At 37.7% G+C, this 54293-nt stretch carries 44 protein-coding genes and 1 pseudogene; 19 read left to right on the top strand and 26 right to left on the bottom strand.

Annotated elements, in window-relative coordinates; genetic code table 11:
- The first annotated feature begins 218 nt into the window (after window positions 1-218).
- Window positions 219-737: a VF530 family DNA-binding protein gene (locus DS885_RS04205; RefSeq protein ID WP_113818157.1), complete on the top strand. Its 519-nt coding sequence runs from the start codon at window positions 219-221 to the stop codon at window positions 735-737.
- 41 nt (window positions 738-778) lie between these two features.
- On the opposite strand, the gene DS885_RS04200 is transcribed toward DS885_RS04205, so the two are convergent.
- The 4 genes from DS885_RS04200 to DS885_RS04185 all read right to left on the bottom strand — a co-directional run bounded on the left by DS885_RS04200 (window position 779) and on the right by DS885_RS04185 (window position 5773).
- Window positions 779-1381 (bottom strand): hypothetical protein, encoded by a 603-nt coding sequence (locus DS885_RS04200; protein WP_113818156.1) that lies wholly within the window; start codon window positions 1379-1381, stop codon window positions 779-781.
- Between the two features lie 309 nt (window positions 1382-1690).
- Window positions 1691-2260, bottom strand: coding sequence for a DUF2057 family protein (locus DS885_RS04195; RefSeq protein ID WP_113818155.1), 570 nt, complete (start codon window positions 2258-2260; stop codon window positions 1691-1693).
- A gap of 522 nt (window positions 2261-2782) precedes the next feature.
- The gene (gene fbp / locus DS885_RS04190) at window positions 2783-3784 is read right to left on the bottom strand and encodes a class 1 fructose-bisphosphatase (protein ID WP_113818154.1); all 1002 of its coding nucleotides are present in this window, start codon (window positions 3782-3784) and stop codon (window positions 2783-2785) included.
- Between the two features lie 696 nt (window positions 3785-4480).
- Complete coding sequence (locus DS885_RS04185) at window positions 4481-5773, bottom strand: DEAD/DEAH box helicase (RefSeq protein WP_113818153.1); 1293 nt, start codon at window positions 5771-5773, stop codon at window positions 4481-4483.
- A 224-nt stretch (window positions 5774-5997) separates the two neighbouring features.
- Here DS885_RS04185 and DS885_RS04180 point away from each other — a divergent pair, with 224 nt between their 5' ends.
- Together DS885_RS04180 and DS885_RS04175 are read left to right on the top strand one after the other, a co-directional pair.
- Complete coding sequence (locus tag DS885_RS04180; RefSeq protein WP_113818152.1) at window positions 5998-6366, top strand: periplasmic thioredoxin of cytochrome c-type biogenesis; 369 nt, start codon at window positions 5998-6000, stop codon at window positions 6364-6366.
- A gap of 11 nt (window positions 6367-6377) precedes the next feature.
- Window positions 6378-6716 (top strand): hypothetical protein, encoded by a 339-nt coding sequence (locus tag DS885_RS04175; protein ID WP_113818151.1) that lies wholly within the window; start codon window positions 6378-6380, stop codon window positions 6714-6716.
- Window positions 6717-6848: 132 nt separating this feature from the next.
- Here DS885_RS04175 and DS885_RS04170 read toward each other — a convergent pair whose 3' ends face one another.
- Window positions 6849-7847 carry a Gfo/Idh/MocA family protein gene (locus tag DS885_RS04170; RefSeq protein ID WP_113818150.1) on the bottom strand — a complete coding sequence of 333 codons (999 nt, stop codon included), beginning with the start codon at window positions 7845-7847 and terminating at the stop codon, window positions 6849-6851.
- Between the two features lie 138 nt (window positions 7848-7985).
- Here DS885_RS04170 and DS885_RS04165 point away from each other — a divergent pair, with 138 nt between their 5' ends.
- The gene (locus tag DS885_RS04165; protein WP_113818149.1) at window positions 7986-10172 is read left to right on the top strand and encodes a Tex-like N-terminal domain-containing protein; all 2187 of its coding nucleotides are present in this window, start codon (window positions 7986-7988) and stop codon (window positions 10170-10172) included.
- A 12-nt stretch (window positions 10173-10184) separates the two neighbouring features.
- Window positions 10185-10880 (top strand): tRNA (adenine(22)-N(1))-methyltransferase TrmK, encoded by a 696-nt coding sequence (locus tag DS885_RS04160; RefSeq protein ID WP_113818148.1) that lies wholly within the window; start codon window positions 10185-10187, stop codon window positions 10878-10880.
- Between the two features lie 93 nt (window positions 10881-10973).
- On the opposite strand, the gene DS885_RS04155 is transcribed toward DS885_RS04160, so the two are convergent.
- Window positions 10974-11729, bottom strand: a complete 756-nt coding sequence (locus DS885_RS04155) for an SDR family NAD(P)-dependent oxidoreductase (protein WP_113818147.1) — start codon at window positions 11727-11729, stop codon at window positions 10974-10976.
- A 941-nt stretch (window positions 11730-12670) separates the two neighbouring features.
- On the opposite strand from DS885_RS04155, the gene DS885_RS04150 reads away from it, so the two are divergent.
- The gene (locus tag DS885_RS04150) at window positions 12671-13213 is read left to right on the top strand and encodes an NUDIX hydrolase (RefSeq protein ID WP_113818146.1); all 543 of its coding nucleotides are present in this window, start codon (window positions 12671-12673) and stop codon (window positions 13211-13213) included.
- A gap of 41 nt (window positions 13214-13254) precedes the next feature.
- On the opposite strand, the gene DS885_RS04145 is transcribed toward DS885_RS04150, so the two are convergent.
- From DS885_RS04145 to DS885_RS04115, 7 genes and pseudogenes are all read right to left on the bottom strand, one after another.
- The gene (locus DS885_RS04145; protein ID WP_113818145.1) at window positions 13255-14805 is read right to left on the bottom strand and encodes a cryptochrome/photolyase family protein; all 1551 of its coding nucleotides are present in this window, start codon (window positions 14803-14805) and stop codon (window positions 13255-13257) included.
- A gap of 56 nt (window positions 14806-14861) precedes the next feature.
- Window positions 14862-14993: pseudogene (locus tag DS885_RS04140) on the bottom strand (DUF2256 domain-containing protein); the annotation flags it as partial.
- A complete protein-coding gene (locus tag DS885_RS04135) occupies window positions 14986-16515 on the bottom strand; it encodes a cryptochrome/deoxyribodipyrimidine photo-lyase family protein (protein WP_113818143.1) in 1530 nt (509 codons plus the stop codon). The pseudogene DS885_RS04140 and the gene DS885_RS04135, both read right to left, overlap by 8 nt.
- A 2-nt stretch (window positions 16516-16517) precedes the next feature.
- Window positions 16518-17873 (bottom strand): DASH family cryptochrome, encoded by a 1356-nt coding sequence (locus DS885_RS04130; protein ID WP_113818142.1) that lies wholly within the window; start codon window positions 17871-17873, stop codon window positions 16518-16520.
- 131 nt (window positions 17874-18004) lie between these two features.
- A complete protein-coding gene (locus tag DS885_RS04125) occupies window positions 18005-20011 on the bottom strand; it encodes a sensor domain-containing diguanylate cyclase (protein ID WP_113818141.1) in 2007 nt (668 codons plus the stop codon).
- Window positions 20012-20076: 65 nt separating this feature from the next.
- Window positions 20077-21468 (bottom strand): hypothetical protein, encoded by a 1392-nt coding sequence (locus DS885_RS04120; RefSeq protein ID WP_113818140.1) that lies wholly within the window; start codon window positions 21466-21468, stop codon window positions 20077-20079.
- Window position 21469: 1 nt separating this feature from the next.
- Window positions 21470-22114: a DUF2913 family protein gene (locus DS885_RS04115; protein WP_113818139.1), complete on the bottom strand. Its 645-nt coding sequence runs from the start codon at window positions 22112-22114 to the stop codon at window positions 21470-21472.
- Window positions 22115-22355: 241 nt separating this feature from the next.
- On the opposite strand from DS885_RS04115, the gene DS885_RS04110 reads away from it, so the two are divergent.
- Together DS885_RS04110 and DS885_RS04105 are read left to right on the top strand one after the other, a co-directional pair.
- Complete coding sequence (locus DS885_RS04110; protein WP_113818138.1) at window positions 22356-23279, top strand: patatin-like phospholipase family protein; 924 nt, start codon at window positions 22356-22358, stop codon at window positions 23277-23279.
- 45 nt (window positions 23280-23324) lie between these two features.
- Complete coding sequence (locus tag DS885_RS04105; protein WP_113818137.1) at window positions 23325-23864, top strand: DUF1415 domain-containing protein; 540 nt, start codon at window positions 23325-23327, stop codon at window positions 23862-23864.
- 147 nt (window positions 23865-24011) lie between these two features.
- Here the strand turns inward: DS885_RS04105 and DS885_RS04100 are convergent, their stop codons facing one another.
- On the bottom strand, window positions 24012-25151 hold the full coding sequence (locus DS885_RS04100; RefSeq protein ID WP_113818136.1) for a conjugal transfer protein TraF: 1140 nt from the start codon (window positions 25149-25151) through the stop codon (window positions 24012-24014).
- Window positions 25152-25547: 396 nt separating this feature from the next.
- Between DS885_RS04100 and DS885_RS04095 the strand changes: the two genes are divergently transcribed.
- The 9 genes from DS885_RS04095 to DS885_RS04055 all read left to right on the top strand — a co-directional run bounded on the left by DS885_RS04095 (window position 25548) and on the right by DS885_RS04055 (window position 37837).
- The gene (locus DS885_RS04095; protein ID WP_113818135.1) at window positions 25548-29270 is read left to right on the top strand and encodes an ATP-binding protein; all 3723 of its coding nucleotides are present in this window, start codon (window positions 25548-25550) and stop codon (window positions 29268-29270) included.
- Window positions 29263-29886 carry a hypothetical protein gene (locus tag DS885_RS04090; RefSeq protein ID WP_113818134.1) on the top strand — a complete coding sequence of 208 codons (624 nt, stop codon included), beginning with the start codon at window positions 29263-29265 and terminating at the stop codon, window positions 29884-29886. The genes DS885_RS04095 and DS885_RS04090 overlap by 8 nt, the downstream gene beginning before the upstream one ends.
- A complete protein-coding gene (locus DS885_RS04085; RefSeq protein WP_113818133.1) occupies window positions 29886-31127 on the top strand; it encodes a hypothetical protein in 1242 nt (413 codons plus the stop codon). Before DS885_RS04090 ends, DS885_RS04085 begins: the two co-directional genes overlap by 1 nt.
- The gene (locus DS885_RS04080) at window positions 31127-32014 is read left to right on the top strand and encodes a DUF7281 domain-containing protein (protein ID WP_113818132.1); all 888 of its coding nucleotides are present in this window, start codon (window positions 31127-31129) and stop codon (window positions 32012-32014) included. Before DS885_RS04085 ends, DS885_RS04080 begins: the two co-directional genes overlap by 1 nt.
- Before the next feature lie 39 nt (window positions 32015-32053).
- On the top strand, window positions 32054-32533 hold the full coding sequence (locus DS885_RS04075) for an FKBP-type peptidyl-prolyl cis-trans isomerase (protein ID WP_113818131.1): 480 nt from the start codon (window positions 32054-32056) through the stop codon (window positions 32531-32533).
- 17 nt (window positions 32534-32550) lie between these two features.
- Entirely contained in the window at window positions 32551-32778 is a 228-nt protein-coding gene (locus tag DS885_RS04070; RefSeq protein ID WP_113818130.1) for a glutaredoxin family protein, read from the top strand.
- Window positions 32779-32966: 188 nt separating this feature from the next.
- A complete protein-coding gene (locus DS885_RS04065) occupies window positions 32967-33746 on the top strand; it encodes a helix-turn-helix transcriptional regulator (RefSeq protein WP_113818129.1) in 780 nt (259 codons plus the stop codon).
- 177 nt (window positions 33747-33923) lie between these two features.
- Window positions 33924-37097: a bifunctional proline dehydrogenase/L-glutamate gamma-semialdehyde dehydrogenase PutA gene (putA, locus tag DS885_RS04060; protein WP_220149643.1), complete on the top strand. Its 3174-nt coding sequence runs from the start codon at window positions 33924-33926 to the stop codon at window positions 37095-37097.
- 2 nt (window positions 37098-37099) lie between these two features.
- A complete protein-coding gene (locus tag DS885_RS04055; RefSeq protein WP_113818128.1) occupies window positions 37100-37837 on the top strand; it encodes a hypothetical protein in 738 nt (245 codons plus the stop codon).
- Between the two features lie 116 nt (window positions 37838-37953).
- Here DS885_RS04055 and DS885_RS04050 read toward each other — a convergent pair whose 3' ends face one another.
- From DS885_RS04050 to DS885_RS04010, 9 genes are all read right to left on the bottom strand, one after another.
- Complete coding sequence (locus DS885_RS04050) at window positions 37954-38676, bottom strand: YebC/PmpR family DNA-binding transcriptional regulator (protein ID WP_113818127.1); 723 nt, start codon at window positions 38674-38676, stop codon at window positions 37954-37956.
- 181 nt (window positions 38677-38857) lie between these two features.
- Window positions 38858-40546 carry a DUF342 domain-containing protein gene (locus DS885_RS04045; protein WP_113818126.1) on the bottom strand — a complete coding sequence of 563 codons (1689 nt, stop codon included), beginning with the start codon at window positions 40544-40546 and terminating at the stop codon, window positions 38858-38860.
- Window positions 40547-40650: 104 nt separating this feature from the next.
- Window positions 40651-42276 (bottom strand): protein adenylyltransferase SelO, encoded by a 1626-nt coding sequence (locus tag DS885_RS04040; RefSeq protein ID WP_113818125.1) that lies wholly within the window; start codon window positions 42274-42276, stop codon window positions 40651-40653.
- A gap of 21 nt (window positions 42277-42297) precedes the next feature.
- Entirely contained in the window at window positions 42298-42648 is a 351-nt protein-coding gene (locus DS885_RS04035) for a RidA family protein (RefSeq protein WP_113818124.1), read from the bottom strand.
- A gap of 177 nt (window positions 42649-42825) precedes the next feature.
- Complete coding sequence (locus tag DS885_RS04030) at window positions 42826-43527, bottom strand: response regulator (protein ID WP_113818123.1); 702 nt, start codon at window positions 43525-43527, stop codon at window positions 42826-42828.
- A gap of 10 nt (window positions 43528-43537) precedes the next feature.
- A complete protein-coding gene (locus DS885_RS04025) occupies window positions 43538-45142 on the bottom strand; it encodes an ATP-binding protein (protein WP_113818122.1) in 1605 nt (534 codons plus the stop codon).
- A 209-nt stretch (window positions 45143-45351) separates the two neighbouring features.
- Complete coding sequence (locus DS885_RS04020; protein WP_113818121.1) at window positions 45352-46851, bottom strand: tripartite tricarboxylate transporter permease; 1500 nt, start codon at window positions 46849-46851, stop codon at window positions 45352-45354.
- A 14-nt stretch (window positions 46852-46865) separates the two neighbouring features.
- On the bottom strand, window positions 46866-47354 hold the full coding sequence (locus DS885_RS04015) for a tripartite tricarboxylate transporter TctB family protein (RefSeq protein ID WP_113818120.1): 489 nt from the start codon (window positions 47352-47354) through the stop codon (window positions 46866-46868).
- Window positions 47355-47578: 224 nt separating this feature from the next.
- The gene (locus tag DS885_RS04010; protein ID WP_113818119.1) at window positions 47579-48565 is read right to left on the bottom strand and encodes a tripartite tricarboxylate transporter substrate binding protein; all 987 of its coding nucleotides are present in this window, start codon (window positions 48563-48565) and stop codon (window positions 47579-47581) included.
- A 594-nt stretch (window positions 48566-49159) separates the two neighbouring features.
- On the opposite strand from DS885_RS04010, the gene DS885_RS04005 reads away from it, so the two are divergent.
- Window positions 49160-49696: a DinB family protein gene (locus DS885_RS04005; RefSeq protein WP_113818118.1), complete on the top strand. Its 537-nt coding sequence runs from the start codon at window positions 49160-49162 to the stop codon at window positions 49694-49696.
- A gap of 53 nt (window positions 49697-49749) precedes the next feature.
- Here DS885_RS04005 and DS885_RS04000 read toward each other — a convergent pair whose 3' ends face one another.
- The 3 genes from DS885_RS04000 to sbmA all read right to left on the bottom strand — a co-directional run bounded on the left by DS885_RS04000 (window position 49750) and on the right by sbmA (window position 52892).
- Window positions 49750-50772: a nickel/cobalt transporter gene (locus tag DS885_RS04000; protein WP_220149642.1), complete on the bottom strand. Its 1023-nt coding sequence runs from the start codon at window positions 50770-50772 to the stop codon at window positions 49750-49752.
- A gap of 9 nt (window positions 50773-50781) precedes the next feature.
- The gene (locus DS885_RS03995) at window positions 50782-51423 is read right to left on the bottom strand and encodes a DUF1007 family protein (RefSeq protein WP_113818117.1); all 642 of its coding nucleotides are present in this window, start codon (window positions 51421-51423) and stop codon (window positions 50782-50784) included.
- Between the two features lie 236 nt (window positions 51424-51659).
- A complete protein-coding gene (gene sbmA, locus DS885_RS03990; protein WP_113818116.1) occupies window positions 51660-52892 on the bottom strand; it encodes a peptide antibiotic transporter SbmA in 1233 nt (410 codons plus the stop codon).
- 466 nt (window positions 52893-53358) lie between these two features.
- Between sbmA and DS885_RS03985 the strand changes: the two genes are divergently transcribed.
- A complete protein-coding gene (locus DS885_RS03985) occupies window positions 53359-54246 on the top strand; it encodes a DUF2971 domain-containing protein (RefSeq protein ID WP_147232326.1) in 888 nt (295 codons plus the stop codon).
- The last annotated feature ends 47 nt before the right edge of the window (window positions 54247-54293 follow it).

Genomic DNA, 54293 nt, shown 5'->3' with positions numbered 1-54293 from the left:
GTATTAAATAACTGATCTAAATTTTGCGCCGGAAAAATGGCTTAGTTTGAGGCGTAAGTTGATGTAAATGGTTGTTCCCTATACGAAACTTACAACGAAAAAATAAGTTGTTTTAACAAGTAAAATAGATCAGTTACTTACTATGATTGGTATAATGGGCTTCAAAAGATGAAGCCTGCTATACTTAATTTAATTACGAAATATCCTTAGGAATACAGATGTCTGCAGAGTTGCAACGTAACAATCCACTACATGGTTTAAAAACAGAAACCATGTTAACTGAACTCGTTGAGTTTTATGGCTGGAAAATTTTATTTGCCGCAACACGTTTCAAGTGTTTTGATGTTAATCCAACCATCAAAGGCAGCTTGAAGTTTTTACAAAAACAAGAATGGGCAAGACTGAAGCTAGAAAGCTTCTATTTGTATCGTTTTAAACGTATGCCAAAACCAAATGACGTTGAGTTTAACCTGAATCCACGTGAGCGTGGTTTTGAGCATGGCATAGTGCCATTGTCGCCGATGAAGTTAACAATTGAGTCAATTGAGTTGTCTCAAGCTAAGGCGGCTTCTGCTTTCCAAGAAAGACAGAATGAAAAGCGTCATAGTAATAATATGCGTCATCGAAAAGAGCAGGGTAGTAAACACCCAATGCGTGATGCAAAAGTTAAGTCTCAATCTACAACGTCAAGCAAGAATGAGCCGAAATACGACCCAAGCAATCCTTGGAATGTATAATCAATATCTAACAAAGTCGGTTGATAATCGACTTTGTTTTTCTATTTTTCATCCAATTGTCTTTTCAATAATAATATCTGTTTAATCAATTTAGACTTTTCTAGTTTCGCTAACTCAGTCACTTGTAATTCCGTATTCATTAAAGCTTGCATGTCAGCCTGATCATCGGCTAATGTTGTTTGCAATGAAGCTGAATTGAGTTGGGCTTTTAATTGTAGGTTTTCTTGTTGTGCTTGTTTAAGTTGTTGCTGTAAAGAGTGAATTGAGCGGTGACTTTCACTTTCTGCAAAAATTAATAGCTCTAAGGTAGCATTTAATGGTGCTTTTTTAGCTATTTTTTTAAGTTGGTCTCCGGCTTTTACTGACATGTTAAAGGTATAAAGCTTCTTACCGTTATCACTGTCCCTAGACTTCTTACTACGCCAGGCTTTAAACATTTTATTACGCAGTTCTCGGCCTTCAGCTGAAGTTTCTAATAGGTGACAGAAATTAATAAAGTCTCCTTCATCCATACTATCTACATCTAGTTGGTCACCATTTAATAGTGGAGTTAACAAAGCAGATTTAGGCATTAAATAGTGTTTCACCCAATGACGATTGAGATCATTCCATTCAAATCCGTTAGGTGTTTCTACTGTGACCATCTGCAGCTCCTTATGACATTTATATATCTTAATCTAAGCACACCACTATAAGCATAAAGCGAATGAAAATAAAGTAGCGTAATGAGGTAGTTATCGGATTAAAGAGATTTATATCTAACGCTTTTATTGTGCTTGTTAAAATAGCGTATTCAAGGTGCTTAGTATTACGAGGATAACGCATTAGCGATAACAGAAGAGAGTGTTGTGACTAAGTGGTGTTAGTATGTGGCTTTGAGGCTTCGTAACTAAATCAGAAAAGTGCCTATCGATATATCAACACAACCATCTGATTTAGTTATCTAGTTTAAGTTATTTGATGTCGTTATTAATTAACCAAATTTTAAACTGTTTCTTTTGCTCTGCAGTGGCTGCTTTATATTGTTCAATTAAGCTATTAGTCGTGATTTTAGTCACTGTACCTTCGGTTACTTGTAAATTATTTTTTTGGTTATATTGTCCAACCAGCCCTTCAATATCGGCATAAGGCGCAAAACCATCACCATGTAATTGATCCGATGTTTCTACCTGATATTCACCTGCATCGTTTTCAACAAACCAATCTAATTCAGTTGATATTTTTTGTTCCGCTTGTGCAAAGCTGAGTAACTTATTGGTAGAGATTTCTGTGTCGCCATCAACAGTAATATTAAACACATAAGGTCTACTTTGAAGTAAACGTTCATCTCTGAAAGAGTTTGAATATCTGACAACAACCTGATGCGTGCCGTCTGTTACTTCCATTGAGTTATCTGTAAAAAAAGAGCTTTTTACCTTTGCGCCATCAACGGCCATTAACTCTAGGTCGCTATGGGTAACGATTTCACCCGAAAATGCAAAAGGGCTGATGGCAAGTGACAAAATTAATCCTGTGAATCTCATATGTTTTCCTAACTTAATATAGTTGATTACCCGAATATGACAGATCAGTAACGATTTTGGTATCGTGATAAATGATTTATGTCCATAAAACGACAATAAAATGAATTGAATGTATAAATTTCAAACTAATTAAAGTAAACCATTCACTACACTCATTATTAAAACGAATTTGTGATGAAATATAAAGGAGTTATGTTTCAATTAGACGATCCTTTACTTAAAAATGTTGTAATAGTTGGTATCACCTACTTTGTATAGGAAAAGAGAGTAGGAATATATTGGTTTAGCACTAATTCGTTTCCAATTAACTTATGAAAGATATGCTTAGAAAGTGGTAATTATCTAATAAAACTAAAATCCTAGTATAGATAGAGAAAAGGTAAGATTTATTATTATCTAACAAGTAATACAAATGTTTTTTTGGGGAGAATCGCTGAATGAGTGCATCATAAAAGTAAAGCGTGTCAAAACTAAAAAGAGGCTGTTAATAGCCTCTTTTGCAGGGAGTAAATAAAGCGAACTTTACTCTGGATTGTCAGCAATAAATTGTTCAGCTTTTTTAACCATCTCAGCACTACCGCACATGAAAGGTACACGTTGATGTAACTCTGTAGGGTTAATTTCCATAATACGTTGGGTGCCTGTGCTGGCGATACCACCTGATTGTTCAGCTAAGAAAGCAATCGGGTTACATTCATATAATAAACGTAACTTACCTTCAGGAGCTTGGGCCGTAGAAGGGTACATAAATATGCCACCTTTTAATAAGTTACGGTGGAAGTCTGCAACTAAAGAACCGATGTAACGAGAAGTGTATGGACGGTTATCTTCAGGGACAATTTCTTGGCAGTATTTAATGTATTTCTTAATGCCTAACGGGAATTTTAGGTAGTTACCTTCATTGATCGAGTAACATTTCCCAGTTGTTGGCTGCTGCATATTCTCGTGTGATAAATAGAATACACCCAGTGACGGGTCACAGGTAAAGCCATGAACTCCATTACCAGTAGTATATACAAGCATGGTTGAAGAGCCGTAAATAACATAGCCTGCAGCAACTTGTTTAATACCAGGTTGCAAGAAATCTTCTAAAGTCACTGGCGTACCGACAGGGCTAATACGTTTATAAATTGAAAAAATAGTACCAACAGACACATTTACATCAATATTAGTAGAGCCATCTAATGGGTCCATTAATACAACATATTTACTATTTACTGCACGTTCGCTATCAAAACTTACATAATCATCTTCTTCTTCAGAAGCAATACCACATACTTCACCACGAGCTTCTAAAGCCTGTTTAAATTTATCATTTGCGTATAAATCGAGTTTTTGTTGTGTTTCACCTTGAATATTTTCTACGCCAGTGGCACCAATAATATTGGCAATCCCGGCCTTGTTGATCTCACGGTTAACTATTTTAGATGCTAAACGTATTGCACCTAATAACCCCGTTAATTCCCCACTAGCTTCTGGGAAATCATGTTGCTTTTCAATTATGTATTCGCCTAATGTGATCATATGCTCTCCAATAAGTTTGCCTTACAATTATAAGCTAACTAACAATTTTTGTTTGTCTAAAGGTGTGAGCTACCTCTGAATAATAACACTCAAGGTAGTATTGTATTACAAATAAAGGTTTGATGTTAATTTAATGGCTAGCGGTTTGTTTGTAAAGGTATATTTACTTTCTATCATTGTGATTAAATGATCCGTTGAGTTGCTTTAGCGTTTTTTAAAAATCTATTTATTACGCTATTATTAAACCTAATACCGTTCTTTAAACTTAATATCGCGTGCAGTTATTGGTGAATATGCAGTCATACCAATCACTCTAAGTAACTGATTTATTTTACTTGTGAAAATAACTGACTCCTTAGTTGTCATTTTAGTAAATAGAACAACTATTAAAGCATTAACATTTTTTGGTTAATTCTCCGATAGACTATTAACGAAGTTATCGTCGAAAGGCTTAAATTGCGCCTTGAACTAAGCCATGTTTCCTGCGCAAAATTTAGAACACTTATTTTATGTGATTGGTATAATTTTACTTGGAAGGTACTTGGGTTAAGTTTTCGGTGATAGGGAGTTAAAGTAGCCAGCATGAAGGGGATTTATGGTGTTATTATTGCGTACAAACTTAGCAATTAATGTCATCAATATGACGCATTAAAAAGCAAAGCTTTACAGCCTTTGCTTTTTAATAGATGAGGTTAATTATCTTGCTTTTCGTGTTTTATTCTTTGCTTTTCTGATAGCTGAAGGTTTATTTTCGGCTTTACGTTTTGCCATTAACTGATTACGTTCTTGTGTTGCTTTGTAACGGCTTTTTTTGAGTTTTTTCCCATCTTCTTGTACATCAATTGCACTATTAAACTCATAGCCTGGATACATAATCCGCTCGAATTTACGCCCAATTAAGGTTTCTATATTATCCAGAAATTGTTCATCTTTAGGGCTAACTAAAGAAACGGCATGGCCACTTTTACCCGCACGGCCAGTTCTGCCAATACGATGTACGTAATCTTCTGCTAAAAATGGTAGGTGGAAGTTAACGACATGCGGTAAATCAGGAATATCTAAACCACGTGCTGCTACATCGGTTGCAACTAAAACACGAACACTGCCTTCAGCAAACTGTTGAATCGCTTTATTACGTGCTCCTTGCGTTTTATCTCCATGGCATAAAGCGGTTTTGATACCATCAAGCTTTAGCTCTTTAGCAAGCATATTCGCGCTCTCTTTGGTGCCTGCAAATACAAGTACTTGTTTCCAGTTTTTAACACCAATTAGTTCTGATAATAGTTCACGTTTACGTGCTTCACTTACCCAATAGACCTGTTGTTTTACTTTACCCGATGTAGAGTTTTGTTTTGCTGTCTCAATATTTTTAGGCGTATGTAATATTTGATTAGCCAGTGTCTTTACTTTATTTGAGAAAGTAGCAGAGAACATCAAGGTTTGGTGTTTTTGTTTAATAATATCAGTGATTTGTTGTATGTCGGTTAAAAAGCCCATATCTAACATACGATCAGCTTCATCAAGTACTAAATGTTTGATGTGTGCTAAATCAACTTGTCTGGCATTAACATGTTCAATTAAACGCCCGGGTGTGGCCACTAATACATCAACACCTGTTTTTAACATTTGAGTTTGTGGAGACATATTTGCTCCACCCGTTACCACGCCTGATGTTAATGGTAAAAATTGACTGTATTGTTTGACATTTTCAGCAACCTGTAAGGCAAGTTCACGAGTAGGGGTAAGAATCAATACCTTAATGGTACGTGATGAGCCTATATTCTCAGGTTGGTTTTTTGCTATTATATCCAATAAAGGCAATGTGAAAGCGGCTGTTTTGCCTGTGCCTGTTTGGGCACTTGCTAAGACGTCATGACCAGATTTGATCAGTGGGATAGCCTGTTGTTGAATCGGCGTTAGTTTTGAATAACCACATGCTTTAACTGCCTTTAATAGATTTGCAGATAAACCTGCTGCATCAACACTCATATTTACATCCTAAATTAATACACTACAAAATAATCGCGCAGTATAACAAACTCTGTTTTGTAATGTTATGAAAAACACTGAACAATAGTATCTTAATAAAATCTGTAATAATGAGTTAACACCTTATCTGAAGAGGCATCTTAAGCTGCTGATAACATAGGTTTTTATATTGCTGTATCTACTGTACTATAGAAGCTAATAAAAATAGCTAACAAGGAACTACCATGCCTCAACTTATTGAATCGATTAAACCTGTTACTTTTTATGAAAAGGTCGAACAACAACATAGTTTTGTGCTGAATATACTTGCAGGATGGTGCCCTGATTGTATTGAGCAACAAGAAAACATCAGTGACTTTGTTGATGCATTAAGTAATAAGTTGCCTGTTTTACAATTATTAGCGCAACAGGATAAAGGTGTCTATGTAGACCAGGAGGCTGAAGCATTAGTAGAAGAACTCGGCGGCCATGGGTATCCGCGTACTGTGTTAGTGGTTGCTGGTAAAGTATTAAGTACAGATAATGTGGAAGTGATAGACTCACAAGATCTCATTAATCTTGCTATCAAATTTAATGCGTTATTAGTGGCGTAAAAAGGGGCCTTATGTGTTCAGCTACCTCATTCCCTGATGAAAAGAAAATGTCGGTCATCTTCCGTATGGAACCAGGCTCTCTGGGTCCTGATGGTGGCCAATACATTAAAGAATTTTGTGATTTTGCACAAACGCAACTTCAAGCCTGCGCGGCTTATTACATTAATTTTTTTATTGAACCAAGGTTTGATAAAACCTTAGCAGAGATGAGCTTTATTTTAGCCAATAAAAGCTTAAATCAACAACAGGTTGAAAAGTATTTAGACTTATTTGGTGAAGAGTATAGTCATTTTGAAGATCAGTTAGAAAGCAATTTAGAGGCGATCATCGACCAGTTCTTTGGTCGTTAAACTTTACATGGCTTCTTTAATTTAATGACGCTATGGCGTTTATTGAACATTGTATGTTAATAAGCGCCGTAGCAGTCGTCTATATCGCGTAGCCCATCTATATCGCGTAGCATAGTCGGGTAGTTATGTCGTTTATTGACTGTCTGATGGGAAAATAACAGCGGTTTGTTTACGCACTTCCTGAATCACCTGTGCCGTTTGTAAAGTACGTACTTCATAAACAGGGTTTATTTTCTTTTGGTTAATCTGCTCTGCAAAGGCTAAGGCTTCATAACACATACTATTATCAGACTGAGGTTGCGATAATGTCTGTTGATTTTGTCCTTTATTATCTTGGTACATAATATTAAAGCATTGTCCCACATGTTCTATCAATAAAGACCCTGACTCTCCTTGAATCTCACTCGCTTGGCTTGAACCAGATATTTTTGAGTGGTCGATAGTGACTGCAAAGTCTTGGTAACCTAGTATCACGCTACCACAGCCATCGACACCGGTTTCAAGTAAGGTTGCTTGTGCTTTAATAGTGTCAGGTTTACCAAACAAAGCACAGATTAATGCAACACAATAAAAGCCTATATCCATGATCGAGCCGTTACAAAACTCAGGGTAGAAGGTGTTTGGTTTATCACCTGCTAAATAGGCTGGGTATCTTGAAGAGTACTGGCAATACTGGATATGTGCTTTACGCACTTTACCTAAACGCGTTAAGTTGTTTTGAATCACTTTAAAGTTTGGTAAATGCGCTGTCATATACGCTTCAAAGAAGATCACATTGTTGTCTTTAGCGGTTTGATATAACTCTTGCGCCTGTTCTAAGCTAGAGCATGATGGCTTTTCACAGATTACATGTTTACCATGCGCTAACATCAATTTACTTTGCTCAAAATGCAGAGAGTTTGGGCTGGCAATGTAGACTGCATCGATCTCGGTTGATGTGGCTAAGCTTGCTAAATCATCAAAGGTAAAAGGGGCTTGATGCTGTTTAGCAAAACGTTCAGCTTTTTCTATATCACGCGAATATACACCCTGTAATTTCATTGCTTGTGCATGGTTTTCAGGCGGGTTATTTGTACCATCAATAAACTTTTCTGTTATCCAGTTTGTGCCAATCACTGCAAATTTAATCATTATTCAGTCCCATATAAAATTACTGTTAGTTGTGGTTATCGCCAATAAATTAAGGTTAACAATAAAATCGCATCGAACAAAGTAACAAAGTGTGATAAAAACACTGGCTAATTATCTGAACAATAAAAGAATAATCTAATGCCTTTATCTGCCAATCAACTTATCGACGACCTTGCATCAGCATGCAAAATCAAACCCTCTCAAGTAAAAAGTGCTATTGAGCTATTGGATGATGGTAATACTGTGCCATTTATTGCACGTTATAGAAAACATCTAACTGAATCATTAGATGACACTCAGTTGCGCCTGCTAGAAAGTAAGTTAATCTATTTCAGAGAGTTAGCTTCACGTAAAGAGAGTATTGTTAAAGCTATTGCACAGCAAGGTAAGTTAACTAGTGCATTAAAGCGTGAAATCGAATCGATCAAAGATAAAGTAACCTTAGAGCATTGTTATGCACCTTTTAAAACCTCTCGTGTCACTAAAGCAAAATTAGCGGAAGAGGCTGGATTAGCTGCTTTAGCAGAACAACTTTGGCAATCTCCAAAGCAAGATACAAGTTGGTTAGCTGGGCGTTTTATCAATGTGGCTAAAGGCTTTGAAAGCAAAGATAAGGTCATAGAAGGTGCATTAGCAATTGCCATTGATAAAATCACACAAGATGTGAAGTTACAGGGACTGTTAAAGGCACACTTAGTTGAGCAGGCGGAGCTGACTGCCACAGTGGTTAAATCTAAAATTGATGAAGCGATTAAGTTTAAAGATTATTTTGATTTCAAGGCGCGCTTAAATCGTTTGCCTGCCCACCGTGTTTTAGCTATGTTGCGAGGTAAAGCGGAAGGGTTTTTACGTTTAAAAATCAATGCAGACCCGTTTCAAAAAGATAAAAAAGCTTACAGCTACTGCCAAACTATCATAGCCAAACAGCTAGGGATCTATCTTGATAAACAAGACCATGATTCGTGGCACAGGTATGTGATTGAAAATGCTTGGCGTACCAAATTATTGCCTAGTTTAGAAAAACAGTGTTTGGTACAACTCAAAGAGCAAGCAGATGACGAGGCTATTGAACAGTTTGCAAATAACCTCAAAGCGTTATTGATGGCTTCACCTGCAGGCGCAAAAGTGACTTTAGGCTTAGATCCTGGTTTTAGAAGTGGTTGTAAACTAGCAGTCGTTGATCAAACGGGTAAATTATTAGCCACAGAAACGATTTATCCTCACCAACCACAAGCCCAATCTGATAAAGCAACGCAGGTGGTAAGTCGTTTAATTAAACACTATAAAGTGGAGTTAATTGCTATTGGTAATGGTACCGCCTCACGAGAAAGTGAGCAGTTTATTGCCAATATCATTAAAGATCTGCCCGTGGCTATTCAGGCTATTTCAGTGAGTGAAGCCGGCGCATCAGTTTATTCTGCTTCAGCGTTAGCTGCACAAGAGTTTCCACAGTTAGATGTGACCCTGCGTGGTGCGGTGTCGATTGCACGTAGATTGCAAGATCCATTATCAGAATTAGTTAAAATAGAAGCAAAAGCGATAGGTGTTGGGTTATACCAGCATGACGTTAATCAGACTGCGCTTGCTAATCGACTACAAGCAGTTGTTGAAGATTGTGTTAATAACGTTGGTGTTGATTTGAACACAGCGTCTAGTTGTGTGTTAGCTCATGTGGCTGGTTTAAATGTCACTTTAGCGACTAATATTGTGGCTTATCGAGAAGAAAACGGACGTTTCAACTCAAGACAAGCACTTAACAAAGTGCCTCGTTTAGGTGCTAAGGCTTTTCAGCAAGCGGCTGGGTTCTTAAGAGTTGTTGGTGGCGATAATTGTCTTGATCAAACAATTTTACATCCTGAGCAATACCCGCAAGCGAAACAGTTAGCCGCTTATAATAAACAAACATTAACCAAAATTGTTGTTGAAAAGCAAACCACTAACTTAAACTTACCACCCGCTAACGATGCACAAACGGTTGAACAATATAAAGCGATATTAGCCACCTTAACCTTAGCCCGACTCGACCCAAGGGAAGAGTTTAAAACAGCAGATTTTGCCCAATCAATTAATAAAATTGGTGATTTAGAGGAAGAGATGGAGTTACAGGGGGTAGTGACTAACGTTGCTAACTTCGGGGCTTTTGTTGATATCGGCGTACATCAAGATGGTTTGGTACATATTTCAATGTTAGCGGACCGTTTTGTTGATGACCCACATAAAGTGGTAAAAGTAGGGCAGATCGTTAATGTAAAAGTGGTTAGTGTTGAGGTACAACGCAAGCGTATCGCTTTAACCATGAAACAAGTTACTCAGCCTAATAGTTAAGTTGAGCGATATATGAAATTAAATAAAAGACTATTAACGCTTTCTGAGATGGTAAACGAGCATTACGATCTGGTTTGGGATTGTTGCTGTGATCATGGTTTATTAGGCTTTAAAATATTAGCTGACGGCGTCATAAAGGAACTGAATTTTGTAGATTTAGTCCCTGACATTACTAATAAACTAAAGCGAAAACTACAACAGCACGGGCATCACTTACCTAAAGATGCACAGTGGCAAGTGTTATGTCAGGATGTCAGTGAAATCGCACTGGCTAAGTTAGCTTCTCAACTACCTAACGATGCGCGACAATTAGTTATTATTAGTGGGATTGGTGGTGACTTAATCATTGAAATACTGAACAAACTTACCCCAAACTGCAGCGGCTTACACGTTGATTTTCTATTATGCCCCGTACAACATACCTATAAATTAAGAAAGAGATTAAGGGAATTACAGTTTAAATCAAAAGATGAACGTCTAGTGTTAGAAAATAATCGGGGTTATGAATTGATGTTAATAAGTCACTCCGCAGGACAAGCTATGAGCTTAACAGGTAGCGATATGATGTGGAAAAATAATCCTTTGGCCTCAGATTATCTTAACAAACTGATCGGTCATTATCAGCGTAGCTTACGAGCCAATCAGCGTGACCTGTTATACCAGTCAGCGTTAGACGATTATTGTCGTCTAAAAGAGCAATGCTGTTAACTTTATTAAGCAAAAAACGCCACATAATATATTATGTGGCTTTTTACTTTGGTTAAGCTAGATTTTTAGATGCTAGATGCTAGATGCTAGATGCTAGATACCTAGTGCTTGACCGCCACCAATTTGGATTGTCTCAGCAGTGATAAAGGCTGCGTCTTTACTGACTAAGAAAGAGATAACGCCAGAAACATCTTCAGGCTGACCTAAACGACCTAACATGATGCTATCTTTCCAAGAAGCGAATACTTCTGGTTTAGTTTCTTTGATTTGTGCGTGGAACGGCGTATCGATAGTACCTGGAGATACTGCATTTACGCGGATACCAGCAGGTGCTAATTCTTTAGCAAGTGCACGTGTTAGAGTATGTACCGCTGCTTTAGAGGTACCGTAAATACCAGCACCAGGGCCACCCGCATTCCAAGCTGCATTAGAAGTGTAGTTGATGATTGAACCACCTTCAGTTTTTTTCAAGAATGGAATCGCTGCACGAGAAACAAATACAGCACTATCAAGGTTAAGTGCCATTACAAAACGGTAAAATTCAGTTGTCATCTCTTCGATTGGACTACGACCGCCTAACCCACCAGCATTATTAACCACAACATCAATTTGACCATATTTATTACCAATTGCAGTGACGTTTTCTGTTACTGCAACATCATCAGTTACGTCAAAACCGTAGTACTCAGCTTCGATACCTTCAGCGTTAAGTTCAGCAACACGTGCTGCACCGACTTCATCTTCGATACCGTTCAATACTACTGTGTAACCATCTTGACCAAGGCGTTTAGCTACTTGGAAACCAATTCCACCAGTTGCACCAGTGATTAAAGCAATTTTTTTAGACATATTCATATTCTCATTGATTCGTTAATTGATCGTTATGCCAAAGGCACGAAGGAGGTGCTCAACAAGTTTATAAAGAAGTCCTTAATGTAATATTAAGGTTTGGTATTAAAGAAGAAATTGTTTCTATATACACAATGTCAGCTTGTTACTTTATAACCTTGGTGACCACCTTTAAAAAGTTAATTGATATAAAACATTTATTGTAAACAGATATCAATTTAAATTACGGTGTTATTGTATTACAAATAATGCGTTTGTAAAATTATTTATCAATCAATGTGGAGTGTCTTTTAATCTGGAATCACCTATATTCAGTGCGAGATTTTATCCGATTATATTAGCTGAATTCTGTTTGAACACTTATTTATTGGTGGGTTCACTTAAAATAAATTTATTTATATCATTGTTTTTATTCTATTTTTAAGTTTATTCTGTTTTTTTAATTTTATTGGTTTTGCAAAGTAATGCTCATTAACTTTATTTTATTTATAACTTGAGAGAATGATTTACAATCTATTTTGTATGATTTAATTAAGTGTAAAATTGTGATCAAGACCTCACCAGTTTATACCCTATTTGTTGTACATGAAGGCTGTAATGACACTTTTATTTGATATTTTAAGATTTTTTATCTGCTGTTCTCTTATACAATTGCATTAAATAAGAGATATAAATTTTGCGCAGGAAAAATGGCTTAGTTCAAGGCGTCATTTAAGCCTTTTGACGGTTAACTTGGTTAATAGCCTATCGGAGAATTAACCAAAAGAGGTTAATGCTTTATTAGTTGTTCTATTTGCGAAAATGACAACGAAGGAGTCAATTATTTTGACAGTAAAATAGATCAGTTACTTAGTGTGATTGGTATTAGTATGATGTGTAATACATTTTAAGTATGATGCCGCTCTATATTATTTTATCTACCTTTTTATTTAGAGATTGTTATGCAGTTATTAAAGCGCGTTGTTCACTCGTCGATCCCAGACACTAATTTAACCCCAGAACATCCAGAAAGTTTTACCCGCCTTGCTACGCGTGCGATTGTGTTTAAACAAGGAAAAATACTATTAATGTTTACTGAGCGTTATAATGATTACTCATTACCCGGTGGTGGTGTTGACCTTGGTGAGGAACTTATTGATGGATTGCAGCGCGAACTAGCTGAAGAAACAGGTGCACAACAGATCACTAATATTCAACCCTTTGGTTTATTTGAAGAGTATCGCCCACACAACAGCACAAAACATCAAGCTGAATGCTCTATTATGCATATGCTGTCCTATTGTTATACCTGTGAAATTGCTGAACAACTGGGCGAGAGTCAGTTAGAAGATTACGAGGTAAACAATGGTATGCGCGTATGTTGGGTGGATATTGATGAAGCGATTAAACATAACTTACATACCATTGAGCATGACCAAAAGCAGGGCTTATCTATTCAACGTGAAACCTATTTAATGCAGCAGATAAAACAGCGATTGCTGTAGTGTTAAAGTTGCTGATTCAGTAGACCTTGTTATAAGCATGCTCATAACTTATCTAGATTAGATAAAATACCTGATGCTTTTTCTCTAATAGCGATTTTTTGAGCATTATCTATTTTATCCCAATTACGTACGGGAAAAGACATTCTTGGATTTTTAGAAAATTTTTCATAATGCTGATCGATAAAGTTCCAATACAAACTATTAAGTGGGCAAGCATCTTCACTGACTTTTTCTTTTACTTTATAACGACAGTTTTTGCAGTAATCACTCATTTTATTAACGTAATTTCCGCTAGCAGCATAAGGCTTGGTAGCAATCCAGCCACCATCAGCGAATAGAGCCATACTGCGTGTGTTAGGTAATTCCACCCATTCGATAGCATCAATATAAATGCCTAAATACCATTCATCTACTTGATTAGGTGAAATTTCAGCTAATAGTGAAAAATTACCAGTGATCATTAATCGTTGAATATGATGCGCATAAGCATGCTCTAAAGATTGCGTAATAGCGCTCTTCAGACATTGCATTTTTGTTTTCCCATCCCAGAAGTATTGAGGGAGGTCGTTATTAGCAGATAGGAAATTTTGCTCTGAGTAATCTGGCATGTTAATCCAATACATACCTCTTACATACTCACGCCAACCTATGATCTGGCGAACAAAGCCTTCAATTTGGGGTAGGGTGATCACCCCTCGTGAATGAGTAAATGCATGTAATGCCGTTTGTACCACTTCCATAGGGTTAATCATTTTACAGTTTAAAGAAAAACTCAATCGAGAGTGGTATAAGCTCCAAGCATAAGGGGAGTTTACCGTCATCGCATCTTGGAAATTACCAAAGTTGGGTAATTGATGTTCACAAAAATAATGTAGTAGTTGTAATGATTGTTGGCGATTAATCGGGTAGTCGACTTGTTTCGATGATTCACCGATAGTCTTAATATTATGTGCCTGAATACGTGTTAAGTAAGATTCTGCTGGGTTATCAAAAATTAATGGGCATGGGATCTGTTTAAGATCCGTTGCATTAAATGATTGACGGTTATTTGAATCATAATTCCAAGCGCCTCCCTGTGGTTTACCTACTTCCATTAATATATCGAAGCGTTTACGCATAAACCGATAAAAGGTTTCCATACGAACATGTTTTTGGGGCGTAAAGTGTTCACGTAATTGCTCAAAGGGTAATAAAAAGTGCTCGGTGTCTTCTTCAAACAATGGCAAAGCAACTTGTTTTGCCATCTGCTGTAATTGGTCTCGTAAACGATATTCATCGGGTTGCTGATAATGGATAGCCTCACATTTGTATTGCACTGCTAATTGAGTGAGTAGATCAGGTAAGTCTTTATATTCCTCAGTCTCATCTAAAGTAAGGTAACACACTTGATGATCTTGCTGTTTTAAATAATCAGCAAAGTCGGCCATTGCGGCAAAGAAGGCGGTTATTTTTTTAATATGATGTTTTGTATAGTCTGCTTCTTGCTTCAATTCTGCAATGACATAAATAACATCATTATCAACTTGCTGAAACCAACTGTGTAAGGGGTTAAGTTGATCGCCTAATATCAATCTAAGCTGTTTTGCTTTCATCGTTTTTCCTTTCACATTGTTTTTGTATCGTTTACATAGGAATCAGTTTGATTGCTCTCTTTTTGGCGACGGCATCGCTCAGAGCAATAACGTACATGATCCCAATTACGTTGCCATTTTTTGCGCCAATTAAATGGTTTGTTACATGTCATGCAAACTTTGCTCGGTAAAAAAGGTTTTTTATGCATTTGACTGTTTACTCATGCTGGATGTGGAACGACGTTTTCGAACATGTTTAGCCACAATACGTTTACCTTCTTGGCGAGTGTCCAAACGTTGACGGAAACCCCATAATAAATCTCTTGCTATCTTGCCTGTCTCTTCTATATCGACCATTGGTTCAGGGTAGGTGTCACCAATGACGAATTGATACAGCTGTTGTTCCATAGGAGAAAGTACCCAAGGTGTATGTATGATTTCTTTAGGAATTTCCGATAGCTGTGGTAACCATTGTTTTATAAATTCGCCATCGGGATCTTTTTCCTGTGATTGTTTTACCGGGTTGTAAACACGAATAGTATTAGTACCAGTAACACCTGATTGCATTTGGAATTGTGGATAATGAATACCCGGCTCGAAATCAAGAAATAACCTGGCTAAATAAGTAACTCCTAAACGCCAATCAACGAGTAAATGATGGCATAAAAAACTGACTAACATGGCACGCATTCTAAAGTTGATATAACCTGTTTTGATTAAACACAACATGCAAGCATCAACCAGTGGATAACCGGTTTGAGCATTTTTCCAACGCGATAGTCTCGTCTCTATCGATAAGCCACAGTGTTGTTCTGGATAATGGAGATGATGGTAAGCTTTGTTAACATGTTGCCATTGCATTTGATGTTCACTTTCAAACTTTTGAATAAAATGACAGTGCCAATGTAAGCGTGAAGCTAAGCCATCAATGGGTTTCTTCCAACCAAGTTCAGGACGTTTTTGCAAAATAGCTTGATAACACTGTTTTAAACTAATATTTCCCCAAGCTAGGTAAGGTGATAAACGAGAACAACTTTTACGACTTGCTAAGGGCTTACCAATATTAAAGTGGTAATCTTTTCCACGCCCTGCAAGAAATGAGTTAAGTATTTTGTGAGCCCATTGTTCCCCGCCGGTTAGCATCAAAGGGTCAGGTATTAGCCAAGTATTGGGTAAGCTTGCTTGTGGTAATGCTGCAATTTGGTCATTTGTTAATAAATCCTGTTCAGAAAGCCTTGGGGACGCGAATTCTCCATTGATGACTTTTCGCCACTGTGTATCCCAACCTTGTCTATCTTTTTTCGCGCGTACGACTGCACCCGTCGGTGTTTCATGCCACTGAACTTGCTGTCGTTGACACCAGGCTTTGATCTGTTTATCTCGTTTAAAGGTAACCAATAACCCGGTTTCTTCATGACTGAATAACTGTTTAATATTAAATTGTTGTTGAATTGACTCCAAACCTGCTTGGGTGTCACCATAAAACAGATAAACTTGCGTGTTAAACCTCGCGAGTTGCCGGTTTAAATCTTGTATGGATTGCCATACAAAGCGCCAATGACGAAGGTCATAATGCGGATCATTGACTAAGCAAGGTTCAAATACGTAAAACAGTAGGGTTAAACCAGACTCCACAGCAGAGGCTAATGGTTGATGATCGCTTAACCTTAAATCTCGCTTTAACCAAACTACGTTAATCGCTGGTTGTGCTTTGCTTAAAACCTTATTCATGGTTAATGCACTGGCCAGTCATCTGCTGACACAGAATCTAAAGTGGTGGTGTGTTGTTCAGCATTCTCTAGCCAAATCTCTTGGTATTCGCCATCCGGGTCATGCTGCTGTGTTTGTTTGTCTAAGTTAAAATGTCGACCTCCACGTGGGTCAACACCTACGCCGGCGATATATTGCCAATTTCCCCAGTTAATCGCAGCATCATAATCTATTAAATGTTGTTCAAACCATGCAGCACCGTATCGCCAATCGATACTTAATTCATTGACTAAACAGCTGGCGACTATTTGTCTTCCACGATTACTTAAATAGCCGGTTTCGCGCAATTCATTAATGCAAGCGTTTACTAAAGGAAAAGGGGTGTTGGCGTTGCACCACTTTTTAAAGCGCTCTGGGTAAAAAGAGGTTAACGGTGATGTCTTAGCTAGTCCCTTAAACTGATATAACTTATCTTGGATTTTATAATGTAACCATTGAAAGTACTCGCGCCATAGTAATTCATGATAAAGGCTTCGTGTTGATGCACTTTCACCATGTAACTGTTCAAATTCATTAATACTACCCATGACTTGTCTGACAGATATAAAACCATAATTCAGCCACGCTGATAATTTGCTACTACTATCCCAACCATCAAGCTTGTTTCTGACCTCTTTGTATCTTGCTGGAGCTGAGCATGAGAAGTATTGCTGAAGTTGTTCAAACCCCGCTTGTTCACCACCAGTAAAATGGTAACCAGACCGTTTATGGTCTTTGTTAATCTGCTTTGTGATCTGTTGTTCAATCACCGTTTCACCCCAACAGTGGTGGCAGTCAGCTAATTCTTGGTCAAATTGAGGCGGTAATGCAAAAACTGTTGCTTGTTCAATGCTTGAAGCAAGAGCTGAAACCGCTTTTCTGAATTTAGAGTAACTTGCAGGTAAATCTGCTAATGCAAAAGGTAAGGCTTGTTCTGTGAACAGTGTGAATTGTTCTACCAGATGCAAATTTGTAGTTGGTTGAAGTTGTTGTAACTTAGCTGTGATGTCTCGCTCATAGCTGCCAGGCCTTTTAGTGATGATCAGGTCGGTAATGGCATATTGTTCACAAATGGCATTAAGTGAGGTGACACTATCCCCATAGATAATATGCAAATGTTGACCAAGCTTTTGTAAATTACTACTTAACGCTTGTAAGCCTTCTAGCAAAAAACGTAAACGAAGTTCACCCATTGCAAGGGCTTGCTGTTGGTTAACTTGGAACCATGAAGAGTCAATGATAGCAACACAAATCAGTTGTTCACTTTGACTGGCTAAAGTCAGTGCTAAGTTATCATTAATACGTAGATCTTTGTTTGCCCAATATAATGTACGTTGCATCTATATCATTCCATAAATACAAAATTAATACGGGAAATAAAGGGATTAGGATCAATCAATTAACTGAGCTATATCGCTCAGTTAATTGATTGAAGTAGGGGAAAAGATTAAGGTCAAGAAGACAAAATGGATTAAGTCGATTGAATTGCTTGATTACGTCCGGTTTCTTTTGCTTGGTATAAGGCAATATCCGCACGTTTTAATATCTCATCAATCTCTTCACCGTAAAAATCACGTTGTGCAGTGCCTATAGATAGCGTGATATAGATATCTTTATCGTCTGTGACTGAAATGGGTGTATTGGCCATTTTGACACAGATTTGTTGTGAAAGTTGTAGCGCTTGTTGAGCATTCAAATTCGCCACTAAGATGACAAACTCTTCACCACCCAAACGAGCTAATACGACTTGCTCTGGTAGTGCGGCTCTTAGGGTGATTGCAATTGATTTTAAAACTTCATCACCAATATCATGGCCGTAAACATCATTCACTTTTTTAAAGTGATCAGCGTCTAACATCATCACTGATATAGCTTGTTCAGTTTGTAAATATTGCTCTGCTTCTTGGAAAAAATGACGTCGGTTGCTTATTCCGGTTAATACATCCGTATTAGCAATGTAAGCAAGGCGATTTTCTAATTCGATACGCTCTGTGATATCAAAAGCAGAAGTACGGGCGATGGCAAAATGTCCTTTCTCTAAAATAGAGGTCGCAGACGTGGATACAAAGAAAGTATGGCTGTCTTTGCATTGTATCTCTAATACGACACCTTCAATTGTATTATCCATTTGAAGTTGTGCCAGGAAACGCTCAAATGTTGTCACGCTAGCGGAGGTTAAAAAGTCCGTAAAAGGTTTACCTATCACTTCTTCTCGTTGATAACCAAGCCAACTTAATTCTGTGTTGTTGATTTTGAGAATAATCCCTTGATTGTCTAGGCTGTGATATCCACAAGGTGCGTTTTCATAGAGATCATTTAGTTCTTCTTTAATGATACCATCATACTGGATCTCTTTGCGTTTCTGTTCAGTGATAAACAGCAGTAATAATAAAATCGCTGCGGTACCGATATAAAGTAATACAATGGCATAGTTAGCGATATCTGTATTGAAGATAGAGTGCTCATTAATAGTTTCATTAGGCAAGAAAATCACTAATTTCCAATCAGTAATTTGTTTAGATCGTTCAACCACTGTTAAATTAACATTGTGTTCATTTTGAAACATGCCAATGCTATCTAGGTTGAATGGCTTGACAGAAACATAGCGAAATATGCCTGATTTAGAATGATAGATACCGTCATCATGTTGACTAACGGTCGGCCAAGCTTTGGGGTATAAGTCTTTAAACTGTTGATCTACATCATCAAGGCTTGCTCCCCACTCATTACTTCGGTTGTGATTGCTTAACCAGTAACCTTGCGGATCGATCAACATCCCTTGACCACTAATTCGTAACTCCATTTGCTTCCGGAAATCCTCAAGTAACTCGTTGGCAAAATAGTTCATTACCATAATCCCGACTTTGTTACCCTTTGCATTAAATATAGGTGTAGCAAAACGGACTACTGGTTTATAGGGGAGTTCGACTTGCCCATGCTCCATATTGAGTTCCATAGCTGAAACATAGACTTGACCTTTTTTGAGCTTGATACTTTCTTGAAAATATGAAGAATTTTTTTTGTTTTGTAGGTTTTGTTTTTTTACTATAGCGGGTTGCCCATTATTATAATTCATTCTGATACGCTCATTACCTTGCATATCGATTAAACGAATTTGATCGTAACGATTAAAAGTAACAGCTAGGTTAATGAACAAGTTTTCTAAACCTTGACGACTGATTGGACTGCCATACTCTAAAAAATTAGCTAAAACGTTAGCGCGCGAGCTCATCTGCAGCACCATCAATTGCATTTGCATCTCTTTTTGAAGTACTTGTTTGGTAGAAGCCACAAAAGCTTCTTCTTGAGCTAACATTCCTTTCGCTATATTTTGTGTATATTGTTGATGAATATAAGTTAATGACAAGGTTATTAAGATCGCTAATAATGCATAACTCCAAACGAAACGCTTAATAATAACGGGCCATATTGAGGTCAAATGTAGTTCCGATGTTGAGGGAAGTTGCTTTAATGTCATAGGTTTCTCTTATTATTTTTATGTTTTGTTACAGTCGTTATTTTCGATTAGACCATCATTGAAACTTAAAATTGGCTATTATGTGGCTCAAGGATAAATTCAATACCATGTAAAGATAGCGCATCAATGCTCACTTTATTAAACTCTATTGATGCCCCTAAACGAATGGTTTGTTGTTGTGCCGCTTGAATAAAATCCAGTAGGTATTGTGAAGGGCTATCAAATAATTGTAGTGCCAACGCCTTACTGAAAATAATGTCTGAAATAGGCAAGGACATTAACATATCAATGGATAACATTTGCGCTTCTTCAATAAACCAATAGACTTTTGAATTGTTTAACCTTGCCATCACAATTAACGAGAAAAAAGGAGATGGTTTGGCGATAGATTGAGGCGAGTTTATATATAAATCAATCTGGTTGTTACCGCCGCTTAAGCGCTCAGCTAATAATAGAGCTCGGTCATAATTCACGCCATCTGGAAACCAATCAAATATACTCTTTACATGGACTATTTTATTAGCATTGCGATTCAGTGGAATTGATGAAATTTGTTGTTGGCTCATACCGTAGGGGCAAAATAGAGCCGCTGGCTGATGGTGAGTTTGACCCGTATCATGATTGATTAAAAATAATGGAAGAGCGGTAATATCTGTATTTTGCTGCTGGATTAAGTGCTTTAAATAGATTTTAGAAAACAAACGGATCAAAATTTGGCGTGATTGTTGCGTATTTGGAACATGACTCAGGCTGGCTAATATTGGAAAGCCTAGGCTATTAGTTAGGTCATAAAGTGCATGACTCAAGTTGGCTTGCATCTCTCCGAAGAGCATAAGAAAAGGTCGTTGCTTTAAATTGATTAAGTTATTGAGTACTTCCATCAACCTTAAATCGGGGGTATTTAAATCTATAATCAACAGCTGTAAGTCATCAATATTAGTGAGAGATTGCTTTGCTGTGTATACATACAAATTTTCAAGCCCTTGTAACTGTTCAGGTTGTGTGACGTGTGGATGTGCCGAAATTAACCCTGTTTTATAGTGCTTCAACCAGTGATTGAACAATGTGAGGCTATTTTTTTGCCATTCTTTTACTGCTTGCTGTAATTGCAATCTAGATTGGCAATAGTCGAAGCTAGGTAAATCTATTGCCATGCTAGGCAGTTCTCCTAACCAAAAAATTTTTAGATCTTCTCGTTCTTTTAATAGTTGTATTAAAGAGTCGCATTGACTATGTGATTCAATACTATTATTTAAAATAACGGCGCTACCTAAAGGGGATGAGTTCAGTTGTAAGGTGAGTGCAGACAGGTCGCTGATCTGCTGTGTAACATCAAAGTTATCTTCAGCATTCAAGCTGTAAAGGGGAAATATGCCTTTATAGCCTGTTTGCTCAGAGCTTAATAAAAGGTGTAACTCTTGTTCACTTAATATTGAGCTCTGTTGTGAATTAAACATTTTATACTTCTAATAACTCAGGCAAAAACTCACCACTATTGTCAGGGTAAACAATGTACTCACCGTGGTATTTAACTTTAGATTTGTAATCCGTTACCTTGTGTAATAATAATGTTTGTTGGTAAGCGGCTGTTAGGGCTTCTGGTAAATCGCCACGTATGTATAAACTAATAGGTTTAATTAATAAGCCATCTTCAAAATGTGATTCAAATTCTGTACTACAAATGATCAACGACGCTTGTCCACCACTGTGGCGATTAAGTTTTTCACCCACTTCTAAATCTGTATTAACCATCCAACCTTGTGTTGTTAATTGCTCACACAGTGCAGATACTTGCGCTTTGTGAACAGGTTTTGCACTCAGGCTTTCATCAAATACATGTTCATAGGTATTTTTAATGGCAGTGAAGGTTGCTACAAGGCCTGCATTTTTGCCTAAACTACGAGCTTTACGCTGCCAAATCGTCAAAGTAGGTAAGACATCACTTTCAAAGCGTTTTTTCTTAATGGCGTTGGTTGTCCATGCCGCTAAGAAATGAGTCTCGCTAAGTGGGTTGTGTGGGATTTTGCCTTTTTCTTGCGCTTCGTTTAAATCTGCTAACGCATCGCTAACCACTTGGTGAATTGATGTTGAGAAACTTGTCATGACGATCCTGATTATAAAAAATGTAATAACAAAATTATGACAGGCTAACCAATTACGGACAAGTAAAGTTAAACTGAATTGCACTCATAAATTGTTAAAAGGGCAGATATAACTGATCTGATTGTTTAACCAACAAATAGTTGCGTAAAAAGTAACGGGTTAGCAGTGACTTGGCTTTAGCGCTTCAATATTTTTGTAAACTTGATTACACTCTTAATATGTTTGATTACCTAGGTTTTATATGTCTAAATTTAGTCTTAAATTGGTACCGCCTACTAATAAGAAAATATCACTGGTATTAGGCAGTGGTGGCGCTAGGGGAATGGTACACATAGGTATTATTAAGTGGTTAGTGGAACACGGCTACCAAATCCAATCCATCTCTGGTTGTTCTATTGGTGCATTGATCGGTGGTGTCTATGCTGCAGGTAAACTAAAAGAGTTTGAACAATGGGTGTGTGGGTTAGATAAGCTCTCTATTATCTCACTGTTGGATATCTCTTGGACTTCCAGTGGTTTATTACGTGGTGACAAAATCATTAATACACTAATCGGTTTATTAGGCGATCAAACCATTGAAGATTTGCCACTTAAATATACAGCTGTGGCTGCAGATATTAAAAATGAGAAAGAGGTGTGGATAAACTCAGGTTGTTTATTTGATGCGATACGTGCCTCTATCTCGTTACCCTTATTCTTTACTCCCGTTGAAAGAGATGGTGTGCAATTGATTGATGGTGGTGTGTTAAACCCTGTGCCGATTGCCCCTGTGTTTGGTGATAATACAGATGCTATTATTGCAGTGAACCTATCAGGTGAATTTAATTACAACTGTGAAGAGGTAGATACCTTAAATGATGTTATCAATGAAGTAGAAGACTTGGCTTTTCATCAAAAGATAGGGCACTACATTAAACAGTTAAGTGAAAACCTGAGTATTACAGAAGCAAAACCCTCTACTATTGCCGCCTATGATGTGGCAGACCAAGCGTTTGATGCGATGCAAGGCACTATTGCTCGATTAAAGCTAGCAGCATACCCTGCGGATTATAATATCGTGATAGCTCGTAATGCATGTGGCACCCTAGAGTTTGATCGTGCCAAGGAGATGATCGACCTTGGTTATCGTAGTGCGCATAAAGTGTTAAGTAACATTCAATCATAACCTCAGACTAAAAGATCAAAGAAGTTACCGTTTAAAGGATACAAAGTGGACGCCATTACGAGTACCCAAGCTTGGGTCAATAAAGTCATTGTTAAATATAATATTTGCCCCTTTGCTCGAAGAGAGGTTGAAGCTGGAAGCATACGTTACATCGAGGAAACGAACTCAGAGGTTGAAGCTGTGTTAGAAAGGCTAACTGAAGAGTGGCAACATTTAGATCAACATCCAGAGACAGAAACCACCTTATTAATATTAAGTGAAGCCTGTACAGACTTTGACGCATTTTTAGATTGTGTGTATCTAGCAAATCACTATTTACAAATGAATCGCTATGAAGGTGTATATCAACTGGCACATTTTCATCCCGATTATTGTTTTGAAGGTGATCCTGAAGAGGCAGCTTCAAATTATAGCAATCGTTCACCCTACCCAACACTGCATATCATTCGAGAAAGTAGCATGGAAAGAGCCATTGCAGCCCACCCTGATGTGGATGCTATACCAGAAAGAAACATCGAGTTTTTAAATAAAAAGGGCAGTCCATTTTTTGCAGATTTATTAGCAAGCTGTATGTTATCAAAATAGTAATAATATAGATTAGTTGATTTTAGGTGCTAGATGCTAGGTGCAAGATGCTAGGGACTAGTTGTTATATCAGAGGTTGGGGATAATCGGTAAGAGTATTGGTAAATCGAATGGTCTATTGATCACTCGATTTACCTAAAAGTTTGGTTAGAATGTTAATGCTAGGTTAGCCGATACACCCGCTTGGTTTTCACCTGCATATGAACCGGCGATATCTAAGCTTACAAGGTCAAAAGGGCTGAATCCAATACCTGCGGTGATTGAGTTATCTAATGTTTCTTCTAAATCTATTTCATAACCTGCACGTAACTGCGCCCAACCCCAAGCATTCCCTTCAACACCAAAGCGAACAAATTGTGTGTCATCGTCTGTGCCGATTCCTTCAAAACGCTTTTGTGTTGTTAAGTCTGCATCAATAGCCGCTACAAAGTAATCAGAGCTGTAGGCAACACCAAGCGTTACTTGTGTATCAAGGTGGTAAGAGCCATTAATTTCACCACTGGTATCTACTACATCAATTTCTTGGGCAATAAGGTCTTTAACCGCAATCGCTGTGCGGAAGTTATCTAGATACCAAACTGCGCCTAAATCGAAGTTAAAGGCACTTTTCGACGTTTCACTTTCGTCGTAATCATCCACTTCAAAGTCTTCAACCGTAGCAATTTGTGCATAGGTGCGCATTTGTTGATATTTTGGTGTAATACCAAAAGAGAATTGTTGGTCTGCGATTGTATAATATTGCGCTAAGGCTAAACCCGCTTCTATATAACCAAAAGCCACAAAGTCTACATCAGAGGTTTGGTAATTGTAATTACCATTTTCAACAGCTACATCGGTTTGCGCAATGATTTCTGCATAACCGCGTATAAATAAGTTAGAGGAAACCAGTTCAGTAGGTAATGCAACAGCAATACCGGTTCCAGCACTAACTTGAACAGGTTTTGAGCCATCTAATTCAGCAAGATTAGCATCAATTTCTGTGGTATCTGTTGATCCTGAATCATTAAGATCATCGATGTTATCTTGAAGGTCATCAAGTTCACTGATCGCATCATCTTTATCACTAGCTGAAACATCAATGCCAATGAAAACACCAAAATCATCATGGTCACGATAATTAGCAGCTAGTGCTGGGTTATAGAAGGGAGCAGTGAGATAGTCGGCAGAAGCAACACCTGTATTACCCATGGCATTACCACGCGCATCGGCTACTTTATTTGCTGCTTGAGCACTGATAGCCGTAAGCGATCCCAGTACGCTTAATGCAATTAATGACTTTTTATCCATTTGCAAGTTCCTTCTTTTAAAATTGATGCTAATTCCTTATTAATTTTAACTATAGACACTTTTTTGTGAGATGTGAACAAAAAGAGGTAAAAAATTATCTATTTAGTGGTAGTTGTTACGTAAGGCAATGATTGATAAAGAAATTGACTATTTGTGTAGTAATTAAGCAAACAGCAAAGTGCATTTGTATTGCGTTAACTCTGGGATTAGAATGCGCTAGATTACCGATTGATTAATGTTTGTTTTAATTGAAAAATTAATCTGATATCCATTTTTAAAGCGGTCGATTAATTATAAAAGCCACAATAAATTGTGGTTATACTGTGTTGTATTCTTTACTATTAATACTCGCTATTTATCTGAATCTTTAACCATTTTCGTCTACAAGGAACCTCCATGGCAGAACAAGCTTATCAATTGTTACGCATTATTATTATCGATAGCTTTTGGAAGGGACAAGTGAATGAACTAGACCTATCTGGTCATACCCAATTAGAAGGGACAAATGGTGCAGGTAAAACTTCTTTAATGCGTCTACTACCACTTTTCTATGGTATGCGCCCGAGTGATATTGTCAGTAAAGTGGATCAAGCCAAAAATTTTGCTGATTATTATTTACCAAGAGATTCGAGCATGCTGGTATATGAATATCAGCGTCCAGGTGGTCAAACTTGTATGGCACTAGCCAGTTCAGATGGCCGAGGTGTGCAGTTTAAATTTATTGATAGTGGTTTTGATAGCCAGATTTTTATCGGTGAAAATAAAATACCCTTAACCGTTGCTGAAGTTGAGCGAGTATATCGTTCGCTGGGTGTGGAATGCTCTGTCTATTTAGGTGTTGATAAATTTCGTCAAGTGATTCAAAACCTGCGTATTGGTCGTAAAGTTAAAGAGATCCGTCAATTACAAAATCGCTTTGCATTTAGTGATTTAGCCACGCCACATTTAGATAAAGTGGTTAATGGTACCATCGAAAAGAACCTCGACTTTGATGCTGTTAAACAGATGCTGGTGGCGATTGCTGGTGACCATATTGCACGTAGTGTTGGCCAAGAGAAAGAGCAGATAACACTCAACAAACAAGATATCAGCTTATGGTTAGCGGATATTCAAGCCAGTCGTTCAATTCAAAAAGTGAGCGATAAAATTGCGCTGTGGCAAACAGATTTTACTCAGTTAGATAACTTACTAATTAAATTACAGCACTTACATGTTGAAATGTTAGCGCATCAAGAAAGCATTAATACCAAGCAAACGGAGCGCAGCCAACAGAAAACTCAATTACGTGAGCAAATCACGCAATTGGATAAACAGTTAAAAGAGCAAACACAAACACTGCAAACCGACATCAGTAAATTGTTGGTGAAAATTGAAGCTGACCAAGGCCGTATTGATCTGTTAGATGAAGATAAACTTAAGTTTGATGAAAATGACGCGGCTAGTTTTCAATTACAAGCAGATAACGCACCTCGTTATCAACAGGCGTTGAACGATGTAAATGAGATCATTGAAGCCTTTGAAGGTAACTTAAACAAAGTACAAGCAAAGTTTGAATCCTTATTACAGACGCTTACCTTACAAAAGGTCAAAGATGAAGCGCGTAATCATGAGCAAGTTGCTAAAGTAAAAGAGCAAGCGAATACTCAACTATCGGTTATTTCTGAAACCTATCAAGGCCAGTTAGCAAAATTGAATGAGCAGTTAAACGACAGCTTTTTAAAATTGAACATGGATCTGCAGTTATTACAAAATGACTTGAAGATGGCTGAGACTGCACAACAAAACATCACTGTTGACCCTGCTTTACAAGCTGAAATTGATAGTAATCAAGTTAATATGTCTGAAGTGAAAGATCGTTTGAGTGATCTATTACAAGTATTAAGTAGTGATAATCAGCAGCTCAATACGTTAGAAAAACAGCGAACGTCAGTCCTAGACCAACATACTAAAAATAACCGTCAGTTGGACGATTACAAAAAATCACGTCAACAGTTACATTTACAATTGTTACCAGAGGTGAATTCATTACATCACTTTTTAAGTCATGAGAATGAAGCACAAGGTTGGAAAGATAACATCGGCCGAGTTTTATCTGCCGAGCAATTAGCACGAAAAGATCTTAACCCTCAATGGGTCACAGAGCCCGCTGATAAGTTGAGTTTATTTGGCTTACAAATTGATTTAGACCAGTTGCAAGATAACGACCTACAGCTTAATGAAAATGAACTGCGTGAAAAAATCACCACAATAGATGATAAAATAGCGTCACTTAGTGATAAAGAACAACAATTAACAACACAGTTAAACGATCTAAATAAACAAATTGAACAACAAACACTGTTGATCAGTGAGCGTAAACAAGCCTTACAAAAAATAGAACTACAACGTCAGCAGTTTAAAACCCAACAAGATAATTTGGTGATTAAAAAGCAACACTTCTTGAAGCAAGCTGCAGCAACCTTTGAAGGTGATATTAAAAAGTTAACCACTAAAATCAAACAACAACAAAGTAAACTGGCTGAGTTTAAAGAGCTTCAACAAGCGCAACGTTTTGAGCTGAATAATCAAATGTTAGATCAACGTATGGTCGTTGAGTCAGACCGTGACAGTCAACTTGATCAACTTGCTGAGCAGTTTGCTGCTATTCAAGAAAGTGCTAAAACACGTCAGAAAGACTACAAACAGCAGCGTGACCAAGCCTTAGACAAATTAGACCCTGATGGTGAAGTTGATAAACGTATTAAACAACGTGCTGAATTAACAAAGCAGCTTGAAGAGTGTGCCGTTTGGGCGCGTAAAGCGCGTGAATATGAAGACTTCATGAATAAGCGTTATATTAATCGCGATCAGTTAGTTGAGCAGAATCAAAATAGAGAAGTACAAAAACGCGGTTTAGAAAATAGCTTATCTGATTTAACCATTGAAAAAACTGGTTTAATTACTGAGAAACAAAAACTACTTAAAAAAGTTTCGCAGCAACTCAATGATGATGCGGATCTTTTACTGCAATTAAGTTTGGCTCAACGTGAGTGTGAACAGTATGGCATTGAACCTATCGCTGCAGAGTCAGAGCCAAGCAATAACCCAGAGTTAACTGTAACTTTCTGTGGTGATTGGGTCAAACAATTCAAAACCATTGATAAACGTCTACAATCGCAAATAACTCAGTTTAATACGGCCTTTGCAAAAAATAATGCAAATAGTGAACTCTATGAAAACTGGGTTAAGTTAGTGGCGGATAATGATATTTATAAGGGCGCGAGAAGCTTGTTTAAATACCAAAACCCGATTGCAGACTTACTCAGTAGTGCCGCACAGAAACAAAAGAATACCTATCAGTTGGTGACGGTCAACGCCAATATGATCAATGAGTTCTATCAACATATTGAACACTTCGCGCGTCGCATTAAAAGTATCGGTAAACAACTGTCTAATAACGTCACTAAACTAGCGCACTTTGAAGCACTTGCTGATATTAACGTTAATACAGTAATGAAACAGGAAGAGCTAGATTACTGGGGACCATTACAGCAATTTGCTAAGTTATTTGATAAATACCGTGATGATTTACGTGAAGGTGTCGGTGATATTCCTGACGACTTGATTGTTGCAATGCAAAAACTTTCTGCTTATCTACCAAGTGAAGGGTTTGCACTAGCTCACCATCAACTGTTTGATATCGAGTTTACTATCTCTGAAAAAGGGCAGTTAAAACACGCACGTAATGCGAGACAGCTGAAAAAAATCAGTTCAACAGGGCTGTCATACCTCGCCATGTTGTCTTTATATGCGGGGATTTTAGGCATGTTACGTGGAGAAAGTGATGTGCAAACCCAAATCATATTACCGGTAGATGAGTTAGGTGAATTAGCCGCCGAAAATATCGACCTGTTATTAACTATGTTTAACGACAATGCAATTACTATGTTATCTGCTTCGCCTTCTACAGATCGCCATATCTTGTCACTCTATGAGCGTCATTATAAGATTAAAGATAACAAAATATTCCATGCACATATCCCAACATCACGATTAGATGAGCTATTAATGCAGCGCAAACAAGTGGCAGAACAAGCGAGTCAGACACAAACAACTGAATTGGAGAGCCAAGATGTTTAAGCAAACCGTTCAAAAACTTTTAACCGGTGAAGTGATTTGTGAAACAGGCTTTGCAGATGAGTTCTTATTTCTACAAGCCCAAGATAACCAAGATCGTGTCAGTGATTTCCTCAGCAACTTAGATCGTCAATTAACCTATTTAGACAGTGCAGATGCTTACTACTGCACCTTTAATGAAGTGGACAGTGACAATACACCGGAATTAACCGCTTTATTTACCGATATTCGCGGTATGTTCCGTCCACTTGTTGAGTTCTTAGAGTTAATTCTTACAGCGAGTCAAACAGACTTACCTATCCATGCGAAGTCGATTATCAATATTAATGAACTGTTTGACCCATTTGAACATGACCAAACCTTACGTGAACAATTACGCCATTTAACCGCAATCAGACCCTTTAAAACTAATAAATTAGAAAGCCGTGAGCAATTGGTTTTTGTATTTCATAAATTAGAAGAACTGGGCTATTTTGTGCGTAAAAATGCCGGCAGTAGCCGTTATTTTGCAACGGCTAAGTTTGATCTTATCTATCTGTTAATTGAGTTCTTAAATGATTCAGAACGTATTGAGCTTCCAGAAACAGTAGAGCAACAACAAGAAGAGTTATTGTTCTAATGGCAGGTTACGATACTAAAGATGTTGCAGAACTTTTACGCCAGCTTGGAGCGCATGACCAACTGTTAGCAGAGGCTTATGTGTTTGGTTCGGTGCAGGGTGATGGTGATGAAGCCAGAAAGATAGCGGCACTGCATAAAAAGTCGCTATTAAGACCTGATGACGAACCTGGTGATTATCGTGTTAGTGCTGAGCTTAAGCGCATGTTAAACCGTTTAATGCGTAAGCAAAGTAGTTACCGACAGCTCACGGACATGGGTAAAGTGATTGATGTGTTAGCTGATACAGTGAACGACTATCGTTTATCAGTGATTAGCGATCAACAGGATGATGCAGAATATTATTTAGATCAATTAGATGATCTTCTCTATGAAGCAAAAGATAACCTAAACGTTAGTCTAGATAATATGCATTATGCCATCTCAAGTCAGTTCGGGTTCGTTACTACGATCAGTGCAAAAGTGCGTGAAAATGAACGTGCATTAACCTATGCACAAAAGTTATTAACTGAATTACAACAGATCGATCCTGAAACCTGTTACGAATGGATGGATTGGGCTTGCCCTGTTGAGCTGGCGCGTAAGATTAGTGGTTTTATCTATTGGTTTAATCAAACCTTGCCACGGTTGCGCTTTATCATTGATAGTATGCGTTTAAGCTTATTTAAATTAAGACGCGATGAGAAACAAGCTAGTCTGTTACGTAATATGGCACGTTACCTTCAAAAACATCCTGAGTTTGAAATTAACGAAAATGTATTCGAAGATAAAAGCTTGCCTGAAACCTTACGTTTTGCACCTGCGATGCCAATTAAGTCTTATATTAATGTTAAAGAAACCGCACATGAGCATGCATTAGTGGGAATAGTGCAGTCATTACGTAAACTTAATAATCCGACTAAACCTAATGCTCGTGAAACGTCATCAGTAGAGGTGATTGAAAACGTGGCGATGGGCTTTAGTTATGATTACTTTGAAGAGCAAACAGAGCGCCTATTTGAAAAAGCAATTACCACAGGTGAAGCCGTCTCTGCTGTTGCTTATTGGCAGCAATCATTAGTCAATTGGCATCAATTACAGCAGCATATTGAACCTATTGCCTGGGTTGAATTAGTGTTTAGCAGTTATTGTAAATTAACCAATGCACAACAGGCACTAATTGATATCAAACCAAAAGGTAAGCAGCTTGAAGGTATTTCTCATAACTGGTCTTACAGTGACATTGTAGTTAAAGTGAATTAATGATGCCCGGTTATATTATTAATAAAACCCAGTATCAATTTTTTGCAAAACAATTAAGTCAGGCTATCAATCGCGTTAAAAAGAATAAATCCTGTGAGTGGATTGTTGCACAGCATCGGTTAGGAAAAATTGCATACGGAGAGTGGGTTTACACTGAACAAGACAGGCGAGACATTATTGATTTGGTGAAATCACAGCTTCATGTTGATCTCTTATACGATGCGTATCCTGAAAAGACTGCGCGGGTAACACGAGCTAATACTTTTAATGATGAGAAGCCTCATACTTTAGCGGTAAGTCATGATTTTGTGTTGGTCAATAGTCTCAATACCTTGCAGATTAACCATACAAACATTCTACTTAGTGAGCTTCAATCACTTGGGCTATATCTAGATGCAAACAGTGTAACTAGTATTGAACATCGCTGTATTGTATTGGTAGAGAATTTAAGTGTGATGGCTAATTTAGCCTCATTGAATTTTTCCCCTGAGCATGACTTTTTAAAAAATGCACTGTGGTTATACCGTGGCGATATTAAAGCACAACAAACCACCAGTATGGCTTATCAGTTTTTCAGGCGTTTTAAAGATTCCCATCAGTTGGTGTGTTTTGCAGACTTTGATCCTAAAGGCATAGAAATTACGTTAACCAGTGGTGCTGAGTATTTTATTGCCCCGACTGTAGAGAGCATTAAAACCTTTCACGCCACCGGTGCAGATATTGATTACTTTAAGCAAGATAGTGCAAGAACCTATATTGCTAAGTATCAATCGGATTCATTAAAAATATTACAGCTGTACAGCTTAATGTCAGCACAAAGAAAAACTATCAAACAAGAGCATATGCTGGCAAAGGCATTAACTTTGTCGGTATCTAAATTAAATTAACGTACAATAGAAACTAATTTATAAAAAGCAGGAATAAACATGCAAATAGCAAAAAATAGTGTTGTTGAATTTCATTATCGCGTCAGTGAAGGTGAAACCTTATTAGAAAATAGTCAAGGTAATGATCCATTACTTTATCTGCACGGTCATGGTGGTTTATTTGAAACCATGGAAGCGGCTTTTGTCGGTAAATCAGTAGGCGATGAGTTTGAGGTGACGTTAACACCGGAGCAGTCTTATGGTGAGCGTCGTGAGTCAGCTATTCAACGTATCCCTCTAAAACACTTACAAGGCGCTAAAAAGTGGTCTGCAGGGATGGTGGCTACTGTTGAATCAAACCAAGGCAAACAGGAAGTAACAATAATTAAAGTAGGGCGCTTTAATGCAGATTGTGATTTAAACCATCCATTTGCAGGTAAAACCCTAACCTTTAACATTCAAGTTGCCAGTGTGCGTGAAGCAACTGCAGATGAAATTTCTCATGGTCATGCCCACGCTAAAGGCGGTTGTGGCCATTAATCGTAAAGGTTAATCCAATGAAACGTATTACGTTATACACTATGGTTAATTGCCCACACTGTAAAACAGCAAAACAATACCTTGAACAACAGGGTATTGTTTTTCGTTCTGTAGATGTTAAAAGCCCTGCAGGACAGAAAGAGTTTGCTAAAACGGGGTTCCGTGGTGTTCCTATTTTGAAAATCGGTGACCAGTTCTTAAATGGTTTTAGTGTTAAAGGCTTTAATCAATTATATAAAGACTAATCCATAAGTTGCTAAAAATTAAGTGGTGTTATTGCATAGTGATACCACTTAGTAGTAAATGGTTTAATAAAGCTCTTGAATCCCCATTATATAAGCAAAAAATGACACTTATATGATACATTTTTCTTGCCTCAATTTCATTATATGCATAAAGTGAAATCATCTGTTTAACTTGCTATGGAATGCTGATGAAAGTATTTGATTCGGGATGTTTACCACCCGCACAAGTGATCTCTTTACCGCATGAAATTGAAAATCATGACCATGAACATCACCAATTGGTGATCGCCCTTAAAGGGTATTCTGAATTTTGTATTGAAGGCACACCGAATTTTATTGTTCCAGGGCAGGGCTGCATTGTAACTACTAGCTCTGAGCATGCCTTTAATGGAGTAGGCGAATCAGAAATTCTAACCTTAAACTTACCCTATGAGCTTAGTGTTGATACACAAATAGTAAAAAGAATTGAGCCTTTATTCAGTAGCAATCAGTATTTTCGTTTAGATAGACAGTTCCAATCGATTTTACAATTACTAGTTCAGGAGATGAAAGAGTCTCCTGATGATATTCTGTTAGCGGAAGCCTGCAAAAATACCGTGATAGCCATGCTTCATCGCCACATGCATTTAGACTTCCCCAATAAACTTAGTTTAAAAAATAGAATCAACATGACCCTGATTGATAACTATATACTGCAGCATATCGCCGCTAAAATTACTGTCGCTCAATTGGCTGGATGTGTTTATCTAGGTGAGAGCCAGTTCCACCTGCTATTTAAATTACAAGTGGGAATGACTCCGCATCAATATATTTTACAAACTCGTTTGAATTTAGCTAAAAAATTATTAGCTGATCATTCATTAACACTTTCGGCCATAGCAAGCGCTTGTGGTTTTGCTAATCAAAGCAGTTTCACACACAGCTTCACTAAAACACAGGGCACATCTCCTTCTAAATATCGCCAATAATTGCCCGTTTTTAGGCCAATAAAAAATTGATCTAGATCACGTTTTAATTTCGGTCGTACTTTTTGACATATTAATCGTAGTTTTTGATAAAGCGTTTTTTACCATTTAGCAATACTATCGAGTTTTAATCACATGCAAACATAGTCAAATTAAGGTTATGTTTTTAGAGGGATATTTATGTCGTTGTTGACTGCTGCAGACGTGCTACGTAAAGATTTTATGGATACAGAATTATCTGTATTGTGGTCGTATATTTCGCCATTGTATATGGTGGATGAAAGTGAGTGGCTTCGTCAACTGTTGCCTTTAGCAACTCCTAGTGAACAGCAATTAGCTGAAATCAATCATGATGCTACTAACTTGATTGAGCGTGTCCGTAAAGATAAAAATGCGGTACATATGATTGATGCATTATTAGCTGAATACAGTTTAGATACCAAAGAAGGTATTTTATTAATGTGTTTAGCAGAAGCGTTAATGCGTATTCCTGATAAACAAACAGCCGATGCACTAATTAAAGATAAATTAAGTGTTGCAGACTGGAAAGCTCACCTAAAAAACTCTAGTTCACTATTTGTTAATGCTTCAACGTGGGGATTATTATTAACAGGTAAAATTGTTAATCTAAAAAAAGCCAACAAAAAGAGCTCTGCGCACTTAGTTAATGGTCTAGTGAATAAATTAACTGAACCGGTTATACGTGAAGTGATGCAACAAGCGATGAAAATTATGGGTCATCAGTTTGTATTAGGTCGCAATATTAATGAAGCACAATCAAACGGTAAAACCTTCACTAATAAAGGCTGTAGTTACTCCTTTGATATGTTGGGTGAGTCAGCTTTAACGGCAACTGATGCTAAAAAATACTTCGATGCTTATATGTTGGCGATCGAGTCTGTGGGTAGCAAAGCGCTTAACCAAAAAGATCAAGACAACGCAGCGACTGTATCAATTAAACTATCAGCACTACATCCACGTTATGAAGTTGCAAATACGCAACGTGTATTAACTGAAATGTACGATACGGTTATCCTACTGATTAAAAAAGCACGCGAAGTCAATGTCGGTTTAACCATTGATGCTGAAGAAGCAGATCGTTTAGAACTGTCTTTATTATTATTTGAAAAACTAATGGCCGCACCAGAGACAAAAGGCTGGGGTAAATTAGGTATAGTAGTACAAGCTTACAGTAAACGTGCGCTACCAGTACTTGCTTGGTTAGCAGGTTTGGCCAAACAGCAGGGCGATATTATTCCACTGCGTTTAGTGAAAGGTGCGTATTGGGATAGTGAGATTAAAATATCACAACAAAATGGCTTTGCAGCTTATCCAGTGTATACGCGTAAAGAAGCAACAGATGTTTCCTACTTAGCTTGTGCTAAATTCCTGTTAAGCCCTGCAATTAAAGGGTTAATTTTCCCACAATTTGCTAGTCATAACGCACATACAGTAACCACTATTACTCATATTGCTGAGCACCAAGAATATGAGTTCCAACGTTTACACGGTATGGGTGATGCTTTGTATCATCATGTGATGAGTATGTTTAATAGCCATGTACGTATTTATGCCCCAGTGGGTAACCATAAAGATCTTTTACCTTACTTAGTAAGACGTTTATTAGAAAACGGCGCAAATAGCTCATTTGTACATCGTTTAGTTGATGCTAAATGTCCTATTACAGAGTTAATTGAACACCCTGTGATCACGTTAACCAAGCGTAAAACCTTACATAATAACCTGATTGAATTACCGCCAGCGATATTTAGTGACAGACAAAATTCATTTAGTATCAATATTGATATTGAAAGTGAAGTTGCGCCATTACATAAAGCTATCGAGAGCTTTAAAGGTTACCAGTGGCGAGCGGGCCCGATAGTCAACGGTATACATTATACTGATGCTCAGCAGTTAGATGAACAAGAAAGTTATATTACTGTACAAACTATCACTGCACCTTACGACCGTTCGATTGAAGTAGGAACAGTATTATTTTCAACACCACAGCTGATTGAAAATGCATTATTAAATGCACAACAACACTTTTTAGAATGGGATACCACGGCAGTTACTGAGCGTGCCCAGTGTTTATATAACTTAGCTGACTTGTTAGAAAAGCATATGCCAGAACTAGTGGCGCTTTGCCATCATGAAGCGGGTAAAACTATTCACGATTGTATTGATGAAGTACGTGAAGCGGTGGACTTCTGTCGTTACTACGCTCAACAAGCTACCGATATGCTAGCTGGAAGTGAAGCGAATGTAAGCTTTGATAATATTATTCAGCAAGTAACGCATCAGGGTAAAGGCGTGTTTGTGTGTATTAGCCCTTGGAACTTCCCATTAGCTATCTTCCTAGGACAAATTACCGCAGCATTAGTGATGGGTAATACGGTAATTGCTAAACCTGCAGAGCAAACATCTTTAATTGCTGCACGTGCGGTTGAGTTTATGCTAGAAGCAGGATTTGATGAGCAAAGTATTCACCTGTTAACAGGAAACGGGGCAGAAATCGGTAATGCTTTAACCTCTGACGATCGTATTGCTGGCGTGGTCTTTACAGGGTCAACTAAAACAGCACAGGTAATCAACCGAAGCTTAGCTAAACGTGACGTCATGCCTGCTACCTTTATTGCAGAAACCGGCGGTCAAAATGCCATGATTGTGGACAGTACTGCGTTACCTGAACAAGTAGTAAGAGATGTAATACGATCTGCGTTTGCTTCTGCGGGTCAACGCTGTTCAGCGTTACGTGTGTTATTTATTCAACAGGATATTGCACCACGTGTTATTGAGTTAATCGAAGGTGCGATGAATGAATTATCCGTTGGTTTACCTTACCTGCACAGTACAGATGTTGGACCTGTGATCGATAAAACAGCCAAAGATAAGTTAACTAGCCATATTAATAACATGACTGAGCAACATAAACTGTTGGCTCAAGTATCATTAAGTGATGCATGCCAAAAAGGTGACTTTATCGCACCTACTGCAATTGAAATAGACAGTTTAGATCAGTTAAGTGAAGAGCAGTTCGGCCCAATTCTACATGTAATTCGTTATAAAGCGTCACAGTTAGAAGAAGTGATTAATCAAATAAACGGTTCAGGTTATGGCTTAACCATGGGGATTCATAGTCGTAATGAATCTACTTATACGCATATCGCGAAAGCTAGCCGAGTAGGTAACTGCTATATCAATCGTGACCAAGTTGGCGCTGTAGTAGGCGTACAACCATTTGGTGGACAAGGATTATCAGGTACAGGTCCAAAAGCAGGTGGGCCACGATATTTACAACGTTTCAGCAAGCAAGTTGTGACCGTTGATGTTGAAATGAGTGAAGGGGGTTAATCATGAGAGAAACAATTGAAATAGCACCAAATGTCAGTGATTTACGTATTATCAACCAAGCGGCAGATGCGTGGCTTCCGTGGAATGCTATTGGCGTCGAAGAAAGGTTAGCGGTATTGGACCAATGGAGTGCATTATTAAAGTTTCAACAGGGCATTGATTTATTAGCTTCTCAAGTGATTGAGTATCATTGCCAGCAAGCGACGAAATTAATTGCTGAGCCATTGAATATGCCGGGCCCAACAGGTGAAAGTAATGTACTTAGTACTTCTGGCCGTGGTGTATTTCTAATTATGGCTGAAGAAAACTCATCGGTTATCGCTTTTACTGCTTTGCTGAGCTGTGCATTAGTTGGCGGAAACAGTGTGATTGTCACTGATACAGAAGAACATAAAGCATTATTTGATGTGTTACAGCAAGCCTGTGATTTATCAATGGTTGCTATGCCAGTGTGTTTTGTGAAGGATAATCAAGTATTAAAAGATCTATTAGATGATGATGTAGTTGCTGGAGTTGGTTATGTAGGTGATGAACAGAAAGTGATTGAGTTAAATCGTATTATTGCTGCTAGAACAGGGCAGATTGCGACTTTTATTACTGAGACTGATTTACTTCAACTAGAAACATCGCGAGATCAAAACCTAGTATTACGTTTTATCACCGAAAAAACCTTATCAACTAATGTTACCGCAGTAGGAGGGAATGCAACCTTACTAGCGCTTGGTTGTGGTGAGGAATAATCGCTAGAGTAACCAGTTAAGTATTTGCTAATAAAAAACCGCGCTAGTTGCCTAGCGCGGTTTTTTGTATTGATAGCTTAATCAGTGCTAATACCATTAATGTAAATGGTATTTAATTATGCTGGCAATACACCGTTGTGATAGATGTTTTGTACATCATCACAATCTTCAAGCATTTCTAAGAACTTTTCAAATTTCTCAACATGCTCTTCAGTAATCTCTGTATCAGTTTGCGGTACGTAAGTGATCTCTTCCACTTCTAATTCAACATCTGGGTAGCTTGCATGCAATGCAATTTTTGCATTGTTGAATTCTGTGTGAGGACAAAATACTGAAATTTTACCATCTTCACTGACTACATCAACAACGTCAACATCTGCCATCATTAACTCTTCTAATACCGCTTCATCATCTTCGCCAACAAAAACGAATACAGCTTGGTGTTCAAACATGTGAGCTACTGTGCCAGGAGAACCAATTTTTGCACCAGTCTTATTAAAACAGTTACGTACTTCAGTCCAAGTACGGTTACCGTTATCAGTTAAACAGTCAACGATTACTGAGCAACCACCAGGGCCAAAACCTTCATAGCTTGCACGTTCATAATCTTCACCGCCGCCACCTTTTGCTTTCTCAATTGCACGTTCAATTACGTGTGCAGGTACTTGGTCTTTCTTTGCGCTATCGATTAAACGACGAAGTGATAAGTTACCATCAGGGTCAATACCACCATTTTTGGCACAAACATATATTTCTTTACCATATTTTGAGTAAACTTTAGTTTTAGCGCCGGCCGTTTTTGCCATGTCTAATTTTTTGTTTTGATATGCTCTTCCCATCTGAATGCTCTCTTCTGTGTATGGATTGTCCGGAAAAATATTGGACAGAATTTTAGCGTGTAATGGGCTTTGGTGCTAGGGGATGTAAGGTATTTTACTGAGATAAGTCATTAAAATAGCATAGGAAGAGGATGCACTAAGCTAAAAATGCCCATGTTAGCCCCTAAAACGATCATAATATTTAGTTATGCACTAACTCTTTCAATTCGGCTACGTTTAATAAATTATTTTGCATAGACACTTTACTTGCTCCCAATTCACAATGACTACACCATTCTTGGCCTGCTGAATAGACCTGGGTTTCACTGTGTATTGTTTTTACTGCTATTAAATATAAGCTCTCATATGCAGTTCTTAATTTGGCTTTAATATTCTTTAATCTCGCTTGGGCAAGGTCACTATGTGCTCTACAAATCTGTTTTTCTTTGGCTAGCGCTAATCTTTTTTCTCTACGTATCTCGATATTGGTGATTGCATCAGCCTTAGTTTCAGCAAGTTTAAACTTATTGATCATTTTATCGAGAGTCTGAATCTCTTTAATATGTTTTAATTTTTCCTTTTTCAGCTTTTCGATATCACCTTGCAGGTGAAACTCAGTTTTGGTATTGCCAGATGTCCCTATACTGACCGACGTAATACCTTTGTGGCAGGATGTAACTCCACCAATAATTGCACCTTGGGTATAACTGGAATTGTGAACCTCTATTTTACCTAAACATTCGGTACGGCAATGTATTAACTGACTACTAAGCGTTAAGTCTTTTCCGATAGTAAGGTTGGCATATTGCGCAATAGTGCCAATTAAATTGCCATCACAGATGATTTCACACGTGTAAGTATCATCTTCTTTATTTAAATGACCGATAATAGGCATTTCTACCGTCAGGTCACCACCGCAAATAACTTGAGCAGATTCAATGACGCCCATCACAGTAATATCACCGCTCGCTTTAACTTTCATATTGTCATGAATATCGCCACTAATGACCACAGTACCGTCGTATTCGACATGACCACTTTTATTACTGACTTGCTCTAACAACATCACGTCATCAACTTTAATAAAGCCATCTTGTTCAATGGGAATACCATAATTTTTAGCAATCAGTTGCAGTGGATTTTTAGGATCAATTTGTACATTTTTATGAATGACAAACTCGCTATCTTTACCCTCTATTTGGGGAATTAATTCAGCGGTCACTGTTTTGCCTGGTGTACCAGTTTGTTTAGGTATTTTTTTCATTAATACGGTGCCAGCTTTAACAGTGATTGACTGTCCAAGGTCACGCATATCAACTTTACCGTTCGCTAATAATTTCGGTGCTGGTTTACGATGAGTTTCGGTATTGACTAGTTTAACAAAGGAAGCATCAACACCGTGAATAGGTGCGAGACCATGTGCAATTGTAATTTTAAGGGTTTCACCTGATTTAGCATGTTTACAAGCATTCAGTAAGCCCAGCACATTCTTCGGGACTAGTCCGTACTTTAATCCTAACTCTTGGCATTTAGCTTTAATCATATCAAAGGTAATACTTTGACCACCATAAGCCGTAGTAATACTGGCGCAGGCATCCATTTTGTCTTCGGAAATAGTAATATTTAATTGCGCATCTTGTTTCTCAGCGATCACAATTGGGTCAATCAACACTTTAGAGTCGAGCTGACCATCGGCAAGCATGTTAAATGCATCAATGGCTTGATTGATGCCATCAATATTGATTTTAAATTGCGGTAAAGAGGGGCTTTTTAATAGAGTAAGGATTTCTTCTACAGTAATGTCTGTATCGAGAGGGCTGACTTTTAATAATAGAACATTACTATCATCGGATAGTAAGATATGTTGCATGCTTAGTTTGTCCTGAACCATAACACTCCATTAAAATATACATATCAATTTACATCAAAAAAACCTATTACCTTTATCTCAGATGTATCTCAAAAAAGCAAGATTAACTTAATAATATCATTGTTTTATGAGCTACAGGATAAAGCTGAACAGCCAAATTTGTTGGTGGCCCAGTCTGGGCGTTTCATTTCAAACTGCTGATACTTATCTTGCTGTTGATAAGGTGTCTTTAATAGTTCAGCAAGGGTTAATACTCTTGAATAATCACCGTGTTCTGCTAGCTCTATCGCTTCCTGCACTTGGAAGTTACGTAAAATATAACAAGGATTAATAGCATCCATTTGTATTTTACGTTGTTGATCATCTTGATCTGTTAATTTTAACCTTTGTTGGTAACTAATTAGCCATTTAGATAATTGTTGTAAATAATCTTCAGTTACCTCTTGTTGATTATAAAAGCAGATAGCAAAATGCGCTTGTAATTGTTGCGAATTTTGTGGGCAAGCGCTCGTTGGATAGTCAGCAAGACAACGATAAAACAGTGTCATATCAGTATTGATAGTAGATAGTACAGTCTCTAGGTCGGTACAAAGCTGTTTATCTGACTCTGTTAAAGTGCTCTCATTAAGATCGGTATGTTGAGCAATACCCAATTTTTCACGCATCATCTTTAACCATTTTTCATTGTATAAATGATTGTAATTATTAAAGATTGCTTGCAGTGGCTCAGCTTCATTAATCAGTGGGTAAATGGTATTGGCTAGTTGAAACAGATTCCATTGGCCAATGTAGGCTTGCTGCCCAAAACGATAACGTTTTTCACCTGCATCTGATGTATTCGGTGTCCAATCTAAATCGAAGTTATCAATCCAACCATAAGGGCCATAGTCGATGGTTTCGCCAATTAATGACATATTGTCAGTGTTTAACACGCCATGTACAAACCCAACACGCATCCATTCAACAATTAATTGAGCAGTACGTTCACAAAGACTTTCAAACCAGGCTAAGTAAACCGCTTTATCGATAATGCCAGACTCAGGAATTAATGAAGCATAGTCATGTTTAATACAGTAATCTAAGGTTTGTTTTAAGGTATCTAGATCTCCCCTTGAACCGGGTAACTGCAAAGAACCAAAGCGTAGGAAGGAGGGAGACACTCTAGCAACAATGGCACAAGGTTCGTAAGCGGCATGACCATCGTATAGTTTATCGCGTATGACTTGTTCACCTGTTAGAGTTAAGGTCAACGCACGGGTGGTTGGTATGCCCAAGTGATACATAGCTTCGGAGCATAAGTATTCACGTATTGAAGAGCGTAATACGGCCATGCCATCACCACGACGAGAGTAGGGGGTTTTACCTGCTCCTTTTAATTGTAAGGTGACTTGTTGTTGGCTATCAAGCAATTGATATTGACCAAGGTTAATCGCTCGACCATCCCCTAGCTGCCCAGCCCATTGGCCAAATTGATGACCACCATAATTCATCGCATAGGGTTTAATACTTGGATCGTGAAGGTTACCTGAGACTAAGTCTGCAAATTCTTGTGATTGAGTGGCTTGTTCATTAAAGCCTAATTGCGCTGCCAAATTGTGATTACAACAAATAATCTGTGTGGCTTTGGTCGCGCAAGGAGTTACCCATGAGTAAGCTGCGTGTTCAACTGTACGGCAGCGATTACTAGCGTCAGGATCCGCTGGCAATTGTGAAACAAAAGTCGGATGTGCGCTTGGTAATACAGTACTCATGAATACCTCTAATTGTTACTTTTATTTAACAGCAGCGATCACTGAAATCTCTACTAATAAAGCTTCACGTGCCATGCTTGCTTCTACACATGCACGAGCAGGGGCGTGACCTTCAGGTACCCAAGCATCCCAAACTTCATTCATACCAGCAAAGTGTAATGCCATATCTTTAACGTAGACAGTTGCAGATAAGATATGCTCACGTGAACTACCAGATTCGATTAGTAACTGATCTACTTTATCTAACATAGTTTGTGTTTGTTCTTTGATCTCTTTAGTTGCATCAGCACATACTTGACCACATAAGTAGATTGTACCGTTATGTTTTACTACACGGCTCATACGTTGTTTAGTTTGTTGACGTTCAATCATTAGTTTTCTCTTTGTTGGTTATTTAAAAAGAAATAATTGTAACGTGTCAGTACAAAAAGGCGAGTGTTTTAGCTTATGTATTGAAAACAATACAGTTATTGTTTAATAGAAAGTACCTCCCTTGTTGTTAATTATGAAACAGGCCACTTATAAAATAAACACAGGTGTTGAGTGTCATTATTGGATATTGTCAGCGTTTTTGACATAAACGCGCTCTGGCCTCCCCACTTTTCCGTACTCATTTTCTGCGGTTAACAAACCATTTGCTGAACAATACTCTAAATAGCGTCGAGCAGTGGTTTTACTCATTCCAGTTTCTAACACTAATTTTTCAACAGTAAAACGTATGCCAATATTCTGGGAAAACACGCGTTTGATCGTTTCTAAAGTAATGCTTTCAATACCTTTAGGTAAAGATTGCTGCTGTTTATATCGTAGCTGCATATTAAATAGCTCATCAATTTGGCGTTGTTCCAAGTTATCGTATGCTTTCATTGCTGTATTTAAGGCTAAAAATCGATTAAGCGTTTCTTGTAAACGTTCATAGGAAACAGGTTTGAGTAAGTAATCAAAACAACCTAATTTCATCGCTGTTTTAATTGTCTCAATTTCATCGGAAGCAGTAACTAATACCACATTGGTTTTGTGCATTGATTTATCTGCAATGAGTTCACGAAACAGGTCAATACCAGTACCATCGGGTAAATAGTTATCCAAGATAATGACATTTGGTTTGTGAATTTTAATCATAGTGCGTGCCATTTGCAGCGTTTCCGCAATACCAATAGGATTGAAACGCGCAGTTTGGCGTAAAATTTCACTGTGCGTTTGTGCAATCTTTGCATCATCTTCAACAATTAATACATCAATGAGATCCATACATCTACCTTTAACATTTATTAGGGATAAACACAGAGAAAATACAGCCCTGTGGTTCGGCATTATCGACATTGATAAAACCATTTGCATGTGTGACATAACGATGTACTAAATATAAACCAATGCCATGGCTATGATTATCCTGCTTGATAGTGACGCCTTTTTTCCAAATATCATCGATTAAATCAACAGCGATTCCTGGGCCGTTATCGGTCACTTCAATAACCAAATCACTTCCTGCATCCGTTATTAATATGTTAACGACGGATTGAATATCAAAGCTCTGTTGAGTGGCATCAAAGGCGTTATCTATTAAATTACCAATAATTGCACACAGTTCAGCCTCACTTAACTTTGAGTGAAGTACAGATAGTTGACAAGTAGGATCAAAAATTAATGAGATGTTTAACTCTTTTGCCCTCAAAGACTTACCCAATAATAAACCGGCAACTTGAGGTAAATGTATTTTCTGATGAATAAAATCCAGTAGTTTTTGTTTATTGGTATTTTCAGTAGTAATGAGTTGTTGAACTTCATCAAATCGTTGTAGTTGAATCAGACCAGAAATTGTCGCTAGTCGATTCGAGAACTCATGGCGTAAGACACGTAAAGTATCTGTGTGTTGCTGAACTTGGCTAAGCTCGTTAGTTAGTGCGTCAATATCACTTTTTTCCCTAAAACTGATAACCCAGCCAATCAATTCTTTTTGTTTAAAAATAGCAACGCGATTAGCAATAAAATAATGTTCATTAAAAAGAAGCATTTCATCTTTGATATTTTCAACTAATGGATGTCGGAAAAAGAACTCTGTGTTTGAAATGTATTCAATGATATTTCTGGTTTTTAAGTAGGTGATATCATGCTCTATGTTAAGCAATTGACGGGCAGAATGGTTAATAGTTAGAAAGTTGCCTTTGAGGTCAATAGCAATTACTCCCTCGTATACAGAGCTTAAAATAGATTTCTGTAAATTTAACGCTAGGGTTATGGCTTCAGGCTCCATGTTATTCATTTTTTTCTGGATATGGCGTGAGAACCCCCATGCAGCTAATAACGTTAATACTAGAACACTGAGAATTTCAATCAATAATGGCGTCATATACACCTCAATCCATTGATCGAATCGATTTAATAAATAACCAACAGAAACAACACCGATAATATTTTGGTTCTGATCAAAAATAGGTGACTTCCCTCTGACACCATAGCCTAAACTGCCTTTTCTCAGGCTGATATAAGATTCACCATCTTCTAGTACTCCTGCATTGTCGCCACCAGTCATAGGTAAGCCAATTCGGTCTTCAACTGGGTGGGCGAGTCGAATACCATTTTTATCACCAATCACAATAAAGCTCGCATCAGATATTGTCGCTAAACGGGCAATATTTTTTTGTAATGCAGTTAGGTCATTGCTTTGAATTTGTTTGATTAATGCGGGATCACTGGAGATCTCTTTGGCTTGTATCAGAGCGCGCGTCCCAACTTGGTGTTTAATTGATTTATACAATGTTGTTTCAAAATGCCACACCATCACAGACATCTGTAAAATCACTAATCCAAATAACAACAGGAATATTTTAGTGCGAAAGGTCAATTTTGATAATGAGAAAGGCATGTTTGTTATAGGACCTAATCGTTGTGCAAGTGGCAAGTGTATTGTTTGTTAGTAAATTGAAAAAATCATGTTAATTTAAAAATCTATATAAGCAATCATGCTTTGTCTGTTTTTAGGAGTACCCTCAAATAAATTACTGAAATTAATAAAGAAGCATACATTTAAGTATGCTTCTTAAGTTTATATTTATTAGTAACAATCTAGCTACTTCAAGCAGGTTTGTTAACCATCTTAGAACGAATTGTATTAATAAGCGGTAACAGTACAGACAAAACAGTAACCAATAATAAACCTTGAGCAATACCTGAATCCATAAAGGCAGACAAATCTTGGTTGGAGATTCGGTAACCTTGACGGAATGACTGTTCCATTTGACCACCAACAATCGCCGCTAAAATCATTGGCGAAGTAGGGATATCTAAGCGAGCCATTAAGACGCCTGCCACACCTAAAATAATCAAAATATAGAAGTCGACAACGGACGCACTTATCGCATAACAACCAACAAACGCTAAGCTTAGTACAATGGGGTAGAGTACTTTTGGTGGGATCGCTAACAACCTAACTAATACACCTGCTAGTGGTAAATTAACTATCGCAAGGATAACATTAGCAACAAACATACTAGCAATCAGGCCCCAGGCAGTGTCTGGGTGTTGAGCAAATAATAGTGGACCAGGTTGAATACCCAGCATTAATAATGCACCCATCATTACCGCAGTTGTGCCTGAACCTGGTACGCCTAGAGATAACATTGGGATCATCGCACCAATAGACGCTGCATTATTAGCCGATTCTGGTGCGGCTAAACCTTCAATTGCACCGTGACCAAATTCCTCTTTATTTTTAGATAATTGTTTTTCATTGTTGTAACACATTAATGAAGCCATAGTGCCACCAGCGCCTGGTAATGCACCAATGATAAAACCAACTGGTGCACTGCGTAAAATAGGCCATTTAGAACGTTTCCAATCGTCCTTGCTTATCCAAATTTTCTTAAATTTAGTCTGTGCTTTTTTACCACCTTCGCCCAGTGTACTGAAACTTTTAAATACCTCACCCAATGCATAAATACCAATGATAACAACCAAGAAATCGATGCCTGTTTGTAGTTCCAACACACCAAAAGTGAATCGCTGTAAGCCAGATTGTCCATCAATTCCCACTGTTGAAATGGCTAAACCAATACACATAGAAAGGAAACCCTTAAGCATATTGCCCTTAGACATAGATACCGTCATAGAAAGTGCTGCTACCATTAATAAGCAATATTCAGCAGGACCAAATTTAATGGCTAATCCAGCAACAGGCTCTGCCATTAATGTCATTAAAACAGCAGCAATGGTGCCACCGATCAATGAAGCAATCGCTGAAATAGCTAATGCCGACTCTGCGCGACCTTTCATGGCCATTGGGTAACCATCGAATGTTGCAGCTAACGCAGCACCATCGCCTGGGGTGTTAATCAAAATAGAGCTTCGAGAACCACCAAACATGGCACCAATGTAAACACCCATCATAGTAATAAGTGATGCAGTAGGGCCCATAGAAAAGGTCATGGGTAATAATATAGCAACGCCTGTAGCAGGGCCAAGACCGGGTAACATACCGATAACCGTACCTAAAATACCGCCGACCAGAATTAAAAATAAATAATAAGGCTGCAGTGCAACACTAAAGCCATCCATTAAACTGCTTAAAATATCCATAGCTGTTTAGTCCTTTAATTAAAAAATGGAAATGGAGGAAGATTAACTGACAACATTTCATTAAAAGTAATGAAGATTGCAACAGCAAATATCACCGAAATTAACGCACTTTTTTTCCAGAATCCTAGGCCACAAGTAACCGTTAACATGGAGAACATAAATAGGAAGGTACTAATTACATAACCTGCATGTTCAAATAACATGGCATAAAACACACAAAGCAGGGCTGTGATAGCAACTTTTCTGCGGTCACTTTTACGTTTTGGACTCTCATTCAATAATGCTTTAATGGCTGCAAAAGAAGGTGTCATTCCGCCAGTGATAATCAGCAATAAGCCTATAAATATGGCAATGGCAGAAACAGTCAGAGGAAGGAATATTGCTTCTAACGGATTGCCGAACATAGGCTGAGGTAAACTGTAGGCATAGCCACCGTAAGCAAGACCAAATACGATACTAAATAACCCTGTTAGGCCATCCCAATTGGATTTTATATTTGACATTTTTCACCTCTACCAAATAATCGAGTTTGTTAAGTTATGCCCACACTCGCGTTTAATTGTGTATCGCGCTTATGTTGTTGGCATAATTTTTAGAAAGTAAGCTTTGCTTTTACACAAAGCTTTATTGAGTTTTAAATTGAATTGATATTGATTTGTCAGTAAACGCTGCGGACTATATTTGTCGCAGGTTTACTGTTTATATCATTAATAACATTACTGGTTGTTTATCTACCAAATACACTTTTAATCAGCGTTTTGTATTGTGTATTAGTGTCAGCTAAGAATTCAGTAAACGCTTGTTCGTCTTGGTAAGCATCATCCCAGCCATTACGTTTTAGTGCGGCTTTCCACTCTGGTGTCGCGACCATTTTTTGTAACGCATCATGCCAATATGCAACAGCTTCTTTAGGCATATCTTTAGGGCCAAACAAACCACGCCAGTTTTCGAAAATAACGTCAATACCTTGCTCTTTGACTGTTGGGATTTCAGCAATTAAGCCAGTGCCGATACGTTTATCTGCAGTTTGCGCTAAGGCATGTAATTTGCCACTTTCAACAAGACCAGCAACGTCACCTAAGCCAGTGGATATTAGGTCAACGTGCCCACCTAATGCTTGTGCGATTAAACTGCCATTTTGGAAAGACACATAATCAATATTTCGAAGGTTCTCTACACCTGCTGCTTTAGCCACTAACAAAAATTGAATGTGATCCATTGAGCCTGCAGCAGAGGTACCACCAATTTTTACGGATTTAGGATCTTGCTTAAGTGCATTCATTACCTCTTTAATTGTTTTGTATTTTGAGTTTTCCGGTACCACAAATGCAGCATAATCAGTAATAAGTCGTGCAAGGGGAGTTGTATCTTGGTAACTGTATTGCGTGAGCCCAGTTAAATTAGTTAATAGAATAGGAGGTGAATAAACCGAAATAAGGTCGCCTTTACCGCTTTGAGTTTGCATATAAGAAAGGTTAACTGCGCCACCGCCGCCCGGACGATTTACCACAGGCATATTGGCATCAACCAGGCCTGTATCTTTTAAGGTTTTAGCAACAGTACGAATAGTTAAATCCCAACCACCGCCAGCACCGGCAGGGGCAACCATATTAATAGTATGAGGTGGATAATCTGCAGCGATAGCAAAATTGGTCGAAATAAGTGAAGTGGTTGCAATCACTATACCTGTGAACATGCTTTTTAATCTAATCATTAACATACATCCTTTGCTTGTTTTCTAAAATATTGAGTATTGAACTAATAAAATTTCAAACTCACTTTGTGTCGTCCAGTTGAGCTGAGGAAACCCTCAATTTCATTTGTTGTGTTAAAACAGTGTTTGTTATTTGTTAAATGAAATAACTGAGGGTGTAGCATACTGATCGTGGAATATTGGAATTGTGAATTGAGACGATTAACCGGCATTAATCAATGGAGCTTATGGTTTTTATGGTGTTAATTATTTAATCTAAAATAGAGTGGAGGAAATTGGCATTTAAAAACAATGCTTTACGATGTTTTTTGATGGTTTCTTAAAAGTTATTTGGGATGGTTTTAGAGACCTGAATCTACAGGGGAAACGCTAAGTCTGTGCACGGGGACACATTTATGAGCTATTATTTAATGACTATAAGGCAGTATCAAAAGTGAAAATTAACAAAGTTTTTAGTTAATTGTAAAAACTTAACATATAGATCATCTATTTTGGTTTTTCATATAAAATGTTTCTATCTAGATATTAGCGCCATTTAGCAGTATGCCTTGGTGCAAATTATCTTAAATTAATCTCTTTTCAAGGAAAACTTGTATGAAACTTCAAGAACATGTTTATTTAATGGCAGATTATAATCAATGGATGAATCAAAAAGTCTATGAAGCAGCCAGCACCTTATCTCCTGAACAATTACATGAAGATAAAAAGGCCTATTTTGGCTCTGTGTTTGCCTCACTAAACCATATTTGTGTAGCGGATACACTATGGTTAAAGCGTTTCTCTACTGTTTTAGATGGCTATGAGGCTTACAAACCAATTGCAGCATTAGCGATGCCTGAGTCTTTAAATGTCTTTTTAGCCAATAACTTTATTGATTTGAAAGACCGTCGCGTATTATTAGATGAAGCCTTATTAGAAATTGCTCGTTTATTAACAGATGACGTGTTGCTTCAACCCGTTAGTTACCAAAACAGTAAAGGTGTCTCTGCAAATAAAACACTATTTAACCTATTAATGCATCTGTTTAATCATCAGACTCATCATCGAGGCCAAATTACTACTTTATTGAGTCAATCAAGCATTGATATAGGAATAACAGACCTAGTGTTTATTCAACCCAATGTAAATTAACGCTATCAGTAGATAACGCCTAACGTGATTGCTAGGCGATATGAATGACTAATCTAAAATATTGGAGACATGCCAACAGGTTGGGATTGCAGTAAAATCAACCCCGTTAATACGATTAAAATACCGCCGGTTAATTTAATAAAAGTCTTAATATGCTGGCCACTTTTTGAAGGCTTATTAGTTTTATTACCGACAGTCAGGTATCCCTGTATTAATTTAGTCCCTAAGGTTGTCATTACCGCAATACTTGAAGTGGTTAATGCGGTACCAATCGACATGAAAAATGCACTTACAATACCTAACCAATACAAGCCCAACGTATTAGAAAACAGCAATACCATGATTGCTCCCGTACAAGGGCGTAATCCGACACTGAAAATAATCGCTAAATATTCTTTCAGTGAAGAGGCCTTATTAATCTCTGCTGCACCTGCAAAATGTACATGACCACAACCACAGACGTTATCAGGCCCATGGTTATGAACGTGTGTGGCTGGCTGACTTTTATTACTAACAGGCGCCATAATAGGTTTTATCGTATTTATTTTGATAGGAGTAGGGCGCGAATAAAAAGACTGAATTAACGATTTTGCATTACGCCAAATAACAATTAAACCTAATATCACCACGGAATAAAAACTTAACGTGATTAAATTGTTCGCTTCATTATTCACTTCGCGCATGGTTGAGTTAAACAGCATTAATAATACAGAAACGACAACAATGGCAACGATAGCTTGCAATAACGCCGATAAAATAGTCAGTACTAAGCTGATTTTTACCTTTGTCGGATGGGTAGCAAGATAGGTAGTGACAATTAATTTACCGTGGCCAGGACCAAGAGAGTGCAATATCCCATAAATAAAGGCTAAAGAAACCAGAGATATGCCAGAAGCTAATAATTGAGTTTGTGCAGAATACAAAAGCTCAATGATCTGCTCATTGATACCTTTTTGCCATTGCATACTGGTAATGATCAACGAAGGCCAAGCTTGCCAGATAGCATATCCAGCACTAATAAAAATCAAGCTTACAAAGTATAACCAATGCTTGTTGAACGTAGTCTTATTTGTCACAGCGTTTCCTTATTTAAGGCAATTAATAATGACGGTTTGAGTAAACAGTTGACCCAGCGCATTATCCGGATCTTGATCAACACTTAATGACATCGCATAAGTCACTTGCTCCGGTGTTGGGTTAGGGGGAATCAATTCAAACGAACAACGTTTACTTAATGCAGATGACAATTCAATATCGTTTTTACTATCCCAACTCATATCCACGTAATAACTTGGCTCAAAAATAGCGAGCTTTAAAGGGCGGTCAGAAATGGCTTTAGGTTTAGAGAGAGGAACGTAAAAATCCAGCGTCAGTTTTGGGCCGTTTTGCGTTAATGTACCTTGGTTTGAAAAAGCATATTTAATCGGCGTTTCACCATCATAAAAGTAGGTAAAGTAATGCTCTACATTGATATTTTCCATGACTGAATCTTTCAACTTTTTGAAAGTGGCCGCTTTATTCTCCGCAGATAAGTTTTCTCCATCCAGCATGTAGGCCGAAGTTAATGAATCAAAAGTCCAGGACATCGTTAAACCTGTTATTTGCTCTTCATTGCCCTCAATTTTTGTTTTCATGTTGATCCATGAGTGGGGGTGAGCTTGTGCCCCAATCGGCATAAGTAAACTAAGGATGAAGATAAATGGTAAGAGCTTAGGATTTGTTTTCATGTTATTTCATTCTATTTATCTATTCTGCAAATGATTGCTACCAAACAATATGTTATAATATAACAAATTAAGGTAAAAGGTTTAAATGCAAATTTTAATGATGGTGCCTATTTAGCGATTATTTCCTAAAATTACAGAATAGCCTTAATAGGCACACGATGAGATTGTTAGTTTTGTTTAATCAACAATTCCCCTAATTCACTATTAAAAACAAAGTGAAATAGGGGATAATTTGATTAATTATCTAATGTAGATTCAAATGCAGTAAGACGCTTACGGACAGATAAAAGTTCAACAATGGTTGTCCAAGAGTTCACTAAATATTGGAAGGAGCTGCTTACTTGACCAAAGGCCGTTAGAATTTGTTGCAGAATACCGAAGGTGATCGCGCCGACAACAATAGTCGGTACTAACAGGATAAACACAAAGATATTATCCGCTTGTAAATACAGCATACGCGCTACATTAAAGTACATGTAATGGAAGTATAAACGGAAGTAATTTTTACGCACATTCGCAAACAACTCGTTTAACGCGATAGGTGTCGCACGATCTGCATTATCTTCCCCGTACACTAATTCCTTACGGAACGCCGCTTCAACTTTCTGATTATTAAATTCTAAGCCTGGTAACTTGATACCAATTAACGCCAATAATCCTGTACCAAAAATAGACCAGAATAACGCCGCATAGAAAAGAGGATGTGCAATTTTACCAATAATTGGTAATTCAGAAACATAGTCTGACAGCGCCCATAACACAGGTAAGAAAGCAAACAGGGTCATTATCGCATCTACCAAGGCCACACCAAGGTTTTCCATAATAGACGCAAAACGCATAGTATCTTCTTGAATACGTTGTGATGCACCTTCTACATGTCTTAGCTCCTGCCAATGTGACGTGTAGTAATCATTCATCGCGGTTCGCCAGCGGAAAATATAGTGGCTCACTAAAAATCGAGTTGCCACATAGATAAAGATAGCCAAGAAAGCGATTTCACCAAACACGATTAATAGGTCAAATAACTGTCCAGTTGCCGTGCTAGTCGCTTGCGCATCAACCGCTTGTGTCGAGGTATCACTACCAACGGGTTTTAATAAAGATTGAATTAAATCAAAGAAAGGGCGACGCCAGTTATTAATGGCAACGGATACCTGTACTGAGAAGTAGGTAGAGAATAAAATGGTCGATGTACCAATAATCGACCACCATTGCCATTTATGTGGCGATACCTTAAACCACACCAAAGCAAACAACGCAGTACAAGCAAAATAGTAAGCATAGAACAGTAAGAATGAGTCAGTGACAAAATGCTTTAAGCCGATAACAGGTTCAGACTGAGAAATATCAAGACCCAGTAACGTGGCCATTTGCTCATTGTATCCATACCAAATAGCACAAGTAAGTCCGGCAAAAAGTAATGCCGAGATGAAGAAAATCTTAGGATTGGGAAAGAACGATTTAAACATAGATGTATAAGCCCTTTATTATTTTTGCACTGATTGTACATTGATAACCGAATTCATCATTATGTTTTCAATAAAAATTAAGTAAAAGAAGGTGATAGAAGTAAGGACTTAGTTTGCCTATATTTGTAGCTATCTCATAAAGTGAATGTGAAACAAATCATTGAGGGAGTTAAGTGCCTATTCATTGCAGTGGTTAACAATGCAGTAGATAACATAGCAGTAGATAATTTTAGAAGAATATAATGCAGTGTTACTGCAATGTTTGATGGTAGCGAGTGGGGTGTTTATTTATACAGCATTATCTGTTTACCACCTTTCCTCGGTAAATATGGCATTTTGCCATCTTTCTTCATGACTTATATTTCATATTTTTTATTAAACAATTGATTAAAATGATGGTTAAAGTAACCTACGTCTATTATTAATCATTAGTTGTTTGCCATATTTCCGCCGGAAAAGTGACAATTTGGCATCTAATAATATGTTAACACTACAAGGTGGTCTATTGGATATTCCAAGAGAATTATATAAATATCGTGATTTTGAAAAATATTCAATATTAAGTTTATTAAGTAAAGGTTTATGGATACCAAAGCCATCTCAACTTAATGATCCTTTTGATGCTCAACTAAAATTGAGTAATACCGACGTATCTTTAAAGCAGTTCAAAGAAGCATTTTCACAATTTAAAAATTTGTACTTGAAAGATAATAATGATCCCATTTCATTAGATGGATTATTCAAAGATAATAAACCAAGTGATTTATTGAAGGAAAAAGTCGAACTGTTCTGTGATTTTTGGGAAAAAGAATCAGAGAAAGTAGGTGTTTTATCCCTTTCTGAAGATGCTCAAAGTACAACTATGTGGTCTCACTATGCAGATAATCATACTGGTATATGCATTGGTTACAATCCTGAGAAATTGGCTCCAAAATCACCAAATGGAGCTATGGATTGGCTACGTAAAGTTACCTATATGGAAGAGAATGAAATTATCAGGAATGCATACTTGCTCTATGCAAAATCTGGTATGGCAAATTCCCATAAATCACTTATGGAGGTTTATTTTAAAATGCTATCGACTAAGTCATTAGATTGGGCTTATGAAAAAGAGTGGCGTTTCTTATGCCCCGATATTGGTGGGCGCGTTTACAATCTAGAAATTGATGCAATAACCAGTGTTACTTTTGGTCTTCGAACATCGATAGAAACTAAAACTGCAATATCTCATCTGTTGCGGTACCACAAAAAGAAAACGCAATTTTATCAGGCAATAAGGTGTGACCACACCATTGGACTAGAGCGCATTGGAATGAATGGTTCCTCTGAATACTGGATGAAGCCTTACGAATAGTAGTGTTAACAAGGCGTTTAAACGGAACTTGATGCTCACCCACTTTA

Source organism: Psychromonas sp. B3M02 (genome assembly GCF_003318165.1).
In the GTDB taxonomy this organism is placed as follows: domain Bacteria; phylum Pseudomonadota; class Gammaproteobacteria; order Enterobacterales; family Psychromonadaceae; genus Psychromonas.
The sequence above is the reverse complement of the archived record's forward strand: the minus strand, read 5'-3'. Positions and strand labels throughout refer to the sequence as shown.

Bases quoted from the DNA above. Each gene is read 5' to 3' on its own strand.
- DS885_RS04205 (WP_113818157.1), top strand. From the start codon at position 219: ATGTCTGCAGAGTTGCAACGTAACAATCCACTACATGGTTTAAAAACA.
- DS885_RS04200 (WP_113818156.1), bottom strand. From the start codon at position 1,381: ATGGTCACAGTAGAAACACCTAACGGATTTGAATGGAATGATCTCAAT.
- DS885_RS04195 (WP_113818155.1), bottom strand. From the start codon at position 2,260: ATGAGATTCACAGGATTAATTTTGTCACTTGCCATCAGCCCTTTTGCA.
- fbp (WP_113818154.1), bottom strand. From the start codon at position 3,784: ATGATCACATTAGGCGAATACATAATTGAAAAGCAACATGATTTCCCA.
- DS885_RS04185 (WP_113818153.1), bottom strand. From the start codon at position 5,773: ATGAGTGTTGATGCAGCAGGTTTATCTGCAAATCTATTAAAGGCAGTT.
- DS885_RS04180 (WP_113818152.1), top strand. From the start codon at position 5,998: ATGCCTCAACTTATTGAATCGATTAAACCTGTTACTTTTTATGAAAAG.
- DS885_RS04175 (WP_113818151.1), top strand. From the start codon at position 6,378: ATGTGTTCAGCTACCTCATTCCCTGATGAAAAGAAAATGTCGGTCATC.
- DS885_RS04170 (WP_113818150.1), bottom strand. From the start codon at position 7,847: ATGATTAAATTTGCAGTGATTGGCACAAACTGGATAACAGAAAAGTTT.
- DS885_RS04165 (WP_113818149.1), top strand. From the start codon at position 7,986: ATGCCTTTATCTGCCAATCAACTTATCGACGACCTTGCATCAGCATGC.
- DS885_RS04160 (WP_113818148.1), top strand. From the start codon at position 10,185: ATGAAATTAAATAAAAGACTATTAACGCTTTCTGAGATGGTAAACGAG.
- DS885_RS04155 (WP_113818147.1), bottom strand. From the start codon at position 11,729: ATGTCTAAAAAAATTGCTTTAATCACTGGTGCAACTGGTGGAATTGGT.
- DS885_RS04150 (WP_113818146.1), top strand. From the start codon at position 12,671: ATGCAGTTATTAAAGCGCGTTGTTCACTCGTCGATCCCAGACACTAAT.
- DS885_RS04145 (WP_113818145.1), bottom strand. From the start codon at position 14,805: ATGAAAGCAAAACAGCTTAGATTGATATTAGGCGATCAACTTAACCCC.
- DS885_RS04135 (WP_113818143.1), bottom strand. From the start codon at position 16,515: ATGAATAAGGTTTTAAGCAAAGCACAACCAGCGATTAACGTAGTTTGG.
- DS885_RS04130 (WP_113818142.1), bottom strand. From the start codon at position 17,873: ATGCAACGTACATTATATTGGGCAAACAAAGATCTACGTATTAATGAT.
- DS885_RS04125 (WP_113818141.1), bottom strand. From the start codon at position 20,011: ATGACATTAAAGCAACTTCCCTCAACATCGGAACTACATTTGACCTCA.
- DS885_RS04120 (WP_113818140.1), bottom strand. From the start codon at position 21,468: ATGTTTAATTCACAACAGAGCTCAATATTAAGTGAACAAGAGTTACAC.
- DS885_RS04115 (WP_113818139.1), bottom strand. From the start codon at position 22,114: ATGACAAGTTTCTCAACATCAATTCACCAAGTGGTTAGCGATGCGTTA.
- DS885_RS04110 (WP_113818138.1), top strand. From the start codon at position 22,356: ATGTCTAAATTTAGTCTTAAATTGGTACCGCCTACTAATAAGAAAATA.
- DS885_RS04100 (WP_113818136.1), bottom strand. From the start codon at position 25,151: ATGGATAAAAAGTCATTAATTGCATTAAGCGTACTGGGATCGCTTACG.
- DS885_RS04095 (WP_113818135.1), top strand. From the start codon at position 25,548: ATGGCAGAACAAGCTTATCAATTGTTACGCATTATTATTATCGATAGC.
- DS885_RS04090 (WP_113818134.1), top strand. From the start codon at position 29,263: ATGTTTAAGCAAACCGTTCAAAAACTTTTAACCGGTGAAGTGATTTGT.
- DS885_RS04085 (WP_113818133.1), top strand. From the start codon at position 29,886: ATGGCAGGTTACGATACTAAAGATGTTGCAGAACTTTTACGCCAGCTT.
- DS885_RS04080 (WP_113818132.1), top strand. From the start codon at position 31,127: ATGATGCCCGGTTATATTATTAATAAAACCCAGTATCAATTTTTTGCA.
- DS885_RS04075 (WP_113818131.1), top strand. From the start codon at position 32,054: ATGCAAATAGCAAAAAATAGTGTTGTTGAATTTCATTATCGCGTCAGT.
- DS885_RS04070 (WP_113818130.1), top strand. From the start codon at position 32,551: ATGAAACGTATTACGTTATACACTATGGTTAATTGCCCACACTGTAAA.
- DS885_RS04065 (WP_113818129.1), top strand. From the start codon at position 32,967: ATGAAAGTATTTGATTCGGGATGTTTACCACCCGCACAAGTGATCTCT.
- putA (WP_220149643.1), top strand. From the start codon at position 33,924: ATGTCGTTGTTGACTGCTGCAGACGTGCTACGTAAAGATTTTATGGAT.
- DS885_RS04055 (WP_113818128.1), top strand. From the start codon at position 37,100: ATGAGAGAAACAATTGAAATAGCACCAAATGTCAGTGATTTACGTATT.
- DS885_RS04050 (WP_113818127.1), bottom strand. From the start codon at position 38,676: ATGGGAAGAGCATATCAAAACAAAAAATTAGACATGGCAAAAACGGCC.
- DS885_RS04045 (WP_113818126.1), bottom strand. From the start codon at position 40,546: ATGGTTCAGGACAAACTAAGCATGCAACATATCTTACTATCCGATGAT.
- DS885_RS04040 (WP_113818125.1), bottom strand. From the start codon at position 42,276: ATGAGTACTGTATTACCAAGCGCACATCCGACTTTTGTTTCACAATTG.
- DS885_RS04035 (WP_113818124.1), bottom strand. From the start codon at position 42,648: ATGATTGAACGTCAACAAACTAAACAACGTATGAGCCGTGTAGTAAAA.
- DS885_RS04030 (WP_113818123.1), bottom strand. From the start codon at position 43,527: ATGGATCTCATTGATGTATTAATTGTTGAAGATGATGCAAAGATTGCA.
- DS885_RS04025 (WP_113818122.1), bottom strand. From the start codon at position 45,142: ATGCCTTTCTCATTATCAAAATTGACCTTTCGCACTAAAATATTCCTG.
- DS885_RS04020 (WP_113818121.1), bottom strand. From the start codon at position 46,851: ATGGATATTTTAAGCAGTTTAATGGATGGCTTTAGTGTTGCACTGCAG.
- DS885_RS04015 (WP_113818120.1), bottom strand. From the start codon at position 47,354: ATGTCAAATATAAAATCCAATTGGGATGGCCTAACAGGGTTATTTAGT.
- DS885_RS04010 (WP_113818119.1), bottom strand. From the start codon at position 48,565: ATGATTAGATTAAAAAGCATGTTCACAGGTATAGTGATTGCAACCACT.
- DS885_RS04005 (WP_113818118.1), top strand. From the start codon at position 49,160: ATGAAACTTCAAGAACATGTTTATTTAATGGCAGATTATAATCAATGG.
- DS885_RS03995 (WP_113818117.1), bottom strand. From the start codon at position 51,423: ATGAAAACAAATCCTAAGCTCTTACCATTTATCTTCATCCTTAGTTTA.
- sbmA (WP_113818116.1), bottom strand. From the start codon at position 52,892: ATGTTTAAATCGTTCTTTCCCAATCCTAAGATTTTCTTCATCTCGGCA.